The 57,543-nt window shown below is 66.1% G+C and carries 45 protein-coding genes and 2 pseudogenes (1 of these 47 cut by a window edge); 23 read left to right on the plus strand and 24 right to left on the minus strand.

The features are described 5' to 3' along the window. Nucleotides 1-31 precede the first annotated feature (31 nt). A complete protein-coding gene (locus DFLDMN_RS07905) occupies nucleotides 32-1,336 on the plus strand; it encodes a formylglycine-generating enzyme family protein (RefSeq protein ID WP_423197911.1) in 1,305 nt (434 codons plus the stop codon). Nucleotides 1,337-1,386: 50 nt separating this feature from the next. Here DFLDMN_RS07905 and DFLDMN_RS07910 read toward each other — a convergent pair whose 3' ends face one another. Further along, nucleotides 1,387-3,558, minus strand: coding sequence for a protein kinase domain-containing protein (locus DFLDMN_RS07910; protein WP_423197912.1), 2,172 nt, complete (start codon nucleotides 3,556-3,558; stop codon nucleotides 1,387-1,389). 412 nt (nucleotides 3,559-3,970) lie between these two features. Here DFLDMN_RS07910 and DFLDMN_RS07915 point away from each other — a divergent pair, with 412 nt between their 5' ends. The 4 genes from DFLDMN_RS07915 (at nucleotide 3,971) to DFLDMN_RS07930 (ending at nucleotide 7,510) form a co-directional block, all read left to right on the plus strand. Further along, the gene (locus tag DFLDMN_RS07915) at nucleotides 3,971-4,234 is read left to right on the plus strand and encodes a hypothetical protein (protein WP_423197913.1); all 264 of its coding nucleotides are present in this window, start codon (nucleotides 3,971-3,973) and stop codon (nucleotides 4,232-4,234) included. A 25-nt stretch (nucleotides 4,235-4,259) separates the two neighbouring features. Then, nucleotides 4,260-4,529, plus strand: coding sequence for a hypothetical protein (locus DFLDMN_RS07920; RefSeq protein WP_423197914.1), 270 nt, complete (start codon nucleotides 4,260-4,262; stop codon nucleotides 4,527-4,529). Between the two features lie 134 nt (nucleotides 4,530-4,663). Beyond that, on the plus strand, nucleotides 4,664-4,882 hold the full coding sequence (locus DFLDMN_RS07925; RefSeq protein ID WP_423197915.1) for a hypothetical protein: 219 nt from the start codon (nucleotides 4,664-4,666) through the stop codon (nucleotides 4,880-4,882). Nucleotides 4,883-5,674: 792 nt separating this feature from the next. Next, nucleotides 5,675-7,510, plus strand: coding sequence for a DEAD/DEAH box helicase (locus DFLDMN_RS07930; RefSeq protein ID WP_423197916.1), 1,836 nt, complete (start codon nucleotides 5,675-5,677; stop codon nucleotides 7,508-7,510). Nucleotides 7,511-7,683: 173 nt separating this feature from the next. Here DFLDMN_RS07930 and DFLDMN_RS07935 read toward each other — a convergent pair whose 3' ends face one another. Beyond that, a complete protein-coding gene (locus DFLDMN_RS07935; protein WP_423197917.1) occupies nucleotides 7,684-8,940 on the minus strand; it encodes an SUMF1/EgtB/PvdO family nonheme iron enzyme in 1,257 nt (418 codons plus the stop codon). 103 nt (nucleotides 8,941-9,043) lie between these two features. Further along, the gene (egtD, locus tag DFLDMN_RS07940; RefSeq protein WP_423197918.1) at nucleotides 9,044-10,153 is read right to left on the minus strand and encodes an L-histidine N(alpha)-methyltransferase; all 1,110 of its coding nucleotides are present in this window, start codon (nucleotides 10,151-10,153) and stop codon (nucleotides 9,044-9,046) included. A gap of 560 nt (nucleotides 10,154-10,713) precedes the next feature. Between egtD and DFLDMN_RS07945 the strand changes: the two genes are divergently transcribed. The 6 genes from DFLDMN_RS07945 (at nucleotide 10,714) to DFLDMN_RS07970 (ending at nucleotide 15,326) form a co-directional block, all read left to right on the plus strand. Then, nucleotides 10,714-11,421 (plus strand): TerC family protein, encoded by a 708-nt coding sequence (locus DFLDMN_RS07945; protein ID WP_423197919.1) that lies wholly within the window; start codon nucleotides 10,714-10,716, stop codon nucleotides 11,419-11,421. 176 nt (nucleotides 11,422-11,597) lie between these two features. Then, nucleotides 11,598-12,392 (plus strand): thymidylate synthase, encoded by a 795-nt coding sequence (locus tag DFLDMN_RS07950; protein WP_423197920.1) that lies wholly within the window; start codon nucleotides 11,598-11,600, stop codon nucleotides 12,390-12,392. A 53-nt stretch (nucleotides 12,393-12,445) separates the two neighbouring features. Further along, the gene (locus DFLDMN_RS07955) at nucleotides 12,446-13,159 is read left to right on the plus strand and encodes a GntR family transcriptional regulator (RefSeq protein ID WP_423197921.1); all 714 of its coding nucleotides are present in this window, start codon (nucleotides 12,446-12,448) and stop codon (nucleotides 13,157-13,159) included. Between the two features lie 14 nt (nucleotides 13,160-13,173). Continuing rightward, complete coding sequence (locus DFLDMN_RS07960) at nucleotides 13,174-13,902, plus strand: haloacid dehalogenase type II (protein ID WP_423197922.1); 729 nt, start codon at nucleotides 13,174-13,176, stop codon at nucleotides 13,900-13,902. Between the two features lie 53 nt (nucleotides 13,903-13,955). After that, nucleotides 13,956-14,774, plus strand: a complete 819-nt coding sequence (locus tag DFLDMN_RS07965) for a 2-keto-4-pentenoate hydratase (protein WP_423197923.1) — start codon at nucleotides 13,956-13,958, stop codon at nucleotides 14,772-14,774. 51 nt (nucleotides 14,775-14,825) lie between these two features. Continuing rightward, nucleotides 14,826-15,326, plus strand: coding sequence for a dihydrofolate reductase (locus DFLDMN_RS07970; RefSeq protein WP_423197924.1), 501 nt, complete (start codon nucleotides 14,826-14,828; stop codon nucleotides 15,324-15,326). Nucleotides 15,327-15,336: 10 nt separating this feature from the next. Here the strand turns inward: DFLDMN_RS07970 and pmbA are convergent, their stop codons facing one another. Beyond that, a complete protein-coding gene (pmbA, locus tag DFLDMN_RS07975; RefSeq protein ID WP_423197925.1) occupies nucleotides 15,337-16,725 on the minus strand; it encodes a metalloprotease PmbA in 1,389 nt (462 codons plus the stop codon). 66 nt (nucleotides 16,726-16,791) lie between these two features. Between pmbA and yjgA the strand changes: the two genes are divergently transcribed. Next, a complete protein-coding gene (yjgA, locus tag DFLDMN_RS07980) occupies nucleotides 16,792-17,400 on the plus strand; it encodes a ribosome biogenesis factor YjgA (RefSeq protein ID WP_423197926.1) in 609 nt (202 codons plus the stop codon). After that, a complete protein-coding gene (gene mog, locus DFLDMN_RS07985) occupies nucleotides 17,397-18,083 on the plus strand; it encodes a molybdopterin adenylyltransferase (RefSeq protein WP_423197927.1) in 687 nt (228 codons plus the stop codon). Before yjgA ends, mog begins: the two co-directional genes overlap by 4 nt. 24 nt (nucleotides 18,084-18,107) lie before the next feature. Here mog and DFLDMN_RS07990 read toward each other — a convergent pair whose 3' ends face one another. After that, on the minus strand, nucleotides 18,108-18,989 hold the full coding sequence (locus DFLDMN_RS07990) for an AEC family transporter (protein WP_423197928.1): 882 nt from the start codon (nucleotides 18,987-18,989) through the stop codon (nucleotides 18,108-18,110). 109 nt (nucleotides 18,990-19,098) lie between these two features. Then, nucleotides 19,099-19,731, minus strand: coding sequence for an oligoribonuclease (orn, locus tag DFLDMN_RS07995; RefSeq protein ID WP_423197929.1), 633 nt, complete (start codon nucleotides 19,729-19,731; stop codon nucleotides 19,099-19,101). 112 nt (nucleotides 19,732-19,843) lie between these two features. On the opposite strand from orn, the gene DFLDMN_RS08000 reads away from it, so the two are divergent. From DFLDMN_RS08000 to DFLDMN_RS08010, 3 genes are read left to right on the plus strand one after another with little or no spacing between them, the layout of a single operon-like run. After that, nucleotides 19,844-21,091 carry a M48 family metallopeptidase gene (locus DFLDMN_RS08000; RefSeq protein WP_423198356.1) on the plus strand — a complete coding sequence of 416 codons (1,248 nt, stop codon included), beginning with the start codon at nucleotides 19,844-19,846 and terminating at the stop codon, nucleotides 21,089-21,091. Continuing rightward, nucleotides 21,088-22,065, plus strand: a complete 978-nt coding sequence (gene rsgA, locus DFLDMN_RS08005; protein WP_423197930.1) for a ribosome small subunit-dependent GTPase A — start codon at nucleotides 21,088-21,090, stop codon at nucleotides 22,063-22,065. Before DFLDMN_RS08000 ends, rsgA begins: the two co-directional genes overlap by 4 nt. A 5-nt stretch (nucleotides 22,066-22,070) precedes the next feature. Further along, nucleotides 22,071-22,382, plus strand: coding sequence for a putative signal transducing protein (locus DFLDMN_RS08010; protein WP_423197931.1), 312 nt, complete (start codon nucleotides 22,071-22,073; stop codon nucleotides 22,380-22,382). 166 nt (nucleotides 22,383-22,548) lie between these two features. Here DFLDMN_RS08010 and DFLDMN_RS08015 read toward each other — a convergent pair whose 3' ends face one another. Both DFLDMN_RS08015 and DFLDMN_RS08020 read right to left on the minus strand, forming a co-directional pair. Continuing rightward, nucleotides 22,549-23,532, minus strand: coding sequence for a CobD/CbiB family protein (locus DFLDMN_RS08015; RefSeq protein ID WP_423197932.1), 984 nt, complete (start codon nucleotides 23,530-23,532; stop codon nucleotides 22,549-22,551). A gap of 166 nt (nucleotides 23,533-23,698) precedes the next feature. Further along, nucleotides 23,699-24,397: a pirin family protein gene (locus tag DFLDMN_RS08020; RefSeq protein ID WP_423197933.1), complete on the minus strand. Its 699-nt coding sequence runs from the start codon at nucleotides 24,395-24,397 to the stop codon at nucleotides 23,699-23,701. Nucleotides 24,398-24,549: 152 nt separating this feature from the next. Between DFLDMN_RS08020 and DFLDMN_RS08025 the strand changes: the two genes are divergently transcribed. Together DFLDMN_RS08025 and gluQRS are read left to right on the plus strand one after the other, a co-directional pair. After that, complete coding sequence (locus DFLDMN_RS08025; protein WP_423197934.1) at nucleotides 24,550-25,476, plus strand: LysR family transcriptional regulator; 927 nt, start codon at nucleotides 24,550-24,552, stop codon at nucleotides 25,474-25,476. A 14-nt stretch (nucleotides 25,477-25,490) separates the two neighbouring features. Next, on the plus strand, nucleotides 25,491-26,411 hold the full coding sequence (gluQRS, locus tag DFLDMN_RS08030) for a tRNA glutamyl-Q(34) synthetase GluQRS (RefSeq protein ID WP_423197935.1): 921 nt from the start codon (nucleotides 25,491-25,493) through the stop codon (nucleotides 26,409-26,411). Between the two features lie 30 nt (nucleotides 26,412-26,441). Here the strand turns inward: gluQRS and DFLDMN_RS08035 are convergent, their stop codons facing one another. Genes DFLDMN_RS08035 through DFLDMN_RS08045 form a run of 3 tightly spaced genes read right to left on the minus strand, consistent with a single transcriptional unit; the run spans nucleotide 26,442 to nucleotide 29,866 of the window. Next, on the minus strand, nucleotides 26,442-27,368 hold the full coding sequence (locus tag DFLDMN_RS08035) for an NAD(P)-dependent oxidoreductase (protein ID WP_423197936.1): 927 nt from the start codon (nucleotides 27,366-27,368) through the stop codon (nucleotides 26,442-26,444). Between the two features lie 33 nt (nucleotides 27,369-27,401). After that, nucleotides 27,402-28,493 carry a Bug family tripartite tricarboxylate transporter substrate binding protein gene (locus DFLDMN_RS08040; RefSeq protein ID WP_423197937.1) on the minus strand — a complete coding sequence of 364 codons (1,092 nt, stop codon included), beginning with the start codon at nucleotides 28,491-28,493 and terminating at the stop codon, nucleotides 27,402-27,404. After that, on the minus strand, nucleotides 28,490-29,866 hold the full coding sequence (locus DFLDMN_RS08045) for an MmgE/PrpD family protein (RefSeq protein WP_423197938.1): 1,377 nt from the start codon (nucleotides 29,864-29,866) through the stop codon (nucleotides 28,490-28,492). Before DFLDMN_RS08045 ends, DFLDMN_RS08040 begins: the two co-directional genes overlap by 4 nt. Before the next feature lie 125 nt (nucleotides 29,867-29,991). On the opposite strand from DFLDMN_RS08045, the gene DFLDMN_RS08050 reads away from it, so the two are divergent. After that, nucleotides 29,992-30,846 (plus strand): LysR substrate-binding domain-containing protein, encoded by an 855-nt coding sequence (locus tag DFLDMN_RS08050; protein WP_423197939.1) that lies wholly within the window; start codon nucleotides 29,992-29,994, stop codon nucleotides 30,844-30,846. A gap of 106 nt (nucleotides 30,847-30,952) precedes the next feature. Here the strand turns inward: DFLDMN_RS08050 and DFLDMN_RS08055 are convergent. Together DFLDMN_RS08055 and DFLDMN_RS08060 are read right to left on the minus strand one after the other, a co-directional pair. Next, nucleotides 30,953-32,454, minus strand: a pseudogene (locus tag DFLDMN_RS08055) (DEAD/DEAH box helicase). 533 nt (nucleotides 32,455-32,987) lie between these two features. Further along, a complete protein-coding gene (locus tag DFLDMN_RS08060) occupies nucleotides 32,988-33,596 on the minus strand; it encodes a glutathione S-transferase family protein (protein WP_423197940.1) in 609 nt (202 codons plus the stop codon). A 279-nt stretch (nucleotides 33,597-33,875) separates the two neighbouring features. On the opposite strand from DFLDMN_RS08060, the gene DFLDMN_RS08065 reads away from it, so the two are divergent. The 4 genes from DFLDMN_RS08065 (at nucleotide 33,876) to DFLDMN_RS08080 (ending at nucleotide 38,155) form a co-directional block, all read left to right on the plus strand. After that, entirely contained in the window at nucleotides 33,876-34,859 is a 984-nt protein-coding gene (locus tag DFLDMN_RS08065; RefSeq protein WP_423197942.1) for a 2-keto-3-deoxygluconate permease, read from the plus strand. After that, a complete protein-coding gene (locus DFLDMN_RS08070) occupies nucleotides 34,856-36,262 on the plus strand; it encodes a four-carbon acid sugar kinase family protein (RefSeq protein ID WP_423197943.1) in 1,407 nt (468 codons plus the stop codon). The genes DFLDMN_RS08065 and DFLDMN_RS08070 overlap by 4 nt, the downstream gene beginning before the upstream one ends. 13 nt (nucleotides 36,263-36,275) lie before the next feature. Continuing rightward, on the plus strand, nucleotides 36,276-37,277 hold the full coding sequence (pdxA, locus tag DFLDMN_RS08075; RefSeq protein WP_423197944.1) for a 4-hydroxythreonine-4-phosphate dehydrogenase PdxA: 1,002 nt from the start codon (nucleotides 36,276-36,278) through the stop codon (nucleotides 37,275-37,277). 101 nt (nucleotides 37,278-37,378) lie between these two features. Beyond that, complete coding sequence (locus tag DFLDMN_RS08080) at nucleotides 37,379-38,155, plus strand: DeoR/GlpR family DNA-binding transcription regulator (RefSeq protein WP_423197945.1); 777 nt, start codon at nucleotides 37,379-37,381, stop codon at nucleotides 38,153-38,155. Between the two features lie 38 nt (nucleotides 38,156-38,193). Here DFLDMN_RS08080 and DFLDMN_RS08085 read toward each other — a convergent pair whose 3' ends face one another. The 11 genes and pseudogenes from DFLDMN_RS08085 to DFLDMN_RS08135 all read right to left on the minus strand — a co-directional run. Then, nucleotides 38,194-38,796, minus strand: coding sequence for a cysteine dioxygenase (locus tag DFLDMN_RS08085; protein WP_423197946.1), 603 nt, complete (start codon nucleotides 38,794-38,796; stop codon nucleotides 38,194-38,196). 181 nt (nucleotides 38,797-38,977) lie between these two features. Continuing rightward, nucleotides 38,978-39,718, minus strand: a complete 741-nt coding sequence (locus tag DFLDMN_RS08090) for a GntR family transcriptional regulator (RefSeq protein ID WP_423198357.1) — start codon at nucleotides 39,716-39,718, stop codon at nucleotides 38,978-38,980. Between the two features lie 141 nt (nucleotides 39,719-39,859). After that, nucleotides 39,860-40,861 carry a Bug family tripartite tricarboxylate transporter substrate binding protein gene (locus tag DFLDMN_RS08095; protein ID WP_423197947.1) on the minus strand — a complete coding sequence of 334 codons (1,002 nt, stop codon included), beginning with the start codon at nucleotides 40,859-40,861 and terminating at the stop codon, nucleotides 39,860-39,862. Nucleotides 40,862-40,928: 67 nt separating this feature from the next. Continuing rightward, nucleotides 40,929-41,946 (minus strand): annotated as a pseudogene (locus DFLDMN_RS08100) (Ldh family oxidoreductase). Next, a complete protein-coding gene (locus DFLDMN_RS08105) occupies nucleotides 41,943-42,878 on the minus strand; it encodes a hydroxyacid dehydrogenase (protein WP_423198358.1) in 936 nt (311 codons plus the stop codon). The pseudogene DFLDMN_RS08100 and the gene DFLDMN_RS08105 overlap by 4 nt, the downstream one beginning before the upstream one ends. Beyond that, on the minus strand, nucleotides 42,878-44,053 hold the full coding sequence (locus DFLDMN_RS08110; RefSeq protein ID WP_423197948.1) for a UxaA family hydrolase: 1,176 nt from the start codon (nucleotides 44,051-44,053) through the stop codon (nucleotides 42,878-42,880). Before DFLDMN_RS08110 ends, DFLDMN_RS08105 begins: the two co-directional genes overlap by 1 nt. A gap of 51 nt (nucleotides 44,054-44,104) precedes the next feature. Beyond that, nucleotides 44,105-44,386 (minus strand): UxaA family hydrolase, encoded by a 282-nt coding sequence (locus DFLDMN_RS08115; RefSeq protein WP_423197949.1) that lies wholly within the window; start codon nucleotides 44,384-44,386, stop codon nucleotides 44,105-44,107. Between the two features lie 135 nt (nucleotides 44,387-44,521). Continuing rightward, entirely contained in the window at nucleotides 44,522-45,556 is a 1,035-nt protein-coding gene (locus DFLDMN_RS08120; protein WP_423197950.1) for an OmpA family protein, read from the minus strand. Nucleotides 45,557-45,648: 92 nt separating this feature from the next. Then, complete coding sequence (locus DFLDMN_RS08125) at nucleotides 45,649-51,315, minus strand: YadA-like family protein (protein WP_423197951.1); 5,667 nt, start codon at nucleotides 51,313-51,315, stop codon at nucleotides 45,649-45,651. After that, the gene (locus DFLDMN_RS08130) at nucleotides 51,245-56,938 is read right to left on the minus strand and encodes an ESPR-type extended signal peptide-containing protein (protein WP_423197952.1); all 5,694 of its coding nucleotides are present in this window, start codon (nucleotides 56,936-56,938) and stop codon (nucleotides 51,245-51,247) included. The genes DFLDMN_RS08125 and DFLDMN_RS08130 overlap by 71 nt, the downstream gene beginning before the upstream one ends. Before the next feature lie 220 nt (nucleotides 56,939-57,158). Then, nucleotides 57,159-57,543 carry the final stretch of a hypothetical protein gene (locus tag DFLDMN_RS08135; protein ID WP_423197953.1) on the minus strand. The gene runs 2,030 nt beyond the window's last position, so the window shows 385 of its 2,415 coding nt (coding positions 2,031-2,415); its start codon lies off the right edge, out of view — the gene reads right to left on this strand; its stop codon occupies nucleotides 57,159-57,161.

The following is a 57,543-nucleotide window of genomic DNA, read 5'->3' on the forward strand; positions in this document are numbered from 1 at the left end:
CGCGCAGTGCCGGAACAACGGGACCCTCGATATGTGGCGGAAAACTCTTGTGCTGTTCAGTGTGGGGATCGGCGCGCTGCAGGCGGTGGCGACCGGTGTGGCCAGCGCGGGCGGAGCGGCCGATGCGTTCGGTCTCGTCGATATCTTCATCGCCCGCGCGCATGCCGGCATCCTGCCCAAGGACAGCAACGAGCAATACGAGCTCGCGTTCTGGGAGTCGATCAAGAACAGCAGCTACGCGAGCGACTACGAGGCCTATCTGAAGGCCTATCCGAATGGCCGCTTTGCCGCGTTGGCAAAGGCGCGCATCGAGCGCATCCGCGCCGCGGCACCGGCGCCCTCCTCACCCTCCGCACCGTCCACGCCATCCACCTCGGCGGCAAAGTCCGGCCCGCCCAGGGCCGACAGCCGGTCCGCGCCCGGCACCGGCACCGCACCGGCACCCGCGCCGCCCGCTCCCGCCACGCCACCCACGGCGCGCGCACCGGAGGCGACACCGGCACCGCCCGCGCAGGCCGCCAACACGCCGCGCTCGCGCACAGGCGGCAGCATTTCGTCCGGCGTCATCACCTATCCGAACGAAGGCAAGTCCACGGGCAGCGCCACGGCCGGCGCAACCCGCACCGGCGAGCTGCGCGACTGCCCCGCCTGTCCGATCCTGGTCACGCTGACGCCCGGCGGCTTTACCATGGGCAGCAATACCAGCGACCCTGCGGAGAAGCCGCCGCACCACGTCAGCATCGGCCAGCCCTTCGCCATCGGCAAGTTCGAGGTCACCGTCGAGCAGTGGAACGCGTGCGTCGACGCCAGCGCATGCCCGCGCATCGCCACGGCGGGCACGGCCAGGAACGCGCCCATACGCGACGTCAGCTGGGACGACGCGCAGCAATACGTGGCGTGGCTGTCCAGGACCACCGGCAAGACGTACCGCCTGCCCACCGAGGCCGAATGGGAGTATGCGGCGCGCGGCGGCACCCACAGCGCGTACTGGTGGGGTGACCAGATGAAGAAGGGCAATGCCAACTGCAAGGACTGCGGCGATCCCTGGGCGCAGGACGCGCCGGCCGAGGTCGGCTCGTTCGCGGCCAATCCGTACGGACTGCACGACATGAACGGCAGCGTGTGGGAATGGGTCGGCGACTGCTGGCACAGCTCGTACAAGGGCGCGCCCACCGATGGCCGCGCCTGGGACGAGAACGGCTGTACCGCGCGCGTGATCCGTGGCGGCTCCTGGCGCGAAGGGGCCAACTACATGGTGTCGTCGACGCGCTTCAAGTACAGCACCAGTGTGCGGCAATCGCAGAACGGCTTTCGCGTGGCTCGCGACCTGAAATAACCGTGCCCGTACCGCGGCCGACGCACGCGCCTGGCGTGCGCGCGTCGAGCCTAGCGTGCGCGCGTCGAGATCTGCACGAGATCGGCGCTGATGCGGTCCTTGCCGTACCTGGACGCCATCTGCGCGAGCGGCTTCTCGAGCGCGCGCAGGTACTCCTGGCGGGTCTCGAACTCGGGCCGGCGCGTGTCGAACAGCGGTGCGGGCGTGGTCAGCAGCACCACCATCTCGCTGCCGAAGGGCTTGGAGATGATCCAGTCGCCGCCGTCGCCGATGGTCGCGTGATAGCCCGCCGGAGCCTGGTTGCCCTGCACGCGGCGGCTGGGTACCAGGTGCGCCACCTTGCCGTCCGCGACAAAGTAATCGACATAGACGTACGACTCGTGCGCCGGCGTGGCGATGTCCATCACCAGCGGCATGCCCTCCGTCAGCCGCGTATTGCCGCCGCGCGGCCGCAGTGCGGCCATGCCCTGCCGGTGCGCTGACCAGTAGGGCGCCACCAGCTTGACCACGTCGCACTTGTCCTCGCCGATCGGGGTGAGGTCGAGCTTGACGCCGCCCACGCCGGGCACCGCCGTGAGCTTCTCGCGCAGCGGCTTGACGCCCACGCCGTCCGACACATAGCCGCTTACGTGCACCACCTTGCCATCGATTCGGCCCTGCAGCAGCGAGCACGGTACCGCCGCAAGCAGCGACGCGATGCTTTCCATGGACAGCGGCGCCTCACGCGAGGCATCGGCCTCGGTGGCCGTTGCCGCGCGCTGGCTGGGGGCCTGCGTTGCGGGCGCGGTGGAAGACGGGGTGGAAGACTGGGCGGAGGACGGGCTGACGCCCTGACTGGACGCCTGTGCAGAGGCGGCATCACCCGGGGCCGGCACAGGCGTATGCACCGTGTCCTTCGCCACGCCGCTGCGCCACGCGTAATAGCCGAGGCCGGCCGCGAGCACCGCGCCAATCACGACGCCCACCAGCACCGGGACGCGCGAGGTGCCTTGATGCGGCTCCGCCGCTCCCATGCCTTCCAGGAAGCGCGAGACCGTCGGCGTGCGCGTGGCGCGATCGAGCGACAGCGCCTGCCGCAGCGTCTTCCATTGCGTGCGCGACAGCCCTTTCGGTGCAGGCGGCTTGAGGTTGGCGGCGCGCGCCTGGTTGGCGGACAACCGGTCGTACGGATGTTTGCCCGTCAGCAGCTCATAGCTCACGCAGGCCAGCGCATAGATATCGTCGCGCGGATCGGGCTCGCGATGCTCGAACATCTCAGGGCTCGCATAAGCGGGCGTCATGCCGCCGAGCGAACCGGCGTCGAACACGGTCTGGTCGGCATCGTCGAGCGGCTGGCGAAAGCCACGCGCGATGCCGAAGTCGATCACCTTGACCTCGCCGCGCTCGGTCAGGAACACGTTGGCCGGCTTGAAATCGCAATGCACGAAGCCGCGCTCGTGCGCGTACGCGAGCGCGCGCCCCATGCCGACGATGATCGGCAGCGCCTTGGCAAACGGCAGGCCGGCGAAGTCCGGCGCGCGCAGCACGCGGCTCAGCGGCTTGCCCGACAGGTACTCCATGGTGAGGAAGACCGTGGCGCCATCGCGATCGAAGTCGTACACCGTGACGATATTGCGGTGGGCAAGCTGCTGCGCCTTGCGCGCCTCGCGCTGCAGCGCCATCAGCGATTTCGGATGGCTGCTGAACTGCAGGTTGAGCACCTTGATCGCGATATAGGGCTTGCGATCCGAGGCCTCCAGCTTGCGCAGGTCCAGCGCCTTGTACACGGTGCCCATGCCACCCACGCCGAGGCACTCCTCGAGCACGAAGCGGCCGTTGAGCGTATCGCCCACGCCCTTGACATGCGCACCTGGCGCGCCCGGCTGCATGCCGCCGGTGTTGCCGCGGAAGGTGCCCGCCGAGGGCGAGGACGATGACGAAGGTGACGAGGGTGACGACGGTGACGAGAGCGACGGCGCGCTGCGGTCGGCGGGATCGGCCAGGCGCGTGTCCTCGCCGACCGGATCGAACTGGGTTGCCAGGCGCGCGTCGATGCGTCGCATGACCTCGCCATAGACATTGTGCGGTAGCGGCGTGCGGGTATGTTCCTCGCTGAGCACGCGCGCGAGATGACCTGGCGTGGTGTCATCCTCCTCCAGCACGTTGTCGACGGACGCAAGAAATTCGTCACGCGTCAGCCCACCGCTCCGGAAGTTGCGTATCAGGTCGGCCAGGCTCGGCATCGATGCATTCCCGACGTGTGGTTATCGGCAGGTGCCGCCGTGACATCGATGCGGTCATGGCGCCGCCCACCCTCGATGGATACTAGTGCGCACCCAAGCCATTCGCAAACCCGGGCATTGCGCCGCGCGTTGCTCGCGCCCCAACAGCGCCGCGCAACCTGTTGGGCGGCACCCACCAGTCCGGGACCGATCCGGCACCGCCGACACCTCGCGCATTCGCGTCAGGCGTTCACCGTGCCCGCGCGCCGATTTTTTTCCCTCGTGTTTTCAAGGCATTGCAAGCGGGCGACGGCGGCGCGACGGCGCTGGCCCATGGGCTGGCACGCTTGCTGCGATATCTGGTCCGAGCGCGACACCAACCCGATGCTCACCATCTGAACCAGTAGCACCACATCTCTCAAGGAGAACTGCCATGACCACGCTGACCATCAACGATCTGTCCGTCACCGAAACCCTCGATGCCAAGGGCATGCGCGCCGTACGCGGCGGCTTCGGCTTCGTGCCGTTCACGTCGATCTACAGCCCCGTGAAGCTGTCGTTCGACTCGGTCCGGAAGATCGACCAGTCGAACCAGCAGATGCAGGAAGTGAACAGCATGTTCGCCAACGGCTCGGCCTTCCAGGACCACCTGAAGAACGACGTCTACACCAACCAGAACGCCACCAACCGCGCCTGATGCGGCCGTCACCGAGGAGTTCACCATGTCGACCATCATCGTTCGCGACCTTGCGCTCAGCCAGGACCTCGACCGCAGCTCGCTTGCCACCATCCGCGGCGGCACCTCGTGGCTGGGCCGTGTTGGCAGCGCCGGTCCGCTTGCCAACGTCAACATCAACATCAACCAGAACATTGCACAGCTGCAGGAGATCAATGTCGCCACGCTCAACGGCAGCGTGATCGGCAAGGGCCTCGGCCATGTCAATGTCGACGTCAATCCGTCGCAATGGGGCGGCAACTGGGCGGCGGTCTGACCGGCGTCCGGCGGCGGTCCCGCCTCGCTGGCGACGGGACCGCCCGCCTATACTGAATCGGACCCGCGCCCGCCCCGGCGCCGTCCGTGCGGCCCACCGGCCGCATGGGCACGGTCCGCACGCTGGAGAACGCCATGGCAGTGATCGTCATCAAGGATTTGTCGGAGAGCGTGGACCTCGACCGCGAGGCGATGTCCGCGATCATGGGCGGTGCGCGCGCGGCGGGCACCCACCGCTGGCAGTCTTATCGCCACGCGCATATGACGCGACTCATCCAGTATCCGCAGGGGTTGCCGGGCAAGCCAACGATCGCAGGGCAGGAACGGGTAGCCGGCGCGTTGCCACGCAAGTAGCGACGGCGCGCCGCGCTGGTTGCATCAGAAGAAAAGCCCGCCAAGCAATTGGCGGGCTTTGTGGTTGCGGACGGGCCCGGACCGCCTGGGTCGCGTCGCCGGCCAACTCCGGTCATTTCTGTGCCAGGCAGGCTCTCCTTGGACTCCGCCCATGACGCGGACGGCCATCCGGACCACCCGGACAGTCGGGAGAACCTCGCATTGGCGACAATGGCCGCAGTCCCGGCGCCGAACGGCGAGATCCCCGCCGCAAGCGGTCGGCGGGACGCGTCTGACGTCCGCCCCGGGCGGGCACGATGTGCTCGCGCTTCCCAGTATAGAAAGCGGCCCGCCCCATGCAAGGGCGCCCCGACACATCCCGTTACGTTTCGCACTGCAACATGGTCGTAACTCTTCTGCTATACTCCGCGCCTGTGAGTTTCGCACTGTGAGTTCCGCACCACGCCGAATGCCTGCGCAATATCAGTCCATTCCGGTGTATCCGCAGCCCTCCCAAGCTCTGCCCCCTGCCTCTGTCGCTTGCAGCATGCCAGACAGGCGCCGGCCAGAACGCACCACTCACCGACGTTGCCTCGTCTCCGATCCTGTTGAACAGCCCGTACTCTGGAGCTGTTTGCCTGCCAGGGTTCCGCGGCCGGATGTTCCGCCAGCGCCCCTGCCTGCCGCCGTGTTGTCAGCTGAGTCTGTCGAACGGCCTCACCGATTGGCGCCGAAGCCTTTTTAGACTTTGCATTGCGCCCGCCCCTCGTGGCTGACTGCCCAGGGGTGACATGCATTATTGATAACCACGACATGACCCAGCACGACCTCCGTGCGGAGCAGCCTTTTGCCTCCGCCAACGACAATGCCAACACGCAAAGCCCGCTCGACAAGCTCGACGCGGTGCTCAATGGCACTGTCGATGCAGCACCCGCCGCAGCCGGCGACGCAGCCCCGGCCGCCACCGAGAATGGCTTTGCCGCTCTCGGCCTCGACGCCGCCATCCTGCGCGCGCTCACCGAACTGAACTACAACACGCCCACGCCCGTGCAGGCGCAGGCCATTCCCGCCTTCCTGGCCGGCCGCGACCTGCTGGTCTCGAGCCAGACCGGCTCGGGCAAGACCGCAGCGTTCATGCTGCCCGCGATCCAGCGCATCAGCGAAAAGGCCGCGCCGAACCGCCCGCGCCCGGACGAGCCGGTCAAGCGCATGAAGGGCAAGCGTCCCCGTCCGGCACCGGCACAGCCCTCGCTGCTGGTCCTGACGCCCACGCGCGAACTCGCACTGCAAGTGACCGAGGCTGCCGCCAAGTACGGCCGCAACCTGCGCCGCATCATCTGCGCAAGCATCCTGGGCGGCATGCCCTATCCGAAGCAGCTGGCCATGCTGGCCAAGATGCCTGACATCCTCGTGGCCACGCCGGGCCGTCTGCTCGACCATATCGATGCGGGTCGCATCGACCTGTCGGCGCTCGACATGCTCGTGTTCGACGAAGCCGACCGCATGCTCGACATGGGCTTTGCCGACGACATCGACGCCATCGTCGCGGCCACGCCGGCCACGCGCCAGACGCTGATGTTCTCGGCCACGCTCGATGCCCGCATCGCGCAACTCGCGTCGCGCCAGCTGCGCGACCCGCAACGCATCGAGATCGCCGCGGCCCGCATGGACCAGAGCCATATCGAGCAGCGCCTGCACTATACCGACGACATGTCGCACAAGGAGCGCCTGCTCGACCACCTGCTGCGCGATGCCTCGCTCAAGCAGGCCATCGTCTTCACCGCCACCAAGCGCGATGCCGACTCGCTGGCCGAGCGCCTGTCCGACACCGGCTTTTCTGCCGGCGCGCTGCACGGCGACATGACGCAAGGCGCGCGTAACCGCACGCTGACGGCACTGCGCCGCGGCAACCTGCGCGTGCTGGTGGCCACCGACGTGGCCGCGCGCGGCATCGACGTGCCCGATATCACGCACGTGGTGAACTTCGACCTGCCCAAGCAGGCCGAGGACTATGTGCACCGCATCGGCCGTACCGGCCGTGCCGGCCGTTCGGGTGTGGCGATCAACCTCGTGAACCACGGCGACGTGTTCCAGTGGCGCCGCATCGAGCGCTTTACCAACAACCGCGTGGACGCCTCGGTGATCGAGGGCCTGGAGCCGCGCCGTTCGCCCAAGCCCCGCCAGGGCTTTGGTGGCAAGCCCGGTGGCAACCGCAACGGCGGCGGCTATCGAGGTAACAGCGGCGGCGGTTATCGCGGCAATGGCGAGCGCAGCTTTGGCGACCGCAATTTTGGTGATCGCAACAACGGCGGCGAGCGCAAGTTTGGCGAGCGCACGTTCGGCGGCGAGAACCGTGGCTTTGGCGATCGCGGCGAGAATCGCGGCTTCGGCGACCGTGGTACCGGCGGCGGCTACCGTGGCCAGGGCCAGGGCCAAGGCCAAGGCCAGCAACGCAGCTTTGGCGGTGACCGCGGCGAGCCGCGCACGTTTGGCGAGCGGAATTTCGGCGAACGCAGCTTTGGCGACCGTAGCTACGGCAACCGCGACGGCGGCCGTGGCTTTGGCAACCGCGAAGGTGGCCAGCGCGACGGTAACCGTGGCGGCTTTGGCGGCCAGCAGCGTAACAGCCGCTCGCGCTACGAGCGTTAAGCCTGGGCCTGGGTCGGCGACGCCGACCCGCGACGCCGGCATTGCGACACAGGCATTGCGACACAGGCATTGCGACACAGGGATCGCGACAGAAATGTCGCCCTGGTCCGCAAACGAAAAGAGCACCCGCGAGGTGCTCTTTTCGTATCCGTCCCACCCCGGCTGCAACCGCCCTACAGCGCGCAACTGCGGAAGCCCACGAACGACACATCGTCCTCCGGCAGCAATGCCGTCCGCGCCCGTGTATGCCGCTGGCGCGGCACACTGGCAAACGACACGCCGCGCACGACCTGATGCGTGGCAAAGCGGCTCACCAGTTCGGCGTCGGTAGCACGCGCCTCGAAGCCTGCATACGGCTCATAGGGCGTGGCCGTCCATTCGCGCAACGCTCCCCAATGCAGGCCGCGGTTCTGCGTGGCCGCCAGTTCCCACTCGACTTCCGCCGGCAGGCGACGCCCGGCCCAGACGCACCAGGCTTGCGCCTCGTAAAGCGTGACATGGCGCACGGGCTCGTCCGGATTGAGCGTGCGGAGCGCGCCGAAGCGCGACACCATCCACGCGCGCGACTCGGGGTGACGTGACCAATAGCGGGGCGCCGAACGCTCCTGGGTCATCAGCCACTGCCGGCCCGCCGCGGACCACCACGCCGGATGCTCATAGCCGCGGTCCTCGACGAATTCGAGGAACTGCGCATTGGTGACCAGCGCCGCGTCCATCTCGAAAGCGGGCACATAGGTCTGCTGCGGCGGCAACTCGTCCGGCAGCGCAAAGCCATCGGCCTCGCTCCAGCCCTGCGTGAACCGTCCGCCTGGAAAATGCAGCGTGCCCGCATGGCCGGAAGTCAGCGTCGGTAGCGGCGTAGCGGGACCGGCGGGCGCCATGCCCAGTGCCTGCAGCAGCGCGGCGATGGTCTCGCCCTGCGCATCTTCGTGGAATAGCGCGCGGCGGAACGGATACAGGGTCTCGTCGCCATCGTCAGGCAGCAGCGCGATCCGGCGCAGCAGACCGTCGAGCACGTCGGCCGCGTATTGCTTGACCTGTGCCACGTCGGGCAAGGCGATTTCCCAGCGCTCGTCGGGACCGATGCGCTCGGGATCGAACCATTCGTCGGCGCCATCGAGCCGAGACGGCTCACGCGTCACCGGCAGCCGTATGCCGTCGCGCTCAAGCTCGTGCATGCCGCGCAGGCACCACCATTCCGCGTGCCAGGCGATATGGCCCAGCGTCCATAACGGCGGATCGCAGTCGTACTGGCGGTCGACCTGCCAGCCTCGACGGGTCTGGCCCAGCGCCGCCAGCCATCCCAGCGTGCGGTTGCGCGCCTCGACCAGCGCCTGCGCCAACCCCTCGCGCGGCAGGCGGCGGGCATCGGCCCACGCGGTCTTGCCGCCGGTGAAATGGAGATCGGGAAGCATGGAGAAGCCGCTCATCGAAGCATCCGTGTGAGAAAGGTTGAGGGAGTCCGGCTGCGCGAATTATGACATCGCGCCCCGGCATCCGCTTTTCCACACTGCCGGCGAGCGGCCCGCGGCGTCAGCCGCGTGCGTGGAATACCGCGAACCAGCCGCGCGGATCGGTCCAGTGCACGGGGTCGGTAAAGCCCGCCGACTCGAGCAGCAGCGCAAAGTCATCGGGCCGGTACTTGTACGAGTCCTCGGTGTGAATCCGCTCGCCGGCGGCAAAATCGCGCGCCCCACCGTTCCAGCTCACGCGCACGTCGCGGTTAGCGGCCAGGTGCATCTGCACGCGCGACGCCTGCTGGTCGAAGCTCGCTTCATGGCGCCAGTCCGCGAGCGCGAAATCGCTGCCGACGATGCGGTTGAGATTGCGCAGCACATTGCGGTTGAAGGCGGCGGTCACGCCAAGCGCATCGTCATACGCCGCCACCAGCGTCTCGGCATCCTTGTGCAGGTCCACGCCGATCAGCACGCCGTCGCCCCGCCCGGCCGCGGCACGCAAGCGCTGCAGTAGCGCCAGCGCGTCCATCGGCGCGAAATTGCCGATGCTCGAGCCGGGATAGAAGAACAGCTTGCGCCCGCGCCGCACGCTGGCGGGCAGGTCGAGCGGGCTGCAGAGGTCGGCGCCCAGACCGAGCATGGGGATCTGCGGGTGTTGCTGCTGCAACCGCACCAGCGTGTCGCGCAGGAAGTCCACCGAGATATCGAGCGCCACATATTGCGCGGGCTGCAGGCTGCCAAACAGCCGCGCCGCCTTCTCGCAATTGCCGGCGCCGAGGTCGACCAGCACGCAACCGTTGCCCGCGCGCGCGGCGATGGCAGGGCCGGCGGCGGCGAAAATCGCAGCCTCGGTACGGGTCGGGTAGTACTCGGGCAGGTCGGTGATGGCCTCGAACAGGCGCGAGCCCAGCACGTCGTAGAAGAATTTCGGGCTGATGGCCGCCTGGGGACGGCTCAGGCCGGCGGCAATCTCGGCGCGCAACGCGCCGTTGTCTTCGCGGTACTGCTGCACGAACGCCGGCGCGGTGGCTGCCCTGGCATGGGCATGTCCGTTGCCGAGCGGAACGACGGCCGCGCCTTCGTGATGATCGCCCTGATGGGTCTCGTGGTGGGGAACGTTATTGTGCGAGGGATGGTTTTGCGTGCGGGGGCGGGTCGGGTTCAGCGGTGTCGTAACAGCCGGCATGACGTGTCCTTGTTGTCGATATGGGCACTACGTGAATCCCCTAATCGACCGTGGCGAGCCCAGGCAAGGCGAGGCAGCGCAAGCGCGCCACGGCTGGTACCGGGACAGGCCCCTGTGCGATCCGGGGCATGCCGGCCGGCGCCAATCCCACAAGAATAGGTGCATCTGCGGAGGCGTGCGCCATTGTTTGCATCAGCTTACAAAGGCCGTGAGTGCTTTTTACACAACATCGTGCGAAGGCGACGCAACAAATTTCGTGGCAGTTCGCTTATAATCCGCCCCAGCGCGGTCGCTCTGGCGATCGCGTCCCTTCAAAGGGGAGTAGCTTGGGGGCCCATGCCCTTAGCACAATCGTCATTCCGAGACGCTCGACGAACATCGTGGATCGCCTCCGGTTGTGCTGACACTGCCGCGCATTCCGCGTCAGCTGTTGAGCAAGACCTTTGCAACCCGGTTTCATGGTTTGCAAAGGTGGACTTTCTCCCCCTGCGGTGTTTCCGCGCACTCCATGTTCCCGGGCGACAAACCAAGCGTTATTCGCACCTGAGGAGCGTTCATTCATGGAGTGGTTCACCGATCTGTTCACGATGCAGTTCCTGACGGCACTGCTGTCGATCGTCGTCATCGACCTCGTTCTCGCTGGCGACAATGCCATCGTGATCGCGCTGGCGGCGCGCAATCTTCCCCCGCATCTGCAAAAGAAGGCCATTGTCTGGGGCACCATCGGTGCCGTGGTGGTCCGCTCCGCCATGACCATTGGCGTGGTCTGGCTGCTCAAGATCCCGGGCCTGCTGCTGGTGGGGGGTCTCGCGCTGGTCTGGATTGCCTACAAGCTGCTCGCGGCCGAGGACGATGGCGACGAGCATGGCGCGGGCGCGACCTCGCTGGTCGGTGCCATGAAGACCATCATCATCGCCGACGCGGTGATGGGCGTCGACAACGTACTCGCCGTGGCGGGCGCCGCGCACGGCAGCTTCCTGCTGGTCGTGCTGGGCCTGCTGATCAGCATCCCCATCGTGGTGTGGGGTTCGAGCCTGGTGCTCAAGCTGATGTCGCGCTTCCCGGTCATCATCTATCTCGGCGCTGGCGTGCTGGCCTTCACGGCCGTCAAGATGATCTCGCACGAGCCGCTGGTCAAGACGTTCTTCGAGCAGTGGCCGGTGGTGTACTGGGGCATGTACGTGGTGATCATCGGTGGCGTGCTGGGCGCCGGCTGGCTGACGCAGAAGCGTCGCGGGCAGCGCGAGGAGATGGTGGAAAGCCACTGAAGTGGCGGTCCACTGAAAGCGGTCCACTGCGGGCGGAAGACCACCGGGCGTGGTCTTCCGCCCCCCGCGGCGGTGGTACCGATGGGGCGGCACGATTGCGGCTAAAATAGCCGTTTTCGTGCCGCCCTTTGTTTCTCCCGCGGCGCGTTCACTTTTCTCCCCGCCCCCTCGCGCCGATGAAACAGTATCTCGACTTCATGCGCCATGTGTACGAGCATGGCACCGAAAAGTCCGACCGCACCGGCACCGGTACCCGCTCGGTGTTCGGCTACCAGATGCGCTTCGACCTGCGCGACGGCTTTCCGGTGGTCACCACCAAGAAGCTGCACCTGAAGTCGATCATCCACGAACTGCTGTGGTTTCTGCAGGGCTCGACCAATGTCCGCTACCTGCAGGAAAACGGCGTCACGATCTGGGACGAATGGGCCGACGCCCAGGGCGAACTCGGTCCGATCTACGGCTACCAGTGGCGCAGCTGGCCGGCGCCCAACGGCGAGCATATCGACCAGATTGCCCAGGTGATCGAGCAGATCCGCAACACGCCCGACTCGCGCCGGCTGATCGTGTCCGCATGGAATGTGGGCGAGATTCCGCAGATGAAGCTGCCGCCCTGCCACGCGTTCTTCCAGTTCTACGTGGCCGAGGGCCGGCTCTCGTGCCAGCTCTACCAGCGCAGCGCCGATATCTTCCTGGGCGTGCCGTTCAATATCGCGAGCTACGCGCTGCTGACCCATATGGTTGCGCAGCAGACCGGCCTCGAGGTCGGCGACTTCGTCTGGACCGGGGGCGACTGCCACCTCTACAGCAACCACCTGGAGCAGGTGCGCACGCAACTTTCGCGCGCGCCGATGCCGCTGCCGACGCTCAAGCTCCTGCGCAAGCCGGACAGCATCTTCGAGTACCGCTACGAGGATTTCGAGCTGGTCGGCTACGAATCCCACCCGGCCATCAAGGCGCCTGTCGCGGTCTGACACCGGCCGCGCACCCTGCACGCCTTGCGGCGTGCCGCCTGGAGATTCGTCAATTGGCCGACCCCATCCGCAACGATGCCGGCGCCCCCGCCCGCGAGCCCGGCGAGCCGCTGGCCGAGGTCGCCTATGCGCGCATCAAGCAGGCCATCATCGATGGCACGTTGCGGCCGGGCCTGCTCGGCTCCGAGCAGCAGATCGCGCTCAAGCTGTCGATGAGCCGGACCCCGGTCCACCAGGCCATCGTCAAGCTCAGCCAGGAAGGCTGGGTCGAACTGATTCCCAAGCGCGGCATCCGCATCTCGGCGCTGTCCTCGGCGGAAATGCGCGATGTCTATGAAGCGTTGATGGCGCTCGAGATCGCCGGTATCCGGCGCCTGGCCGAGAGCGACGACCTCACGCGCCAGCGTGCCGTCAACGCGCTCGAACACGTCTGCATGGCCGGCGATGCCGCGCTGCGCGAGGGCGACCTGCTCGCCTGGGCGGTGGCGGACGACGACTTCCATCGCCTGCTGGTCGAGATGTGCGGCAATACCCATCTGTCGCGCCTGGCCAGGAGCATCATGGAGCAGGCGCAGCGCGCGCGCCTGCTGACACTCAAGCTGCGCCCTACCCCGACGGCGTCCAACGACGACCATCACGCCATCGTCCAGGCCATCGCGCATCGCGACGCAGACAGCGCCGCCGGACACCTCAAGCACCACCGCGAACACGGCATGGCCACCCTGCTACCGATCCTCGACGCGATCCAACCCGGCAGGCCCACCTGAGAGAGAGACAGCAGATGAAACCCGCATTGAACGAGGTCAAGGCCATTGTGTTCGACACTTTCGGCACGGTGGTCGACTGGCGCACCAGCATCATCGCCGACCTGTCGGCCTGGGCCGGCCAGCGCGGCCTCCCGGCCGGCACGGTCGACTGGGAAGCGTTCGTGCAAGCCTGGCGCGGCCTGTACGAGCCGCAGAAAGATCGCGTCAAGAACGGTTCGCTGCCGTGGACCCATATCGATGCACTGCATCTCGAAGCGCTCGAATCGATCCTGCCGAAGTTCGGTCTGACGGACCTGTCGCCCGCCGACAAGCTGCATGTCAACCGCGTGTGGCATCGTCTCAATCCGTGGCCCGATGTGCTGGCCGGCCTGCATGCGCTCAAGCCGCGCTATATCCTTGGCCCGCTGTCGAACGGCAGCATCGCGCTGCTGGTCAACATGGCCCGGCATGCATCGCTGCCCTGGGACTGCATCTTCTCGGCCGAACATTTCCGGCACTACAAACCCCATCCGGACACCTACCTCGGCGTTTGCCGGCAGCTGCAGCTGGAGCCGCACGAAGTGATGATGTGCGCGGCCCACAATTACGATCTGCGCGCGGCGCGGGCGCTCGGGCTGCGTACGGGCTTTATCGCCCGCCCCACCGAATACGGGCCGGCGCAGGCCAAGGACATGGCGGCCGAGGACGCCTGGGACGTGATTGCAGACAGCATGACGGCCTTTGCCGCGGCCATGCCCCGGTAAGCGGTGGCAGTGGCAATAGTAGTAGCGCTAGCGACTCAACCCGAAAGGACACCATGCAGCCCGCCGAAATTTCGCGTATTGCCGAAGCTTTCCAGCGCGCGCAAGCCGCACGCAGCCTCATCGATGCCGACACCCATGCCGCGCTGCGCGGCATCGATATCGCCACTGGCTATCGTGCCGGCAACGCGCTGCACGAGCGCCTGGTAGCGCAGGGCTTCCAGCCCAGCGGGCGCAAGATCGGCTGCACCAACCAGCAGACCTGGGCCAAGCTCGGCATCGACGCCCCGATCGTGGCCCCTATCTATGCCCAGACCGTGCAGGACGGTGCGGCCGACGGCAAGGTCATCTCGCGTGCCGCGCTGCAGGCGCCGCGCATCGAACTGGAGCTGGCGTTCCGGCTCAAGGCGACGCCCGACCCGGCAGCTTCGCTCGCAGACCTGATCGACTGCATCGAGTGGATCGCGCCCGCGATCGAGGTGGTCGACTCGCACGTGGACGCGGCGCAAGGCACGCCGGCCACCATCCTGTGCGACTTCGGCGCGCATGCCATGCTGCTGCTCGGCACGCCGGTACCGGTCTCCGCGCTGCCGCCGCTCACGCCCGCCATGTTCGCCGCGATCGACGCGCGCTTTCAATGCGCCGATACCGATCTTGCGGGCGGCTCGGCCCTGGTCATGGGCAGCCCGCTGATATCGCTGCAGGCGGCGCTCCGCATTGCCGCGCATCCGGCGTCCCCGCTCACGCCGATCGGCGCCGGCGAGATCGTCACCACCGGCGCGCTGGCCGGCCCGGTGGCGCTGGCCCCCGGCCAGCGCTGGATGGGCCGCCTGTCGGTCGCCGGCCGCGACGATCTCACCGTCGGGGTTGCCTGACGCGGCGATATCCGCTAAAAGCTGCGCATCCAACCTGCATAAGAGAACGTCATGACGCTGTTGACGCTGATCGTCGCGCGCGCCCGCAACGGCACCATCGGGCGCGACAATACGCTGCCCTGGCGCCTGCCCGAGGACCTTGCCCACTTCAAACGCACCACCATGGGCGCGCCCGTGATCATGGGTCGCAAGACCTGGGATTCGATCGGCCGGCCGCTGCCGGGCCGGCGCAATATCGTGGTCAGCCGTAATCCGGCACTCAAGCTCGAAGGCGCCGAGGTGGCGGGCTCGCTCGAAGAGGCACAGCGGCTGTGCATGGGAGTGGAGCAGGTGTTCCTGATCGGCGGTGCACAACTCTACGAGGAGGCGCTGCCGAGCGCGGACCGGCTGGTGGTGACGGAGATCGACGCCGATGTCGACGGCGACGCATTCTTCCCGCCCATCGACCGCGCGCGGTGGATGGAAACCGCACGCGAGACGCATCATTCGGCGGCGAACGGGTTCGACTATGCGTTCGTGACCTACCAGCGGCCGCCTTCGGGCGAGGAATGACGCGCGGCGATCAGTTACCGGCGATGGTCATCTGCTCGAGCAGGATCGAGCCGGTTTCCTTGGTGCCGCGCACCAGCACGTCGGCGCCTACGGCGACGATCTGCTTGAACATTTCCACCATGTTGCCCGCGATGGTGATCTCTTCCACGGGGTACTGGATCACGCCGTTTTCGACCCAGTAGCCCGAGGCACCGCGCGAATAGTCGCCGGTGACATAGTTCACGCCCTGCCCCATCAGTTCGGTCACCAGCAGGCCGGTCCCCATCTTCGCCAGCATCGCGGCAAAGTCGTCGCCGGGCTGCGTCAGCTTGCTCGACAGCGTCAGGTTGTGCGAGCCACCCGCATTGCCGGTGGTCTGCATGCCGAGCTTGCGCGCCGAATACGTCGAGAGGAAGTAGCCCTCGACCACGCCATCGCGCACCACGTCGCGTTCGTGCGTGCGCACGCCCTCTTCGTCGAACGGCGCGCTGCCCATGGCGCCCGGCACATGGGGCTGCTCATGGATCTGCACGTGCGGGGCAAACACCGCCTTGCCGAGCGTGTCGTACAGGAAAGTCGACTTGCGATAGAGCGCACCGCCCGACACCGCCTGCACAAACGCGCCCAACAGGCCTGCGGCGAGCGGCGCTTCGAACAGCACCGGGCATTTGCGCGTGGATAACTTGCGGGCGTTGAGGCGTGCCAGCGCGCGCTCGGCGGCATAGCGGCCGATGTCCTCGGGCGCGGCCAGCGCGGCCGGCGAGCGCTTGGACGAATACCAGTCGTCGCGCTGCATGCCGTTGCCGGTGCCGGCGATCGGTGCGCACGAAATAAAATGGCGCGAATACGGATAGCCGCCGACAAAGCCACGCGTGGTGGCCAGCACGAACTGCGAATGCTGCGCGGAGAGGCTGGCACCGTCGCTGTTGCGGATCTTGGGCGACACCGCGAACGAGGCCGCTTCCGCGCGCCGCGCGATATCGATGGCGCCCTCGGCGTCGATCGTCCACGGGTGGAACAGGTCCAGGTCGCGCGGCGAATGTTCGAGCAATTCTTCCTCGGCCAGGCCGGCGCAATCGTCCTCGGCGGTGAAACGGGCAATGTTGTAGGCCGCCTCGGCCGTGGCGCGCAGCGCCGCCGGGGAAAAGTCCGAGGTGCTGGCGTTGCCGCGGCGTTTGCCGATCATGACCGTGACACCCACCACCTTGTCACGGTTCTGCTCGATGGTTTCCACCTCGCCCTTGCGCACCGTGACCGACAGGCCGCTGCCTTCGGAGATTTCCGTGGCGGCGTCGGTCGCGCCGAGCTCCCGTGCCACACGCAGCACATCGGCCGCCATCTCCTTCAGTTCGTGCTGGGTATAGGTGAAATGCGCGGTTTGTTGCGAATTGAGGGATGCGGAGGCGGGAGTCGAGGCCATGGGGTCGGTGTCGGCGAGTATCAGCTAAAGTCCAAGCGGCAATCATAGCAAGATAAAATGCGCGGCATGACGCGAAATACCCGTAGCCCATCCCATACCCGTTTCGGGGCGTTCCAGCCCGAACCGGACGACGACTCGCCCAAGAGCAAGTCGCAGAAGAAACGCGACATGACCGCGTTGCAGGACCTTGGCGCCGAACTCGAGGCGCTGCCCAAGGACCGCCTGGCGCGCGTGCCCATGCCCGAAGCGCTGGCCGATGCCATCCGCGAGGCACGCCGCATCAGCAGCCACGAAGGCAAGCGCCGCCAGATGCAGTTTGTCGGCAAGGTCATGCGCGGCCTGGACGACGACGAGGTCGACGCGATCCGCCGTGCGCTCGAAGGATTCAAGGGCACCAGCAAGGCGGAAACCGCGCGCCTGCACCTGATCGAGCGCTGGCGCGAGCTGTTGCTGGCCGACGACGAGGCGCTCACGAAGTTTCTGGGCGAACACCCCGGTGTCGACGTGCAATCGCTGCGCAATATCATCCGCAACGCGCGCAAGGAACAGCAGCAGTCCCGGCCGCCGAAGTACTTCCGCGAGCTGTTCCAGGCCATCAAGGCCGCGCTGGAGGACCAGGACGGCGCCGCCGGCACCGATGGCGAACCCTCTCCCACTCCGGAGCCCCAGGCATGACGCAGGTCAGTTCCTCCCCGCTCGCCCCCACCGCCACGGCCGCTCCCGCCACCCTCACCTCGCCGGTGGCGCGCCGCCACCCGGACGAACTGGTGGTCGGTCTGGTCTCGATTTCCGACCGCGCCTCGGCCGGCACCTACCAGGACGAGGGCATTCCGGCCCTGCGCGACTGGCTCGGCCAGGCCCTGACATCGCCCTGGCAGGCCGTGGAACGGCTGATTCCGGACGAGCAGGCGCTGATTACGCGGACTTTGATCGAACTGGTCGACGTGGCCGGCTGCGACCTCGTGCTGACCACCGGCGGAACCGGCCCGTCGCGCCGCGACGTGACGCCGGAAGCCACCCTGGCAGCCGGCACGCGCGAAATGCCCGGTTTCGGCGAGCAGATGCGGGCGGTCAGCCTGCATTTCGTGCCGACCGCGATTTTGTCGCGCCAGGTGGCCGTGATTCGCGAGACCGCCAGCCGCGCCGCGCTGATCGTCAATCTGCCGGGGCAACCGCGCGCGATCCGCGAGACGCTGGAGGGGCTCAAGGATGCCGACGGCAAGCCCGTGGTGCAGGGTGTGTTTGCCGCGATCCCGTACTGCATCGACCTGATCGGCGGACCGTACATGGAATGCGACGAGAGCGTGGTCAAGGCCTTCCGGCCCAAGAGCGCCATCCGCCAGAAGCCCTCGGCCTGAGGGAATGCGCGCGATGCAGCGCGCTCAGCGCAGGCCCAGATACAGGCCGATCGGCACGAATACCACCGCCGCGATATTGCCGAGCAGCACGATCGATGCCACCTGGTCCGGCTCCTGCCGGAAATGGTCCGCCACCAGGAAGTTCAGCACGGCCGGCGGCAGCGCGGCAAAGACGAACAGCAAGCCGCGCTGCAGATCGGTCAGCGGTACCCATCCCACCAGCAGCAACGCCACCGCGATGCCGGCCAGCGGACACACCGCGGCGCCCCACATGCCCATGCCCCAGTTGCGCAGGTTAACGTCCTTCATGCGCACGCCCAGCGCAAACAGCATCAGCGGCACGGTGGCATCGCCCAGCAGCTTGATCGATTCGTAGATCGGCACCGGCAGCATGAACCACGGCTTGGCCAGGGACAGCGCCACCCCGGCCACCGTGGCGATCACCATCGGATTGCGCACGATCTGCGCCAGCGACGCATGGCGGTTGACGATCTTGAGGCCGATGGTGAAATGCATCAGGTTGGACATCGCGAACAGCGCCACGGCCGGTGCCAGGCCCGCCGGGCCAAAGGCGAATACCGACAGCGGCAAGCCCATGTTGCCGCTGTTGTTGAACATCATCGGCGGCACGAAGGTACGCGGATCCGCGCGCAGCAGCCTGGCCGCCACCAGCGCCAGCAGCCCCGAGCCAAGCACCACTGCCGCCGCGCAGGCGAGCAGCACGAGGTGGTCGGCCAGCACGAACTCCTTGCTGATAAAGGCCGATACCACCAGCAGCGGCGCGATCACGTCGAGCGTGGCGCGATTGATGCCCGTCATGTCCGGATGCGCGCGACGCCCGTAGATCCATCCGACCAGGATGATCAGGATGACCGGGGTAATGATCGAGACGATGCGGGTGAACATGGAACGTGCCGGGGAAGCGACCGGCGCCAGGCCGGTGGAAGGTGCGCGCGTGGCGGCCGGGGCGGGACCGGCGTTACGCCATGCGCGCGGCTTGGGCTCGGAGCGAAAATCAGGCGGCTGGCGTGGCCGGCGCGGGCGGCGCTGCGTCAGCCGTCCCGGTCGCATCCGACTTGCGGATGAAATGCGTGCGGTAGTAGCGCAGCTCTTCCACCGATTCGAGGATGTCGGCCAGCGCGGTATGGAGCTGGCGCTTGACAAAACCCTTGTGGATGGCCGGCTCCCAGCGCTTGCACAGTTCCTTGAGCGTGGACACGTCGAGGTTGCGATAGTGGAAGAACGCCTCCAGCTTGGGCATGTAGCGCGCCATGAAGCGGCGGTCCTGGCAGATCGAGTTGCCGCACATCGGCGACTTGCCGGCCGGCACCCAGCGCTTGAGGAAGGCGAGCAGCTCGGCTTCGGCCTGCGCTTCGGTCAGGGTGGATGCCTTGACCTTGTCGATCAGGCCGGAACGGCCATGCGTGCCCTTGTTCCAGTTGTCCATGGCGTCCAGCACGGCATCTGCCTGGTGGATCACCAGCACCGGGCCCTCGGCCAGGATATTGAGTTCGGAGTCGGTCACGACGACCGCGACCTCGATGATGCGGTCGGTGTCGGGCGAGAGCCCGGTCATCTCCATATCGAGCCAGATCAGGTTGTTTTCACTCTTGACGGACGGGGAAGCTGCGCTGGCGGGATGTGTCATGGGGTCGGGGACGGCCTGGAGGGTACGAACAACTTATAATTCTCGCATATCCGCCCGAATGGCCGCGCGCGCACATGCGCCGTGGCCGGGCACCCCCGCAAAGGCCATGCCGATGTTCACACTGATCTTCCTCGCCGCCCTCGTGATCATGGTGCTTACCAAACTGTGGCTCGCCGCCCGCCAGGTGCGCCATGTGGTGCGCCACCGCGACGCGGTTCCCGCCCGCTTTGCCGACACCATTTCGCTTGCCGCCCACCAGAAGGCCGCGGACTACACCGTGGCGCGCACGCGGTTGTCGATGCTCGAGGTCATGACCGGCGCCGCCGTGCTGATCGGCTTCACCATGCTGGGCGGGCTGCACTGGCTCAACCAGTTCTGGCTCGGCGTATTCGGCCCGGGCTACCTGTATGGGCTGGCCCTGATCGGCAGCGTGGCGCTGATCGGCGGCCTGGTCGACCTGCCGTTCTCGCTCTACGGGCAGTTCGTGGTCGAGCAGCGCTTTGGCTTCAACAAGATGACCGTCGGGCTCTGGCTGGCCGACCTCGCCAAGATGACCGCGGTGGCCTGCGTGCTGGGCGCCCCGCTGCTGCTGGCGGTGCTATGGCTGATGAATCGCGCGGGCGACTACTGGTGGGTCTGGACCTGGCTGCTGTGGATGGCCTTCAGCCTGCTGCTGCAGGTGATCGTCCCCACCTTCATCGCGCCGCTGTTCAACAAGTTCGAGCCGCTTGCCGACGACAGCCTGCGTGCGCGCATCGAGGCGCTGCTGCGCAAGTGCGGCTTTGCCAGCAAGGGCCTGTTCGTGATGGACGGCAGCCGCCGCAGCGCACACGGCAATGCCTACTTCACCGGCTTTGGCGCCACCAAGCGCATCGTCTTTTTCGACACGCTGCTGGCGCGCCTGGACGGCGAGGAAATCGAGGCCGTGCTGGCCCACGAGCTGGGCCACTTCAAGCGCCGCCATGTGGCCAAGATGATCGCGGTGACCTTTGCGCTGTCGCTGGTATTCCTCGCCTTGCTCGGCTGGCTGGCCACGCGCTCGTGGTTCTATACGGGTCTGGGCGTACTGCCCAATTTCGGCAGCGACAACCATGCGCTGGCGCTGGTGCTGTTCTTCCTGACGCTGCCGGTGTTCACCTTCGTGCTGGGGCCACTGGCGAGCCAGTCGTCGCGGCGCCACGAGTTCGAGGCCGACGCGTTTGCCGCCGACCATACCAACGCCGGCCACCTGGTGTCGGCACTGGTCAAGCTCTACAAGGACAATGCCTCGACGCTGACCCCCGACCCGCTCTACAGCGCGTTCTACTATTCCCACCCGCCCGCGGCCCAGCGGATCGACCGGCTGCTGGCGCACGCATGACCCGCAGCGCGCGCCATCACAATGCCGGCAAGGGCGCCGGCGCCGGTACCAGGAACAGCGCGGCAGCCGCCATCGTCATCGCCGCACACGGCCGCCACTATGTGGTGGAGCTGAGTGACGGCGAGCGGTTGCATGCGTTTCCACGCGGCAAGAAAAGCGATTGCGCGGTGGGCGACCACGTGCGCGTGGAACGCGCCGCGGCGGACCAGGGGGTGATTACCGCGGTCGATCCGCGCAAGAACCTGCTGCACCGTTCGGACCAGTTCAAGTCCAAGCTGCTGGCCGCCAATATCGACCAGGTCGTGATCGTGCTCGCCACCGAGCCGAGCTTTTCCGAGGACCTGCTCGGCCGCGCGCTGGTTTCGGCCGAGGCGCTCGAGATCCGGCCGCTGGTCGTCCTCAACAAGACCGACCTGCCCGACCGCCTCGACGATGCGCGGCGCCGGCTCGCGCTCTACCGCGCGCTCGGATACGAAACGCTCGAACTGTCCGTGCATGCCCGCCCGGACGAGGCGCTGGCGCAGCTGCGGCCACGCACGGCCGGTGTCTCCAGCATCCTGATCGGACAGTCGGGCATGGGCAAGTCGTCACTGCTGAACCTGCTGATTCCGGGCGTGGAAGCGCAGACGCGCGAGATTTCCGCCAAGCTCGACTCGGGCAAGCACACCACCACGTTCACGCGGCTGTATCACCTGCCGGAAGCATGGGGCACGGTCGAGGGCCAGGCCGGCTACCTGATCGATTCGCCAGGGTTCCAGGAATTTGGCCTGCACCACCTGAGCGAGGGCATGCTGGAGCGGGCTTTTCCGGAGTTCCGGCCGCGACTGACCGCGTGCCGGTTCTACAATTGCCACCATATCAACGAGCCTGGCTGCGGCATCCTGGCGGCGATCGAGGCCGGCGAGATTTCCGAGCGGCGGCACGACCTGTACAAGCAGCTACTGCACGAATCGCGTCAGCAAAAGCCCTGGTAAGCCGCGTGAAACTGCTGCTGAAGACGTCTTCGCTGGTCCATGCCGCGCACTGCCGCAACGTGCTGCGCGCGGCGGGCTTTCGTGCCGAGCTGCGCAATACGTGGCTGGCCGGCGCGGCCGGCGATATTCCGTTCCAGGAGAGCGCGCCGCAGGTCTGGATCGCGGACGACGCCAATGAAGCCGAGGCATGGGCCGTGCTCAACGCGGCGGCCAATCCGCCGCCCGGCCCGCGCTGGCAATGCTCCCATTGCGACGAATGGCATGAGGCCCAGTTTGCCGCGTGCTGGCGCTGCGGCCGTTTTCAGGAAGCGCTGTAGCGGCCGGCTGGTGGTCCGGCTTGCGGTCCGGCTGGTGATCCGGCTTGTGATCCGGCTGGTGATCCGGCTGGTGATCCGGCTTGTGATCCGGCTTGTGATCCGGCTTGTGATCCGGCTTGCGGTCCAGCTTGCGGCTCAGCCGCTCGCGGCCGGCTTGCGCGCACGCTCAGCCCACCCACAGCGCCAGCGACAGCATCGCCAGCAGCAGCATCCACAGCACCACGGCCCGCCAGACCAGGCCCACCGCCGACTGCAGCGTACGCACCCCGGGTTCGACGCCGAACTCGGGCGGCACCGGCTCGGGACCGCTGTCTTCCATGCCCGGCGCGTAATCCACGCCGGCCAGGCTGGTGCGCAGCACCACGCTCGAATCGTCTTCGGCGAGCGGCGTGCCGAGGCGCACGCCAAGCGCGCCGCCGCCGCTGGCAAGCAGGATGCCGTTGACCGCGTCATTCCACTTGCGCGCATGATTGCGCCACGCATAGACCGCGTCCTCGAAATTGCCGACGATGGCAAACCCGATCGCGGTCAGGCGCGACGGCACCCAGTCCAGCACGTAGAACGCCTGCGCCGCAAAGGTGCCGAGCGCCGGGCTGCGCTCGTTGGACGGCGTATTCCACTGGCGCCCGAGGTATTCGGCCACGCGATAGAGCACCACGCCGCCCGGGCCGATCGGCACCAGGAACCAGAAGAACACCCCGAACACGTGCCGGTGGACGGCCACGATGGCGGCCTCGAGCGTATGCCGCACGATTTCGCTGACCGGCATTTCCACGGTGTCGAGCCCGGTCCATTCGGCCAGCAGCGCACGCGCGGTCAGCACGTCGTCGCGATTGAGCGCCTCATGGATATCGGTGAAATAGTGACTGAACTGGCGGAAGCCGAGCGTGAGGTACAGCAACAGCACGTTCCAGGCGAGCGTCAGCGCCACGCTGATCGAGGCCAGCAGGTAGTGCACGATCACCGCGGCCAGCGTGAGCGGCAGCACCACGGTCAGCCAGGCCAGCGCGGCGTCGCGCCGGCGCCCCGTATCGAACGCATGTTCGGCACGCTCGCCGAGTACACGCACGATGTCGTGGATGGGATTGTTGCGGCCCAGGGCTCGGAACTGCTCGGCGATCAGCGCCAGGAGAATGGAAACAAAGGTCATCTCGGGACTGAGAGCGTCGACGCGGCGGAGTGTCGCGCCGGTCGCATGACTAGATGCCCAAGACGATAGCATAGCGACGGGGCGCGACGGGAGTTCCCGCACTGCGGGAGGCCCGCCGCCCCGTCATTACCCGTGGTCGCCCGGCGTGGCGCCTCGGTGCGGCCGGTCAGGGCAGGTCGAATACCAGCACCTCGGCCTGATCGCCCTGCGCCAGCGTCACGGCGTCCACGCCGTTCAGCTTGGCGGCATCGCCGGCTTCAAGCGACTGACCGTTGACCGTAACGCGGCCACGCGCCACGTGCACATAGGCCCGGCGGCCCGGCGCCACCGCCACCGTCGCCGTCTCGTCGCCGTCGAACAGGCCGGCATACAGCCGCGCGTCCTGATGAACCACCACCGAGCCCTCGGCGCCATCCGGGCTGGCCACCAGGCGCAGGCGGCCACGCTTCTCCGTCGCGTCGAAATGGCGCTCCTCATAGCCGGGTGCAATATTGAGCTGGTTCGGCATGATCCAGATCTGCAGGAAGTGCGTGGTGTCGTTGGCGGCGTGATTGAACTCCGAATGACGCACGCCGGTGCCGGCGCTCATGCGCTGCACGTCGCCGGGACGGATCACGCTGCCGTTGCCCATGCTGTCCTTGTGCGCCAGCTCGCCTTCCAGCACGTAGCTGATGATCTCCATGTCGCGGTGACCGTGCGTACCGAAGCCCATGCCCGGCGCCACGCGGTCCTCGTTGATCACCCGCAGTGGCCCGAACTGCACATGTTTGTCGTCGAAGTAGTCGGCGAAGGAGAAGCTGTGGTACGACTTCAGCCAGCCATGATCAGCATAGCCACGCTCGCTCGACTTGCGGATTTCAATCATTTTGATGGCCCTCCTTGGCCTTTCACGTTTGCCCGGGCTGCCGCACCGGAGCACGGCAGCTGGCGAATTGCGTTGAGATGCTATGCAGTCTAGGGGAGCGGGAGTATATTGGCGGGCACCGCGTTAGTAGCACTCGTTCAGAATTTCTGAATATGCCTCTCTCCCTCGAATCGCTGGAAGTCCTTGACGCTATCGAGCGCAAGGGCAGTTTTGCCGCCGCTGCCCACGAAATGGGCAAGGTGCCCTCGGCCCTGACCTATGTGGTCCGCAAGCTGGAAGAAGATCTCGATGTGCTGCTGTTCGACCGGCGCCGTCACCGGGCCGAGCTCACGCCGGCTGGACGCGCGCTGCTGGACGAGGGTCGCCACCTGCTCCACGCGGCGGACGATCTGGCGCGCCGGGTCAAGCGTCTGGCCACGGGGTGGGAAGCCACGCTCTCGATCGTGCTCGACGACCTCGTCAATTTCCGCGCCCTGTTGCCGGTCATTCACGACTTCTATGCCGAAAACACCGCCACGCGTCTGCGCTTTGGCAAGGAAGTGCTGGGCGGCTCGTGGGATGCGCTGCTTGGCAACCGGGCCGACCTGATCATCGGCGGCGCCTACGACGCGCCGAGCACCCAAGGCCTGCAGATCCGCCCGCTCGGCAACATCCCGTTCGTGTTTGCGGTGGCGGCGCATCATCCGCTTGCCGCGGTGGAAGGCCCGCTGACGACGATGGAGATCGCCAAGCATCGCATCGTCGCGGTGGGCGACACCTCGCGCAACCTGCCTGCCCGCACCCATGGCGTGCTGGCGGGGCAAGACGTGCTCGTGGTGCCGACCATGCGCGACAAGCTGGAGGCGCAGATCCGCGGGCTGGGTTGCGGCTGGCTGCCGGCGCCGATGGCCCAGCCACATATCGAAAGCGGCGTACTACAGGCGCGCGAGACCGTCGAGGTGCGCGCGCCGGGCACCTTCCGCGTGGCCTGGCGCACCAGCACGCGCGGCAAGGCGCTGCAATGGTGGGCAGCCAAGCTCGAAGATCCGCGCCTGGCGCAAGCGCTGTTGCAGCAGCCGGGCATGACGATGCCCGAATGACAGGTGCCGCACCGATGCCTGTCAGCTGCACTCCCGACGGGAATCCCACTGGCGCGCGGCCGTACCGCGGCCGCTTTGCGCCCTCGCCCACCGGGCCGCTCCATATGGGTTCGCTGGTGACCGCGCTGGCCAGCTGGCTCGATGCGCGCGCGCATGGCGGCCAGTGGCTGGTGCGCATCGAGGATATCGATCACCCTCGCTGCGTGCCCGGCGCCGACGCCGACATCCTCCACACGCTCGACGTGCTCGGCCTGCACGCGGACGAGCCGCCGGTCTGGCAGAGCCAGCGCGAAGCGCTGTACACCGACGCGCTGCACCGGCTGGAGGCGGCCGGACAACTCTATCCGTGCGGGTGCTCACGCAAGGAGATTGCCGACTCGCTGACCCACGTGCGCGAGCGGCACCAGACCCTCGGCTATCCGGGCACCTGCCGCAACGGGCTGCATGGCAAGTTGCCGCGCGCGTGGCGCGTGCGCGTGCCCGACGGCGCCGCCGCCACGATCTGCTTCAACGACCGCTGGCAGGGCCGGCAATGCCAGAACCTGGCGACCGAACTCGGGGATTTTGTGCTGCGGCGCGCGGACGGGCTGTGGGCCTATCAGCTCGCCGTGGTGGTGGACGATGCCGCGCAGGGCATCACCCATGTCGTGCGCGGCGCGGACCTGCTCGATTCCACGCCGCGGCAGATCCATCTGCAGCACCTGCTCGGACTCCCGACGCCGGTCTACCTGCATGTGCCGGTGGTGACCAACGCGGTCGGCGAGAAGCTCAGCAAGCAGAGCGGCGCACAGGCGATCGACCTCGCCTATCCGCTCGCCGCGCTGCGCGAGGCCGGCCGGCATCTGGGCCTGGACCACGACGCCACCGACGTGGCGTCGTGGCTGGCCCGCGCCACCGAGGCGTGGGCCCACGCGGCGGCGGCACGCGCAAGCTGAGCGTCTCCACCACGACGAGGCGCGCGGCCGCTACGCCTGCGTCTTGCGAGCCCGCACCTTGACGCCCGCCCAGTCCTCGACCACGCGCGCCACCTCGGAATAATCGGCCTCCTTGCCGAGGATGGCCGTGGTGGCCACCAGCATCTCGCGCACGGCCGAGCCCACCATCATCGGCACGCCGATCGACTCCGCTTCCTGCAGGCATAGCCGCACGTCCTTGTGCGCCAGGCGCGCGGCAAAGCCGATATTGAAGGTCCCCGTCAGCACCGCCTTCGGAAACTTGTCGACCGTGGCCGAGTTGCGGCCCGAGCCGGCGTTGATCACATCGAGCATCACGCTCGGATCGAGTCCGGCCTTGACGCCCAGCGCCATCGCCTCGGAGGTGATGGCCACCGCGGTGGCGGACAGCAGGTTGTTGGCAAGCTTCATGACCTGGGCCTGGCCCGCTTCATTGCCGAGGTAGAAGGTCTTGCCGAAGACCGCGAGCACCTCGCCGAGCGCGTCGAAGCGATCGCGCGGGCACGACACCATGACCGCCAGCGTGCCGTTGGTCGCGCCGGTCGGACCGCCGCTGATGGGTGCGTCGACATAGGCGATATCGCGCCCGGCCAGCGTGGCGGCGGCACGGCGTGCGGCAATCGGGCCGATGGTGGACAGGTCCACCACGCAGCGGGCGCGCCGCGCTTCCACCAGGCCATCGGGTCCGCCCACCACCTGCTCGACCACGCTGCCATCGGGCAGGCTCAGGAACACCACGTCGGCCGCATCGCCCACCGCGCGCGGCGAGTCGTGACGCGTGGCGCCGCGCGCCACCAGCGGCGCGACCGCCGCCGCGTCACGGTCCAGCACGTGCAGCACATGGCCCGCGGCGAGCAGGCGCGACGCCATCGGGCCGCCCATATTGCCGAGGCCGATAAATCCGTAGACTGTCTTTTCCATCTTGTCCGTCTTGTCCATCTGGTTGCGATCCGTATCTGAAAAGCGCGAGCATCAGCGCGGCTGCAGGCCGATCTGCTGCGCCATCTCGGCCAGGCGTTTCTGGTCGCGCACCAGCAGCTGCCGGAAGCTCTCCGGCCCGCGCTCGGCCTGAGGTGGCAATTGCGCGGCCAGTTGCTGCAGGCGCTCCTTGTACTCGGGCGACTCGATGGCCTGGTTGAGCGCCGCCGCCAGCGTGTCGATCACCGGCCTGGGCGTACCCTTGGGCGCCACCAGCCCGTTCCAGATCTGCAGGTCGAACTGCGGCAGGCCAGCCTCCGAGAAAGTCGGCACATCGGGCATCTGTGCAATGCGAGCCGGGGAGGAAATCGCGATGGCCTTCACGCGCTTGTCGTGATGCAGGTTCATCAGCGTCACGGTCTGGTCGATCACCCCGTCGATGGTACCCGCCATCAGGTCGGTCAAGGCCGGACCGGTGCCGCGATACTGCACAAGCTCGCCGTGCGTCCGGGTCATCTGCAGGAACATCGCCTCGGCCAGATGGGCCGAGGTGCCGGGTCCGCCCGAGCCGAGGTTCGGCTTGAACTCGCCGGCCCGCATGCGCTTCATCATCACCGGCAGATCCGGGATCGCGCTCTTGTTGCTGACCGCCAGCACCATCGGCACATTGGCCACGGTGCCGATGGCGCTGGTATCGGTGACCACATTGAGATTGGCCTTGGGATAGAGCAGCGGAATCAGCACCATCGAGTTATTGCTGAACATCAGCGTATAGCCGTTGGGGTCCGACTTGGCCAGGCGCTGGAAGCCTACCAGGCCGCCGGCCCCGGGTACATTCTCGACCACGACCGATTGCTTGAGTTCGGTCGACATCGATGCCGCCAGCATGCGCGCGAGCGTATCGAGGCTGCCGCCCGGAGAGACGCTGACGATGATCGTGATGGGTTTGGTCGGAAAGGCGTCGGCGGCGTGCACAGGTGCGCTCAACGCAAGACCGAGGCCCAGCGCTGCCGACAGCTTGGCAAAAAAGCGATTCATATCGAAGGTCTCCTTCATGGTTATGGTCCGCACGCTCATGGCGGCGTGCTGGCTTGCAAAGCTGCGGGTGGCGCCGCTCAGCGCCTGCGCGTCGTCGGTTCGTGTCACCCCGGCCGGCCCAGCAGGGCCACCAGGCGCGCCACCGCATCGGCGCCATCGAAGGTGCGGAGGCACGCGAAACTCTCGGTCACGGCGGCGTCCGACATGCCGCCGAGCGGCGCCAGCTGGCGATACTTGTCGCGGATATCGAGCCATTCCACGCCGCGCGGCCCGGAGCCGCGCGGCGCCCGGCAGGTGCTCGAGAACACGCGGCCGTCCTTCATATGGATCGTCACGGTGCCGCCGTGACGATGCGGAAAGCGGTCCGGCAACGGCGGCGGCGCGGGATCGAACGTGACCTTGTCCTGCAGCGCGGCGATAACGGGGTCCGCCATCACGGCCTCGTCCATATGGCGCCAGCCAAAGCCGCCGTCGACGATGGCCGCGGCGACGAAATAGACCAGGCTGTGCGCCGCGTCGACCAGGTTGCGCGGATGCGGATCGCCCTTGAAATTGGTCCACTGCACCGCGGCCGAGATCACCACCCGCTCGATATCGGCGGGTTGCAGATGGCCATGGCCCTGTCGTGCTTTCTCCGCGGCGTCGGCCGCGGCTTCGGCGGTGGCATGGAACGGATGCGCGCCGGGCATCAGCTTGATGGCCATATCGGTGACGATGTCCCACGATTCGCCAAGCCCGTGCGTGATGTCCTCGATGGCTTGCCCGCCGAGCGCGCTCAGAAACCCGCGCGGCAACTCCAGCACGCCGAGCTCGCCCTCGAACCCGCGCCCCGCCGCCGTGGCGGCCTGCACGCCCGTCATCACCGAGCTGCCCGCGTGATACTCGCGCGCGCAACTGGTATCGGCCGAGATCGCCATGCCGCCGATCGACGTGGCGGCCAGCGACAGCGCGTGGGCCATCTGCGGCACGCTCAGCCCGAGCAGGCGGCCGGCCGCGACGGCGGCGCCGAACACGGTGGACACCGAACCATGGAAACCGCGCTGCATGCGGCCCGGCGTCAGCGACTCGTCGATGCGCCCGGCAATCTCGTAGCCCATCACCATGGCGGCCAGCACCTCGCGGCCGCTCGCGCCGGTCTGTTCGGCCACGGCCAGCGCGGCGGTGGAAACGATGGTGCCGATATGGGCGATGCTGCGCATGTCGCTGTCGTCGGACGCGGCGGCGTCGCTGGCCACCGCGTTCACGCGCACGGCGCGCGTCAGCGGCAGCTTGCAGTCGGCAAACCATACCGTCGCCACGGGTGCGCCGCCCTCTTCCAGCTCCAACGCACGCACGATGCGCGCCGACGCGATGCCGTATCCCATGGCGGCGCTCGCCACCGTGCTGGCCAGGCACATCCGGGCCCGCTCCAGCGCGAGCGGGTCGATTTCCTCGACGGTGGTTTCCACGGCAAAACGAGCGAGCGACAGGGCGAGCGTCATCGGTGCATACTTGATTCGATCTCAACGTGGAATCGACTTTATTCCCATTGACATGCGCCGTCTGTCGAATAGATTTTTGAAATATTGACTTTAATTCAACGATTGCGATGCACAGGCTGAGGAACATGCTGGGCCCGCTGCGCGTGCTCGACGCGGTCTACCGCTGCGGCGGCGTGGGGCGGGCGGCCGAGCGGCTGCATATCACGGCGGGGGCCGTCAGCCACCAGATCCGCAAGCTGGAGACCGAACTGGGCACCGCGCTGGTGTTCAAGGATGGCCGCGAGATCGGCTTTACCGAGGCCGGGCGCACGCTCGCGCTACAGGTGGCCGACCTGTTCGACCGGCTGGAGACGGTGGTGGACAAGGTGGCCAATGCCGGGGGCGAGCGGCCCATCCGCGTCAAGGTGATTCCGAGCTTTGCGATCCAGTGGCTGATGCCGCGGCTGGCCAACTTCTATGCGCGGCACCAGGACATCGACGTGGAAATCGCCACGGTCTCGCGCGCCGACGACACCGACCTCAACAATGCGGATTTCGTGGTACGACGCGGGCGCGGCGACTGGCCCGACCTGCGTGCCGACCTGCTGTTCCGCGATGCCCTGGTGCTGGCGTGCGCGCCGGAAGTCGCGGCACGCCTGCATCGGCCGGAAGATGTGCTTGGGGAAAAGCTGCTGCGCTCGATCATCGCGCCGGACAGCTGGGATATGTGGCTGCGCGCGGTCGGGCTGGAAGCCGATGGCAACGTGCGTTTTATCCCGCTGGCCAATGCCGCGCTATGCCTGCAGGCCGCGGCGCAGAGCCTCGGCGTGGCGGTCACGCAGCGCGCGTACCTGACGCAGGAATTTGCGTCGGGCACGCTTGTGCAACCGTTGCCGCAGGTGGCATCGAGCGAGGATGGGTACTACCTGGTGTGGGATCCGGCCAAGTCACGGCAGGCGCCGTACCGGAAATTCGCGGAGTGGATGCTGGGGGCGTTGTAGACGGGGCCGCGTGCATCGCGTCATCGCCCCGGTCTGGCCCCTGCCCTGACTGCCGTACTGCCTTGCCGACGTAAGGCCCCGAGGCCCCCAGACGCCCGGCCTTCCGTCAGGACTTGCGCGGCACGCCGCCCAGCAGGGCCGCGACGGGGCGCTTGGGCGCCTGGCGGCTACGCGTGAGCGCGGCAGCCAGTTCGTCGGACGGCGACGGCGTGGCGCCGTTGTTGTGGCCGGCGGGCTCATAGGGCCGCGAGAAAAACGGATCGTCCGACGGCCGGAAAGCCGTTCGTCCACCGTGCTCGCCACGGCGGCGGCGGCCTTCGCCCTCGCCTTCACTGTTGTCGCGCGCGCGCCGCACATCGGCGCGCTGGCGGCGGCGGTCGCTTTCCTCGCTACGCGCGCGTTCACCGGTCGGATCGAAGCCTTCGAGCGTGCCGCGCGGAATGCTGCGCTTGATCAGCTTCTCGATATCGGCCAGCAGGCGATCGTCGCCGCCAGGCGTATAGATCGACAGCGCGTCACCGCTGGCACCGGCACGGCCCGTGCGGCCGATACGGTGCACATAGTCTTCCGCGCTGAACGGCAGGTCGAAGTTGATCACGCACGGCATGGCCGGAATATCGAGCCCGCGCGCCGCCACGTCGGTGGCGACGAGTGCGTCGATGGTGCCGCTCTTGAAACCGTCCAGCGTTTGCATGCGCTCGGACTGCGTCTTGTCGCCATGGATCGCGGCGGCATTGATGCCTTCGCGCTCCAGATGGCGCGCCAGGCGCGAGCAGCCGATCTTGCTGTTGACGAACACGATGCACTGTCGCGATTGCGATTCGCCGCTGCTTGCCGCGCGCTGCTTGAGCAGATCACGGCGGCCTGCTTGTGGCCGTCTTCCACCTGGTAGACCATCTGGCGCACGTTCTCGTTGGTCGAGTTGCTGCGCGCCACTTCGATCGTCACCGGCTGCTTCAGGTAGCTGGCGGCAAGCCGCTTGATCTCCGGCGAGAACGTCGCCGAGAACAGCAGCGTCTGGCGCTGGGCCGGCAGCAGGTTGATGATGCGTTGCAAGTCCGGCAGGAAGCCCATGTCGAGCATGCGGTCGGCCTCGTCGAGCACGAGCATCTGCACCTGCGACAGGTTCACGGACTTCTGCTGTACGTGGTCGAGCAGGCGGCCTGGCGTGGCCACAAGAATCTCCACGCCACGGCGCAGCGCGTCGGTCTGCGGGTTCATGTCGACGCCGCCGAACACGACCGTGCTGCGCAGATCCGTGTGCCTGGCATAGCGCGCCACGTTGTCATAGACCTGGTCCGCGAGTTCACGCGTGGGCGTGAGCATCAGGGCGCGCACCGGATGGCGTGCCGGCGAGGCGCTCGCGTTGGAGAGCGGCAGCAGGCGCTGGATGATCGGCAGGGCAAACCCGGCGGTCTTGCCGGTGCCGGTCTGCGCGGCCCCCATGACGTCCTTGCCCAGCAGCACGATGGGAATGGCCTGCGCCTGGATCGGCGTGGGCCGCGAGTAGCCTTGTTCGGTGAGGGCACGCAGGATACGCGCGTCGAGGCCGAAGCTGTCGAAGGTCTGCTCTGCCTGGGGCTGGTCTGGGAGGGTCGTAGTGGTCATGGTTTCGGTGTCTTTGCGGGCGTCGGGCCCGGCGCAATTCGGACACGCGTCTGGTACAGGGGGCAACGTGGCGGCAAGCCTGCGGCCACGCGCCGCAACTGGCTCGGCGGCTGGGTGGCGACCGAGTTTGCGACCGGCTCGGGGGCCGGGTTTGCGACCGAGTCGGCGGCTGGTGCGCGGCGCTTTGGCCGTTGCAGGCAATTGCCTAGAAAATCAAAGACTTGGATTCTACCACCATGACCGCCTCATGGTGCCGTACGTCACAGCGTAGGCGCACCCGGTGTCAACGGCGTGTCACAGCGGCGGCCACCGTGCGGCCAGAGACCGCAAACCCCATGAAAAAGCCCCGCTGGCCGGGGAGGTCGCGGGGCTGAAGTGGTAGCGGGGCAAGGGATCCTGGTTGCCCCGCGGCGTATCTTGCGATATCCGGCTGCACCGGACATCACCCGAACGCGGGGAATTTGGTGGGGTATCCCACACCCGTCCCACACCCGTCCCACGCCCGCACCTCACGCTCCGCACCTCACGCCGGACTACTCCAGCGGGGTCTCGCGAAAGACCGGAAACCGTTCAATGGCGGCGGCAAAGGCGGCCAGGGCCGGATGCGCATCGGCGGCTACCTTGCCCGGCAGCATGTGCTGGGTAAACGCCCACACCACCGCCGTGGTGAGATCCGCCTGGGTCAGCGCCTGCTGGTCGGCCGGCACCGGCGTACGCGCGATTTCGGCCTCGAGCAGGCCATAGGCGCTGAACAGCTGCCCGTCGACGCGCTCGAGCCAGGGCTGGTGGTATTTCTCGGCGGGGCGCAGGTTGTGCTCGTAGACGTTCTGCATGGTCTTCTCGCTGGCGGCCAGCGCCAGTCCAAGCACGTACAGGGCCTGGCGACGCGGTGCCAGGTCCCGCGGCATCAGGCTGCGCCCCGCCAGCGTCTCGGCGTAATCGATGATCAGCGTCGAATCCATCAGCGGCACACCGTCGTCGCAGACCAGCGTGGGGGCTTTCACCACCGGATTGATCGCACGGAACTGCTCGAAGGTACGAAACACCGAGACCGGCTCGTGCGTAAAGGGAATATCGAGCAGCTTCAGCGAAATCGCCGCGCGCCTGACGTAGGGGGAGTCCAGCATGCCGATCAGTCTCATCGTGGGGTCTCAGTGCGTATCGGAAAATCACAATGCTAATCGCATCGCCGGTGTCCTGCGCGCCACCGGCAAACCGGTCAGTTCCGGGTCGTATTTTTGATCGTATCAATCACAATATTGATTGGACTAGTCAATTTTTAGCGTTTGACCTAAACTTCGGCCTGCAAATGATCGATTCACGTATATCGATTGATCGATTCGGTCACGCATCGTCATCAGCCGTTGCTGACGAGACTCACAACCAGACAGGCGCCGCACCCCACGCGGCAGGAGACGAAGATGCAGATTTCCATCAAACGCGCCATCGAGCGCGTCCCCGGCGGCATGATGATCGTGCCGCTCTTGCTCGGCTCGCTCGTGGCGACTTTTGCGCCGGATGCCCCCAAGTTTTTCGGTTCGTTCACCGGCGCCCTGTTCACCGGCGCGTTGCCGATCCTTGCGGTGTTCTATGTGTGCATGGGTGCGAGCATCAACGTCAAGGCCACGCCCTACATCCTCAAGAAGGGCGGCGTGCTGTTTGGCACCAAGATCGGTACCGCCATCGTGCTCGGCGTGGTCATGGGCCACTTCCTTGGCGAGGCACCGATCTCGTCCGGCATGTTTGCCGGCCTCTCCACGCTGGCCGTGGTGGCCGCGATGAACGATACCAATGGTGGCCTCTACATGGCGCTGATGGGCCAGTACGGCAAACCCGAGGACGTCGGCGCGTACACCATCATGTCGCTCGAGTCCGGTCCGTTTCTGACCATGGTCACGCTGGGCGTGGCCGGTCTGTCGGCGTTTCCGTGGCCGACGCTGGTCGGCAGCATCCTGCCGCTGATGCTGGGCATGATCCTGGGCAACCTCGACCGCGAAATGCGCGACTTCCTCGGCAAGGCCGTACCCGTGATGATTCCGTTCTTCGCGCTCGCGCTCGGCGCCGGGCTCGACCTGCACAAGGTGTGGCAGGCCGGCATGCTGGGTCTGGGCCTGGGTGTGGCGGTGGTCGTGATCACCGGCATCACGCTGTACTTTGCCGATCGCCTGACCGGCGGCACCGGCGTCGCCGGCGTGGCGGCAGCCAGCACGGCCGGTAACGCGGCCGCGGTGCCGACGCTGATTGCCGCGGCCAATCCTGTCTACACGGAAGCCGCCAAGAGCGCGACCATCCTCGTGGCCGCCTGCGTGGTGGTCACCGCGGTGCTCACGCCGCTCGCCACCGCCTGGGTGGCGCGCCGCGTGGCCAGCCGCACCGATGCCGCGGTCGCAAGGACGGCCGCATGACGTGGCTGGTCATTGCCGACGACCTGTCGGGTGCCGCTGACTGCGCCATTGGCTTTGCCGCCGCGGGCGCGCGCACGGTGGTCACGCTGGATGCCAATGCGGGGCGCGATCCTGGCCGCGATCCTGGCCGCGATCAGGGCGGCCATACGTGCGCCAATACGGGCGGCGAGAGGGACGGCAATACGGGCGGCAATGAGGACAGCGACAAGGGCAGCCATACGGGCCGGGATAGCGACCGGGATAGCGACCGGGATATCGGCCAGGCGCAGGTGATTGCCGCCGACGTCGACAGCCGCCGCCTGGCGCCCGCGGCTGCCGCCGCGCGCAACCTCGATGCGTGGCGCCGGCTCGACGGCGCGCAGCGCCGGCTGTACAAGAAGATCGATTCCACGTTGCGCGGCAACTGGGCCGAGGAAACGGCCGCATTGCTGCCACACGCAGGTCTGGCCATCGTCGCTCCGGCCTTTCCGGCCACCGGGCGCACCACGCGCGATGGCTGCATGTTCATCAACGGCGAGCCACTTGGCGACTCCGATATCTGGCGCCTGGAAGGACTGCGCGGTCGCGCCGACATGGTCGCGTTGCTGGCCGCGCGCCAGGTGCGCGCGGTGGCGGTCTCGCTCGCCACGGTACGCGCGGGCGCGGACACCTTGCGCCACGCGATCGAAGCGCTGGCGCAGGACGGCACGCAAGCCGTGGTGTGCGACGCCGAGACCGAAGCCGATATCGCCACGCTGGCACAAGCCACCTCGTCGCTGTCGACGCGCGCGTTCTGGGTCGGCTCGGGCGGGCTCGCGCGCGTACTCGCCGCGGTAGCGCCCGGCACCGGCCCTGGCGCCACTGGTGCCGCAACCGGCCCCGCCACCAGCACGACCGGCGCGGGCGCCGTCCCGCCGCGCCGGCCCGGCCCCGTGCTTGCCCTCGTGGGCAGCCTGTCGGGCGTCTCGGGCCGCCAGGCGGCGCTGCTGCGTCAGGAAACCGGCATCGACGCCATCGAGATCGCGCCGCAAACGCTCCGCGACGGCGGCGGCCATGCCGCATGGAATGCGGCCCAGCAGGACATTGCGCGCCGCCTCGACCATGACTGCGACCTGCTGCTCACCATCGGCCGCGACGATGCGTTCGACCCCGCCGAAGGTCCGCTGCTCAGTACCGCACTGGCCGCGCTCGTGCTGCCGTGGTTCCACCGCGTGGGCGGGCTGATCGCGACCGGCGGCGAAACCGCACGCGCGATGCTGGCGGCCGCCGATATCGCGACGCTCGTGCTGCAGCACGAGGTGGAGGCCGGCGTGCCGCTGTCGCACACCCTAGAGATACCGCCGCGACGCGTTGCCACCAAGGCAGGCGCGTTCGGCAGCGACGCCGCCCTGTGGCGTGCGTGGCAGGCCATGAAGGCCCCATGATTCAAGGACAAATATGAGCGACTACCTCCCAGTCATCGGCATCACCATGGGTGATGCGACCGGCGTCGGACCCGAAGTGATCGTCAAGAGCCTGGCGCACGACACGGTCTACGCCCAGTGCCGCCCGCTCGTGATCGGCGACGCCGGCCGCCTGCGCCAGGCCGCCGCGCTGGTAAAGAGCCCGCTGCAGGTGCGCGCGATCCAGTCGCCCGAGGAAGCCCGCTTCGAAGCCGGGACCATCGACTGCATCGACCTTGGCCTGATTCCCGCGGACCTGCCGTTCGGCCAGCTGTCGGCCCTCGCGGGCGACGCCGCCTTCCGCTATATCGAACGCGCGGTAGCCCTGACCCAGGCCGAGCAGCTCGATGCCATCTGCACGGCCCCGCTCAACAAGGAAGCGCTGCACGCCGGCGGCCACAAGTTTCCGGGCCACACCGAGATGCTCGCGCACCTGACCGGCACGCCTGAAGTGTCGATGATGCTGGTGGCGCCCAAGCTGCGCGTGATCCACGTCACCACGCACATCGGCCTGCTCGACGCCATCCGCAAGATCGAACCCGGCCTCGTGCAACGGACCATCGAGCGCGGCCACGTCACGCTGCAGCGCGCCGGCATCGCGGCGCCGCGCATCGGCGTGTGCGGCATCAATCCGCATGCGGGCGAGAATGGCCTGTTCGGCCATGGCGAGGAAGAAGAGAAGATCATCCCCGCCGTCAATGCGCTGCGCGAACGCGGCTGGGACGTCGAGGGCCCGTTGCCGGCCGACACGCTGTTCTACCGCGCCGGCCGCGGCGATTTCGATCTCGTGGTGGCGATGTATCACGACCAGGGCCACGGTCCGGTCAAGGTGCTCGGTCTCGAGGCCGGCGTGAACATCACCGTGGGCCTGCCGGTGATCCGCACGTCCGTCGATCATGGCACCGCCTTCGATATCGCCGGCAAGGGCATCGCCGATGAAGGCAGCCTGCTGGAAGCCTTGCGGCAAGGCGCCGAGCTGGCCACGCGCCGGCAATGACCCCGTGGCCAGTCCGGCACCGCGCGGCAGGTCAGCGCGCCGTGCCGGCTGGCCCGTGCGGTAAGATCGTGGCTCCTTCACGCCACTGAACGCCAAACCCAATGAAAGCCGCCGACCGTCGACGCGCCATTCTCGAACGTGTGCTCTCCGGCGAGGAAGCCAATGTCGAGCGGCTGGTAGCGGCACTCGGCGTGTCCGAGGCCACCGTGCGGCGCGACCTCACCGCGCTCGCGCGCGAAGGCCGCATCGTACGCACTTATGGCGGCGCTGCCGCGCTGATGCAGGTAGGTTCACACGAACCGGAAGCCTCGCTCGAAGAACGCAAGGCCCTGCAGCGCGAGCAGAAGGAAGCGATTGCACGTACCGCGGCAAGTTTCGTGCAGGACGGTGACGCCGTACTGCTCGACAGCGGCACCACCGCCGCCGCGCTGGCACGCCTGCTGGCCGCGCGCGAAGACCTGCACGTCTACACCACCAACCTGATGGCCGTGAATGCGCTGGCGGGCCTGCCCAGGATGCGCGTGACGCTGATCGGCGGCGACGTGCGCCCGTCGAGCATGGGCACGTTCGGCCCGCTCGCGCAGCTCGCGCTGTCGCGCATCAGCGTCGACAAGGCATTTCTTGGCGCCGATGGCGTGGTAGCGGGCGTGGGACTCTGCGAAGCCAGCGCCGAGCAGGCGTACCTCAAGGAATGCATCATCCGCCAGGCCGCCGATATCTTCGTGCTGGTGGACGCCACCAAGCTCGGCCGCGCACGCCAGCAACACTGGACGCCGCTGGAGCGCGCATGGACGCTGGTCACCGATGGCGGCGCCACCACGGCCCAGCTGGAACCGTTCCGCGCGCTCAAGCAGGTGCGCGTCGAGGTCGCGGCCTGAGCCACATCAACGGCGGCGGCACCATTCCCGACCGCCCCTTACCCCTTCGACCGATCCCACGGATTGGGCAGGAAGGCGTTTGAATATCCCGAGATAAACGACTTGCTCTCGCCGGACTCGGTATAGACATGGCGCCGCACGCCGCCGATATTGGCGCCGTACACATGAATGCTGATCGAGACGCGGTCATCGTAGGCGTTGTGCACGCGATGGATATCGCCAACGGTAGGCGATACCGCCTCCACGTGCCCGGGCTCGAGCCGACGCGGCTTGCCATGGGGGAGCGGCCGCCCTTCCGCATCGCGCACATACGGCTGTGAGTATTCGGCACCGCGCAGCATGCCGATCAGGCCCCATACCGTGTGGTCGTGGATCGGCGTGCGCTGGCCCGGCCCCCACACAAAGCTGACCACCGAGAAGCGCTCGGCCGAGTCGCAATGCAGCAGCATCTGTTGATAGTGATCGGGATGTGGCTGCGCAAACGCTTCCGGCAGCCAGTCGTCGCGTGCCACCAGCGTGGCGAGCATCTGACCGCCCTGGTCGAGGATGCGTGGCTCGGTGGGATGTTCGTCCAGCAGTTGCGTCAGGTCGGTGATGAACGCGCGCAGCGGCGCGAGCGACCGGATGGCGGGGTCAGTCATACCGTGTCTCCTGCCCGTGATGAGTATGTTCTGGAAGATAGCGGAAATCGGCGTGGATGCCATGGCGCCATGCGCGCCGGTCACGGCCCGACCCCGGCATAGCGACGACTATGGCACAGGCGTGCGGGACGGGCATTGCATAAGCACACGCAATTTGCGCCGATCCATTGCCCGCGCGACGCTAGGGCTGCGACAGCGAGAACTCGTGGTGACTGGTATTGACCCGCGACACGCGGTATTCGATGCGCTCGTCATGGTACGACGAGGCCACGCGCAGGACCATCAGCAAGGGGCTTCCCACCTCGACGCCAAGCAAGGCATGCTCGTCCTCGCCCGCCGCCGTCGCCCGCAGCCGTTCCTCGGTGCGGATGATGTTGATGCCGAACACATCCTGGTAGAAGTTGTAGAGCGTGTTGGGACGCTCACGCAACTGCTTCTCGGTCAGGTCGCGAAAGCGTGCCTCCGGTACCGTGATCGCATCGATCATCACCGGCTGCCCTTCCAGCGACAGCACATTGGTAAAGCGGAACACGGACGCGCCCACCGCCAGTCCCAGCGCGGCAGCCTCGTCCTTGTCGGCCCTGGCTTTGCGAAAGCGCGCCAGCCTGACGGTCGGATAGGCGCGGTGACCGTCCTGCCGCACGATGCGGAAAAAACGGAAGAAATGATCCTCGAGCCGATGGGTGGCGACAAAGGTGCCGCGACCCTGGTGGCGGATCATGATGCTCTCCGCCACCAGTTCGTCGATCGCCTTGCGCAGGGTTCCGATCGAGACGCCGAAGCGCTCGATCAGCTTGCGCTCGGACGGGATGACCTCGCCCGGCTTCCATTCGCCTTCGGCCAGCGCGGCCAGCAGCGCCCGCTTGACGTCCTTGTAGAGCACGCCGCCAATGGCCGTACCCGCATCGAATGCCGCACCCACGTTCCAGTTCCTCGAAGGAATGCCGGGCACGATGCCCGCATCACTCATGTAGATAAGTTACATCATACCGGACGCTCCCGGCATCCCTTCCGTACCGGCCGGGGGCTGACTCACTACGCCTTCGCCCCAGGCCCTGCGGCCTTACTCCGCACGGATCTTCTTCTCCTCGATGATGCGCGCCCAGCGCGTGACCTCACCGTTGAAGTAGTCGGTGAACTGGCCATTGCCCTGCGGCGCCGGCGTAAAGCCCGCGGCGACGATGCGCTCGCGCACGGCCTCCGACTGCAGCATCTTGCCTACCGCGGCGCCCACCTTCTCCACCACCGCCGGCGGGGTGCCGGCCGGCATCATCACGCCGGTCCAGTTCTCGACGATCAGGTCCGGATAGCCGGCCTCGGCCACGGTCGGCACATCGGGCAACAGCGGGTGACGCGTGCGCGTGGTGACGGCCAGCGCGCGCAGCTTGCCGCCCTTCACGTATGCGAGCGATTCCGGGAAATTGGAGAACACCACGTCGATCTGGCCGCCGATCAGATCCGTCATCGATGGCGCGCCCCCCTTGTAGGGCACATGCGTCAGGTCGGTGCCGGTCTGGCTCTCGAACAGCGCCATGGTCAGATGCGGCGGCGTGCCGTTGCCACTCGAGCCGACGTTGAGCTTGCGCGTCCTGGCGGCGGCCTCCAGGTCTTTCATCGACTTGATCGGCGAGTTGACCGGCACCACCACCATCATCGGCGACGAGGCGATGCGCGCCACCGGGATGAGGTCCTTCTGCATGCTGAACGGCAGCTTGGGAAACAGCGTGACATTGGACGCGTGCGTCAGCGTCACGGCCAGCCAGGTATAGCCGTCGGCAGGCGACTTGGCGACCTGGTCGGCGCCGATATTGGCATTGCCGCCGGGCTTGTTGTCCACGACGATGGGTTTCTTCCACTCCTCGGACAAGCCGTGGCCGACCATGCGCGCCATGATGTCGGTGAGACCTCCGGCGGCGAACGGTACGACGTAGCGAATGGGCTTGGCAGGGAATTCGGCGTCGGGCCCTTGCGCGGCGGCCACGCCGGAGAGGGCACAGCAGACGGATATTGCGACAGATGCGCGGGCAAATGCGCCCAACGCGGCACCAATCAGACCTCGTTGCATGTTGTGTCTCCTAGGGGTGAGTCGCGGGGCCGTACTTTGCGGCCCCGCTGACAAGAAGCGAACCGGCTTATCTGGCGCGACCCTCCTCCGCGAGCGTGCGCAGCTCGCCCAGCAGGGCATCGGGGATATCCACGCCGCTGGCCGCGGCCTCGGCGAGCGCGGCTTCACGCCGCGCACCGGGCAGCCGCGTGCCGTGATCGGCCAGCAGCGCGTGCAGCAGCGCTTCCACGCGCGCGTGATAGGTGGCCTCGCCGGCGAACGCGCGCGGATCGAGCACCAGGAAGAGCTGGCCGATACGTGGGCGATTGCCGGCGTCCTGGAAGAACGAGTCGGCCTCGGCACCGAACTGCGCGCCGCCGAGCGAGATCACGAGCAGTTCCACCATCAGCGCCAGCATCGCGCCCCTTGACGCCGCCGGCCGGCAGCATCGAGCCACGCAGCGCCGCCTGGGCATCGGTGGTCGGATTGCCGTCGGCATCGAGCGCCCAGCCGGTTGGAATCGGCTTGCCCTGCTTGGCCGCCACCATGATCTTGCCGCGCGCCACCTCCGACAGCGACAGGTCGATCACGAGCGGCGCATGGCCCTGGCGCGGAAAAGCGGCGGCAATCGGATTGGTGCCGAATAGCGGCGTGCGGCCGCCCCAGCCCGGCATCGCCGCCGGCGAGTTGCCCATGGCAATACCGATCATGCCGGCACGCGCCACCGTATCGAGCGGAATCGCGGCCGCGCCGAAGTGATGGCTGTTGGTAACCGCAGCCACGCCTACGCCGGTGTCCCGCGCGCGTTGCATCGCCTCGGCCACCGCCAGCTCGCAGGCGGGAAAGGCAAAGCCGCTATGCGCGTCCACCAGGGCGGCACCCGGCCTCGCAGCGTGCACGGTCGGCGTTGCCTGTCCGTCGACGCGATCGTGATGCAGATGGCCGACATACATCGGCACGCGCGAAACCCCATGCGACGGCAGGCCCGAGGCATCGGCGCGCACCAGCGCGCGTGCGGTGCATTCGGCCTGCAACGCATTGGCGCCGGCGCGCCGCAAGCCTGCCACCGCCAACTGTTCCAGCTGATCAAGCGAGACCCGCGTCATGACAGTGCCTCCAGGGCTTGCCGCACATGCTCGGCGATATACATCGACACGCGCGTATTGGCCTCGCGGGTCACGCCGCCGATATGAGGCGTCAGCACGAGGTTCGGCACACCGGCCAGGACGCTGCCCGCGGGCAACGGCTCACGCTCGAATACATCGAGCGCCGCGCCGGCCAGATGGCCCTCGCGCAGCGCCTGCGCAAGCGCGGCTTCGTCGACCACGCCGCCGCGCGCCGAATTGATCAGCACCGCGCCGGGCCGCATCGCGGCGAGCCGGCGCGCATCGATCAAATGCCGCGTGGCCGGCACCAGCGGCACGTGCAGGCTTACCGCATCGGACTCGGCCAGCAGCACGTCGAGCGACAACGGCGTGACGCCGGTGCGCGCCCACACCGCGTCGTCGGCGGCGAGCATCGGATCGTGCGCCACGACGCGCATGCCGAAGGCCTGCGCGAGCGTGGCCGTGAGCCGGCCGATATCGCCAAAGCCAATCAGCCCGAGCGTCTTGCCGGCCGCCTCGCGCCCTTCCGACAGGCGCGGGCGCGGCCACTCGCCCTGAGCAACCGCGGCGCTGGAAAGATAGGCGCCGCGCCACAACATGGCCGCGGTGGTCACCACATACTCGGCAACCGAACGCGCATTGGCGCCCGCCGCGGGAATCACGCGGATACCGCGCGCGCGGCAGGCCTCGACGTCGATATTGTCGAGGCCGACGCCAAGGCGTCCGACTACGCGCAGCGCCGGTGCGCGCGCCAGCAGCGCGGCGTCCACCTGCGTGCGGTTACGCACGACCAGCGCGTGCGCCTCGCCCACCGCGTCGAGCAGCGCCTCGCGGCGATCGACCCAGCCCGGCTCGTAACGCAGATCGAAGCCGGGCTTGAGCGCCTGCACCGCGTCCGCATCCATGAACTCGCTGATGCAGATGCACTTCATCATGCGGACTCGTGGATGCGCGTCAGCACAAACTCGCGGTGGCCGAGCGCCTCGGCCGCGGTAAAGCGACCGTTGATGGTGGCCATCATGCATTCGAGCAGCTTGTCACCGGTCTGGTCGAGCGTCAGTTCGCGCTGCAACAGGCCCGAGCAGTCGACGTCCATATGCTCGCTCATCAGACGTACCGTGCGCGGGTTGGCGCACAGCTTGATCACCGGCAGGATCGGGTTGCCGATCACGTTGCCCTGGCCGGTCGGGAAGAAGTGCACGACATAGCCGGACGCTGCGCACAACGTGACCATCTCGGCCGCGGCCGACGACGAGTCCATGAACCACAGACCCGGATGGGTCGGCATCTCGGCCTTGTCGATCACGCCATCCACGGTGCATTTCTTGCCAATCTTCTGGATATTGCCGAGCGCCTTCTCCTCGATGGTGGTCAGGCCACCGGCAATATTGCCCTTGGTCGGCTGCGACTCCGACAGGTCCGAGGTCTTCCAGCGGTCGATCATCGACTGATAACGCTCGAACATCGCCATGAACTTGTGGCGTACGTCGTCGTTGGCGCAACGCGCGGCCACGATATGTTCGCCGCCGGTCAGTTCCGACGTTTCGCCAAATACGAGCGTGGTGCCAAGCGGATGCAGCTTGTCGAACGCGTTACCGACGGTCGGGTTGGCGCCGCAACCCGAGGTGGTATCCGATTCGCCGCACTTGGTCGACACCCACAGCTCGTTGATCGGGCATTCGACGCGATGCAGCGAGGTGGCGTACTGCACGAATTCCTTGGCGGCCTTGGAAGCGCGCATGATGGTCTCGTGGTCGCCATGGCCCTCGATGCCAAAGCCGACCACGGGCTTGCCGGTCTGCGCGATACCGTCGACCACCTTCTTGGTCCAGCCGTCCTCGATGCCGATCACGACGACCGCCGCGACGTTAGGGTTGCTGCCCGCGCCGATCAGCGTGCGGAAGTGCAGGTCGAGGTCAGGCCCGAACTGCAGGCGCCCGTAGGGGTGCGGAATCGCCATAGTGCCCTTGATGGCGGCCGCCACGGCCTCGGCGGCGGCATTCGACAGATCGTCCAGCGGCAGGATGATGACGTGGTTGCGCACGCCGACGCGGCCGTTGTCACGGCGATAGCCCCAGAAGGTGGTGTTTTGATCGATCACGGACATGGTGTGTGGGTCTCGGTATGTGGTCAAAAGATGGGCGGGCGCGGACCGCGCTTACCAGCGCTTGGTCTTGATGTTGTGCACATGGGCGTGCTCGCCCGCCTTGATCGGTGCCACTACCTTGCCGATGTCGATGCCGTACTTGAGCACCGTGCTGCCGGCGGGCATGTCGCACAACGCCACCTTGTGGCCGATCGGAATCGCCTGCAGCGCGGTGACGGTCACCACCTTGTCCTCGTCCATGATCCAGGCATTGAGCTTGGTGCCGGCTTCGATCCCTTCCACCACGGCCACCGCGACGGTGTCCTTGGCATCGTGCAGAACCACGTGAATCATCGTTGTCTCCTCGTTGTGGGTGGATGCATCTTAGGAAGCAAATTGCGCCATGTCAACTAACTCATATATATGAGTTGAATGGGTGATGAAAAAGGCTCCCGAAGGAGCCTTGTCCGGTGACTGAGGTGGTCCGGATTACGGTCGAACCGTAATCTCCACCCGCCGGTTGGGTGCCAGGCACGCGATCAATGCCGCCCGATCACCGCTGTCGCATGCCACCACTGGCCTGGTGGGACCGGCACCACGCGCGCTCAGCTGCACCGTCACGCCCTTACGTGCAAGGTAGGCGCGTACGGTTTCGGCGCGTTGCCGCGACAGACGCAGGTTGTAGCCTTCCGACCCCAGCCGGTCCGTGTACCCGACGATCTCTATCGAGCGCGCGATGCCGGGTCGCCTGATCTCCGCAATGAGCGCATCCAGTGCGTCGCGGCCCTCTGGCAGAAGACCCGCCTCCTCGCCCTCCGCAAAGCGGAACAGTGCATCGGTATCGAGCGAGATGTTTGCCGCCGCGGTCTCCGTCACCTGCGGCGCGACGGTGGGCGTACACGCCTCCAGGCTCGCGGTGATGTCGGCCAGCGCGTCAGCCACTCTGCCGGCCCGCAGGCTGGCACTATCGAAATCGCGCGTCCATGCGTCGTGACCGGCGTGGGCCAGTGCAACCTCCGCGCAAGCGATTTGCGACTGCGCCGCGGGGCACCTGCCGGCCCGCGGATCGGCCTGGGCCTGGGTCAGGCTTTGCCACAGGTCGGGCCGCAAAACCGGGGCCGTGCGCAGGGGCAGATTCCGCGCCGACGACGAAGCGCCTCGCTCGGCCATGCCGGCCAGACGTCCGGCCTCTCCCATCGCCTCCTCGACAAAACCCCATTGGTTGCGCGCGGCTTGCTCTTCACGCGCGGCGGTGGTCCAGCAACGCGCCTTGGCGGCGAGGTACACGCTGCCCTCGTCCGTCGGCAGCTTGCCGACGCGCTGCGCCAACGCATCGAGCGCCCGGCCACGATCATCAGCGCCAGAGTATGTGGCTATCCACTCCGCGGTGACGGCACCGGCCGCGACACTCTGTTCGATCTCCAGGCCATCCTGCAATACGGTGGGATCCTGTATGTCGAGCGCATCTCTCGTGCCCGTATTGGCACAACCCGCCAGCAGGCATGCGCCGAGTGTCAGCGCCATGACTGGTCTTTTCATGAATGAAACCTTGCTGTCAATGGAACTCCGGGAAGGCTCGCGCCCTCCCGGTTACTACAAGAACGATCGGCGCGCGATCAGAACACGAAGCCCGCACCCACGCGAACGATGGTGCTGTTGCCACCCGCGGAAGAAACACCACCATTCAGGTTGATGTTGCCCTTCTGATTCCAGCGGGACACCGTCACACCGATGGCGGGTGCGCCCCGGTAGACCGCAATGCCGGCATTCATCGACGTACGGCCCGGCAGATAAGGCGTAACGTTGTTGAGCGCGGATGCGGCCGCGATACCACGGACGGCACTGCGATCCACATCGTTGACGCGGTCCGCCATCTGGCTGATGGCACGATCCGTGTACTGGTTCGCCGATTGCAGCGTCTGCGCCGCACTTTGCGTGATGGCGCTGTTCATCGTGGCCGCGTTGATGGCGCTCGTGGCATTGGCGGCATCGGTGGGATCGACGCTGGCCACATTGGTCAGCATGCGTTCCTGGCCGACGCTACCGAACGACACCGCATTGGCGCGATCCGCCACGGCGCCTGCACCGATAGCCACGGCATTGTCGGCCGTGGCCGAGGCGCCCGCCCCGATGGCCGTCGCACCGTTAGCGCTTGCCACCGCACCGGCGCCTGTCGCTGTCGCCTTGGTACCGGTCGCAGACGCCCCCGCACCCGCAGCCGTGGAGCGCTCGCCCGAAGCCACTGCCTTGTCCGCGGCCGCGTCACCGGCAGCGGCGAAGAACGGGGACCCGCCCCCGCTCCCGCCTCCACTGATGTACCTGGCAATCTCCTTGTCGATACCGTCGACGCGTTGCGTCAGCGAGAACAGCTGTCCACCGTTGACCGCCTGTCTGCTGCCCGCAGCCACCTGGCCATCTGCCACGTTGTTGAGCGCGACGCTCGTCGTGCCGCCGAAGTTGACGGCCGTCCTGGACGCGTCCTCGTACGTCACGGCAAGTGTCTCGCCGGCCGCGGTGATGAGACCGACATCCTTCAACTGCTTCACGTTGACGGCATCGGAATCATTCACACCGGCCGCAACGTTGGAGATGCGGGTCCCGCCCTGACCGCTCAGCGTGAGCGTGGACTTGTCCGCGCTATCGTAGGTCACGCCGAGCGGATTACCGGCTCCGGAGGCCGCTGCCTTGATGGCATCGTTCATCTGCTTGACGTTGACGGCATCCCGGTCGCTGACGCCCGCGGCAACGTTGGACAGCAGTGTTCCATCGCCACCCTTGTTGAAGGTGACGGCCCCCTTGGCGCTGCCGTCATACGACACGTAACCTTCGTTATTCGCGTTAAGGGCCGCCACGGCATTGCCCACATCGCTGTAGGTGTTGGCGCCGACCGTGTACTTCGGCGCTGCAATCGAACCATCGGCATTGACCTTGGCACCTCCGCCCAGAGCATTGGCCACACCGGCAAGCTGGCTGACATTGACCGCATCGGTATTGCCCTGGCCCGCCGCGACGTTGACGATGCGACGTTCCTGTCCGGTTGCGCCGATCGACAGAACGTTGTCCTGTGATCCATCGCTTCCGGCGCCCAGCACGATGTTGTTCCTGCCTGTGGCCGATGTGATGTCGTTGCCGATCGCGACGGAATCGATGGCGTCCCGCCGCACCTTTGACCGGTTCCCGATCAGGATCGCTCCATCGGCGTCTGCCACGGCTTGCACACCGATCGCGACAGCGCTGTCTGCGCCGGTCGACACGTTGCTGCCGATGGCGACCGAGTTCACGCCATTGATCATGACGTTAGAGCCGACGCCCACGGCGTTATCTGCCGCATTCATCACGCTAGAGCCAATCGCCACCGACCCGAGTCCGTCCGCGTGGTTGTTCAGGCCGACGGCGATGGCGTCGACACCGATCGCCTCGAGCTGCCCTCCCTTGTTGGTCGGACCCGACGCGATCAGTTCATCGGGCGGCAAGCTCGATTTGGTGGCAGCGTACACGCTGGAGCGCAACAGGCGCGGCTCTGACGAGACACGGCTCTTGGCCAGAAGCTGGTTGACCTGTGCCAGGTTGACGGCGTCCGTACCCTCGGTTGCCTCCGCCACATTGACGACACGCCGCAGGTTTGCCGCACTGCCAACGGAGAACGTGTTGGCCTGGTTCGCCACCGAATTGAGGCCGATTGCCACCGAGTCCCGGCTCGTCACCGTGGCGTTCGCGCCGATTGCCACGGTATTGATCTGCGACGCGGATGAGTCCACGCCCAACGCCAGCGTATCGGCGCCTGAAGCACGCGCATTCCTGCCCATCGCGAGTGCCCGCTCGCCGGTGGCAAATGCATTGCCACCGATCGCCAGCGAGTCAGTACCCGCAGCCTGCGCCTGGGCTGCGTTGGAAACACCGAACTTGATGTACTTCAGGTGAGGCGCGATTGCCTGCATGCTGGTCGTCAATGCACTCAGCGCGGACCCTACCGTGTGATATTCGTGCGGCTTCCCTGCGGCATCATTGATCGTGTAGCTCGGGAGCGTCATCCCCCCCTTGCCATCGGTTCCGGCTCCGCCGCCCAGCGCTACCGCGACGGTTTCGACGCTTTGGTTCAGTTGCTTGACGTTGACCGCATCCGTCTCCGCCATGCCCATGGACACATTGCTCAGCGTTGTCGCCATGCCGCCCTTGTTGAGGGTCACCCTGGCCTTGGTGCTATCGTCATAGGCCACAAAGCTGTTGGTAGCGATGCCCGTGGCTGGGTCAACGGTCAAACCGGCGTCCTTGAGCTGCTTGAGGTTCACAGCCTGATCGTCCGCCTTGGCCGATGCCACATTGGCGAGCACGGTTGCACTGCCGCCCCGGTTGAACGTGACTTTTTCCTTGGTGCTATCGTCGTACGCCACAAAGCCGTGAGTCACGTCGCCAGTGGTCGGATCGATGATCAGACCTGCCTCCTGGAGCTGCTTGACGTTCACCGCTTCATCGCTGGCCTTGCCGGCGGCCACATTCGACAGCGTCGTGGCGTTGCCACCCTTGTTCAGCGTGACCTTGCCCTTGGTGCCGTCGTCGTAGGCCACGAAGCTGTTTGTCGCCGCGCCAGTGGTCGGATCCACGTTCAGTCCGGCATCCTTCAGCTGCTTCAGGTTGACCGCCTGATCATCGGCCTTCGCCGAAGCGACATTCGCCAGGGTCGTGGCGCTGCCTCCCTTATTGAGGGTGACCTTGCCCTTGGTGCTGTCGTCATAGGCGACGAAGCTGTTCGTCGCCGCGCCGGTCGTCGAATCGATGACCAGGCCCGCATCCGTCAGTTGCTTGACGTTCACCGCTTCGTCGCTTGCCTTGCCGGCCGCCACGTTCGCCAGAGTCGTGGCTTTGCCATCCTTATTCAGCGTGACCTTACCCTTGGTGCTGTCGTCGTAGGCAACGAAGCTATTGGTCGCCGCGCCGGTCGTAGAATCGATGACCAAGCCCGCATCCGTCAGTTGCTTGACGTTCACTGCTTCGTCGCTTGCCTTACCAGCCGCTACGTTCGACAGGGTTGTGGCATTGCCACCCTTGTTCAGCGTGACCTTGCCCTTGGTGCTGTCGTCGTAGGCGACGAAGCTGTTGGTTGCGGCGCCGGTCGTCGAGTCGATGACCAGGCCTGCGTCCGTCAGTTGCTTGACGTTCACCGCTTCATCGCTGGCCTTGCCGGCAGCAACGTTCGCAAGGGTCGTGGCTTTGCCGCCCTTATTCAGCGTGACCTTGCCCTTGGTGCTGTCGTCGTAGGCGACAAAACTGTTCGTCGCCGCGCCGGTGGTCGAATCAATGACCAGACCTGCATCCGTCAGTTGCTTGACGTTCACCGCTTCGTCGCTTGCCTTGCCGGCCGCCAGGTTTGACAGGGTTGTGGCATTGCCACCCTTATTCAGCGTGACCTTGCCCTTGGTGCTGTCGTCGTAGGCCACGAAGCTGTTCGTCGCCCCGCCCGTGGTCGGATCGATGTTCAGCCCGGCATCCTTCAGTTGCTTCAGGTTGACCGCTTGATCATCCGCCTTCGCCGACGCGACATTCGCCAGCGTCGTGGCGCTACCGCCCTTGTTGAGGGTGACCTTGCCCTTCGTGCTGTCGTCATAGGCCACGAAGCTATTCGTTACGTCACCCGTGGTCGGATCAACGTCCAGCCCAGCGTCCTTCAGCTGTTTCAGGTTCACCGCCTGATCATCGGCCTTGGCAGCGGCAACGTTGGCCAGCGTAACCGGCTTGTCGGCGCCCTTGTTGAAGGTAACCTTGTCCTTCTTGGCGTCGTCATACGTCACCACGCTGGTCGTCACCGTGCCCGTGGTCGGGTCAACGTTCAGGCCTGCGTCCTTGAACTGCTTCAGGTTGACTGCCTGATCGTCCGCCTTCGCAGCCGCCACGTTCGCCAGAGTCGTGGCCTTGCCGCCCTTGTTCAGCGTGACCTTGCCCTTGGTGCTGTCGTCGTAGGCGACGAAGCTGTTGGTTGCGGCGCCGGTCGTCGAGTCGATGACCAGGCCTGCGTCCGTCAGCTGCTTGACGTTCACCGCTTCATCGCTGGCCTTGCCGGCAGCAACGTTCGCAAGGGTCGTGGCTTTGCCGCCCTTATTCAGCGTGACCTTGCCCTTGGTGCTGTCGTCGTAGGCAACGAAGCTGTTGGTTGCGGCGCCAGTCGTCGAGTCGATGACCAGGCCTGCGTCCGTCAGCTGCTTGACGTTCACTGCTTCGTCGCTTGCCTTGCCTGCGGCAACGTTCGACAGGGTTGTGGCATTGCCACCCTTGTTCAGCGTGACCTTGCCCTTGGTGCTGTCGTCGTAGGCGACAAAACTGTTCATCGCCGCGCCGGTGGTCGAATCAATGACCAGACCTGCATCCGTGAGCTGCTTGACGTTCACTGCTTCGTCGCTTGCCTTGCCTGCGGCAACGTTCGACAGGGTTGTGGCATTGCCACCCTTGTTCAGCGTGACCTTGCCCTTGGTGCTGTCGTCATACGCAACGAAGCTGTTCGTCGCTGCGCCGGTCGTCGAGTCGATGACCAGGCCTGCGTCCGTCAGCTGCTTGACGTTCACTGCTTCGTCGCTTGCCTTGCCGGCAGCAACGTTCGCAAGGGTCGTGGCTTTGCCATCCTTATTCAGCGTGACCTTACCCTTGGTGCTGTCGTCGTAGGCGACGAAGCTATTGGTCGCCGCGCCGGTCGTCGAGTCGATGACTAGGCCCGCATCCGTCAGTTGCTTGACGTTCACCGCTTCGTCGCTTGCCTTGCCGGCCGCCAGGTTTGACAGGGTTGTGGCATTGCCACCCTTATTCAGCGTGACCTTGCCCTTGGTGCTGTCGTCGTAGGCAACGAAGCTGTTCGTCGCCCCGCCCGTGGTCGGATCGATGTTCAGCCCGGCATCCTTCAGTTGCTTCAGGTTGACTGCCTGATCATCCGCCTTCGCCGACGCGACATTCGCCAAGGTCGTGGCGCTGCCGCCCTTGTTGAGGGTGACCTTGCTCTTCGTGCTGTCGTCATAGGCCACGAAGCTATTCGTTACGCCACCCGTGGTCGGATCAACGTCCAGCCCAGCGTCCTTCAGCTGTTTCAGGTTCACCGCCTGATCATCGGCCTTGGCAGCGGCAACGTTGGCCAGCGTAACCGACTTGTCGGCGCCCTTGTTGAAGGTAACCTTGTCCTTCTTGGCGTCGTCATACGTCACCACGCTGGTCGTCACCGTGCCCGTGGTCGGGTCAACGTTCAGGCCTGCGTCCTTGAACTGCTTCAGGTTGACTGCCTGATCGTCCGCCTTCGCAGCCGCCACGTTCGCCAGAGTCGTGGCATTTCCACCCCTTGTTCAGCGTGACCTTGCCCTTGGTGCTGTCGTCGTAGGCGACGAAGCTATTGGTCGCCGCGCCGGTTGTTGAGTCGATGACCAGGCCTGCATCCGTCAGTTGCTTGACGTTCACTGCTTCGTCGCTTGCCTTGCCTGCGGCAACGTTCGACAGGGTTGTGGCATTGCCGCCCTTGTTGAGGGTGACCTTGCCCTTGGTGCTGTCGTCGTAGGCGACAAAGCTGTTCGTCGCCGCGCCGGTCGTAGAGTCGATGACCAGGCCCGCATCCGTCAGTTGCTTGACGTTCACTGCTTCGTCGCTTGCCTTGCCTGCGGCAACGTTCGACAGGGTTGTGGCATTGCCACCCTTGTTCAGCGTGACCTTGCCCTTGGTGCTGTCGTCGTAGGCAACGAAGCTGTTCGTCGCCGCGCCGGTGGTCGAATCAATGACCAGACCTGCATCCGTGAGCTGCTTGACGTTCACTGCTTCGTCGCTTGCCTTACCAGCCGCCACGTTCGACAGGGTTGTGGCATTGCCACCCTTGTTCAGCGTGACCTTGCCCTTGGTGCTGTCGTCGTAGGCCACGAAGCTGTTCGTCGCCCCGCCCGTGGTCGGATCGATGTTCAGCCCGGCATCCTTCAGTTGCTTCAGGTTGACCGCTTGATCATCCGCCTTCGCCGACGCGACATTCGCCAGTGTCGTGGCGCTACCGCCCTTGTTCAGCGTGACCTTGCCCTTGGTGCTGTCGTCATACGCAACGAAGCTGTTCGTCGCTGCGCCGGTCGTCGAGTCGATGACCAGGCCCGCGTCCGTCAGTTGCTTGACGTTCACCGCTTCGTCGCTTGCCTTGCCTGCGGCAACGTTCGACAGGGTTGTGGCATTGCCACCCTTGTTCAGCGTGACCTTGCCCTTGGTGCTGTCGTCGTAGGCAACAAAGCTATTGGTCGCCGCGCCGGTCGTCGAGTCGATGACCAGACCCGCGTCCGTCAATTGCTTGACGTTCACCGCTTCGTCGCTTGCCTTGCCTGCGGCAATGTTCGACAGGGTTGTGGCATTGCCACCCTTGTTCAGCGTGACCTTGCCCTTGGTGCTGTCGTCGTAGGCAACGAAGCTGTTCGTCGCCCCGCCCGTGGTCGGATCGATGTTCAGCCCGGCATCCTTCAGTTGCTTCAGGTTGACTGCCTGATCATCCGCCTTCGCCGACGCGACATTCGCCAAGGTCGTGGCGCTGCCGCCCTTGTTGAGGGTGACCTTGCTCTTCGTGCTGTCGTCATAGGCCACGAAGCTATTCGTTACGCCACCCGTGGTCGGATCAACGTCCAGCCCAGCGTCCTTCAGCTGTTTCAGGTTCACCGCCTGATCATCGGCCTTGGCAGCGGCAACGTTGGCCAGCGTAACCGACTTGTCGGCGCCCTTGTTGAAGGTAACCTTGTCCTTCTTGGCGTCGTCATACGTCACCACGCTGGTCGTCACCGTGCCCGTGGTCGGGTCAACGTTCAGGCCTGCGTCCTTGAACTGCTTCAGGTTGACTGCCTGATCGTCCGCCTTCGCAGCCGCCACGTTCGCCAGAGTCGTGGCATTTCCACCCTTGTTCAGCGTGACCTTGCCCTTGGTGCTGTCGTCGTAGGCGACGAAGCTATTGGTCGCCGCGCCGGTTGTTGAGTCGATGACCAGGCCTGCATCCGTCAGTTGCTTGACGTTCACTGCTTCGTCGCTTGCCTTGCCTGCGGCAACGTTCGACAGGGTTGTGGCATTGCCGCCCTTGTTGAGGGTGACCTTGCCCTTGGTGCTGTCGTCATACGCAACGAAGCTGTTCGTCGCTGCGCCAGTGGTCGAATCAATGACCAGGCCTGCGTCCGTCAGCTGCTTGACGTTCACTGCTTCGTCGCTTGCCTTACCAGCCGCCACGTTCGACACCGTCGTGGCCCTACCACCCTTGTTCAGGCTGACCTTACCCTTGGTGCTGTCGTCGTAAGCCACGAAGCTGTTGGTTGCGGCGCCGGTGCTTGGATCAATGTTCAGCCCGGCGTCCTTCAGTTGCTTCAGGTTGACCGCCTGATCATCCGCCTTCGCTGAAGCGACATTCGCCAGAGTCGTGGCATTGCCACCTCTGTTCAGCGTGACCTTGCCCTTGGTGCTGTCGTCGTAGGCCACGAAGCTATTGGTCGCCGCGCCGGTCGTCGAATCGATGACCAGACCTGCATCCGTCAGTTGCTTGACGTTCACTGCTTCGTCGCTTGCCTTGCCCGCAGCAACGTTCGACAGGGTCGTGGCATTGCCACCCTTGTTCAGGGTCACCTTGCCCTTGGTGCCGTCGTCGTAGGCGACGAAGCTGTTAGTCGCCCCACCCGTGGTCGGATCGATGTTCAGCCCGGCATCCTTCAGTTGCTTCAGGTTGACCGCGTGATCATCGGCCTTCGCCGAAGCGACATTCGCCAGGGTCGTGGCGCTGCCTCCCTTGTTGAGGGTGACCTTGCCCTTCGTGCTGTCGTCATAGGCAACGAAGCTATTCGTTGCCGCACCGCTCGCCGGGTCGATGTTGAGGCCCGCATCCGTCAGTTGCTTGACGTTCACCGCTTCGTCGCTTGCCTTGCCGGCCGCCACGTTTGACAGGGTCGTGGCATTGCCGCCCTTGTTCAGCGTGACTTTGCCTTTGGTGCTGTCATCGTAAGCCACGAAGCTATTCGTTGCCGCGCCAGTGGTCGAGTCAATGACCAACCCTGCATCTGTCAGCTGCTTGACGTTGACCGCTTCGTCGCTGGCCTTGCCGGCCGCCAAGTTCGCCACGGTAGTGGCATTGCCACCCTTGTTCAGGGTGACTTTGCTCTTGGAACTGTCGTCATAGGCGACGAAGCTGTTCGTCACGCCGCCTGTCGTCGGGTCGATGTTCAGACCCGCATCCTTCAGTTGCTTGACGTTCACCGCTTCGTCATTGGTTCTGCCGGACGCGACATTTGCCAGAGTGGTCGGCTTGCTTCCCCCCTTGTTAAGCGTGACCCGTCCCTTCGTCGGGTCGTCATATGCCACAACGCGGTTCGTCACATCTCCCGTGGTCGGATCGATATTCAAGCCCGCATCCGTCAATTGCTTGACATTGACTGCTTCGTCTCCGGCCTTCCCAGATGCAACATTGGCAATCGTCGTGGACCGGCTTCCCCCCTTGTTCAGAGTGACGCGGGACTTGGTACTGTCGTCATAAGCCACGAAGCTGTTTGTCACGCCACCGGTTGTCGGGTCGATATTCAGACCCGCCTCCTTCAACTGCTTGACGTTCACTGCTTCGTCGCTCGCCCTGCCGGACGCGACATTTGCTAGCGTGGTCGGCTTGTTGCCACCTTTGTTAAGCGTCACACGGGATTTCGTGCTGTCGTCATAAGCAACGAAGCTGTTGGTTGCCGCGCCAGTGGTCGGATCCACGTTCAGGCCGGCGTCCTTCAGCTGCTTCAGGTTGACCGCGTGGTCATCCGCCTTCGCGGTGGCAACGTTGGCGAGCGTGGTCGGCTTATTCCCTCCCCTGTTGAACGTGACCTTGTCTTTGTTGGCATCGTCATACGCCACCACGCTCGTCGTCACCGTGCCGGTGGTGGGGTCTACGTTCAGACCAGCGTCCTTGAACTGCTTCAGATTGACGGCCTGGTCATCCGCCTTCGCGGCCGCAACATTTGCCAACGTAACGGGCTTATTTCCGCCCTTGTTCAGGGTGACTTGGCCCTTGGTGCTGTCGTCGTAAGCGACGAAGCTGTTCGTGACGCCACCAGTGGTCGGATCGATGTTCAGACCCGCATCTTTCAACTGCTTGACATTCACGGCCTCGTCGTTGGCCTTGCCCGAGGCGACGTTCGCCACGGTCGTGGCCTTTCCGCCCTTGTTGAGCGTGACCTTGCCCTTGGTGCTGTCGTCGTAAGCGACGAAGCTGTTCGTGACACCGCCCGTCGTCGGGTCGATGTTCAGCCCAGCGTCCTTCAACTGCTTGACGTTCACGGCCTCGTCATTGGCCTTGCCCGAGGCGACGTTCGCAACGGTCGTGGCTTTCCCGCCCTTGTTGAGCGTGACCTTGCCCTTGGTGTTGTCGTCGTAAGCGACGAAGCTGTTCGTCACACCGCCGGTGGTCGGGTCGATGTTCAGGCCGGCGTCCTTCAACTGCTTGACGTTCACGGCCTCGTCGTTCGCCTTGCCCGAGGCGACGTTCGCCACGGTCGTGGCCTTTCCGCCCTTGTTCAAGGTGACCTTGCCCTTGGTGCTGTCGTCGTAGGCGACGAAGCTGTTCGTGACACCGCCCGTTGTCGGGTCGATGTTCAGGCCGGCGTCCTTCAACTGCTTGACGTTCACGGCCTCGTCGTTGGCCTTGCCCGAGGCGACGTTCGCCACGGTCGTGGCCTTTCCGCCCTTGTTGAGCGTGACCTTGCCCTTGGTGCTGTCGTCGTAGGCGACAAAGCTATTCGTGACACCGCCGGTGGTCGGGTCGATGTTCAGCCCAGCATCTTTCAACTGCTTGACGTTCACGGCCTCGTCATTGGCCTTGCCCGAGGCGACGTTCGCAACGGTCGTGGCTTTTCCGCCCTTGTTCAAGGTGACCTTGCCCTTGGTGCTGTCGTCGTAGGCGACGAAGCTGTTCGTGACACCGCCCGTTGTCGGGTCGATGTTCAGGCCGGCGTCCTTCAACTGCTTGACGTTCACGGCCTCGTCGTTGGCCTTGCCCGAGGCGACGTTCGCCACGGTCGTGGCTTTTCCGCCCTTGTTCAAGGTGACCTTGCCCTTGGTGCTGTCGTCGTAAGCGACGAAGCTGTTCGTCACACCGCCCGTTGTCGGGTCGATGTTCAGCCCAGCGTCCTTCAACTGCTTGACGTTCACGGCCTCGTCATTGGCCTTGCCCGAGGCGACGTTCGCAACGGTCGTGGCTTTTCCGCCCTTGTTGAGCGTGACCTTGCCCTTGGTGTTGTCGTCGTAGGCGACAAAGCTGTTCGTCACACCACCCGTGGTCGGGTCGATGTTCAGGCCGGCGTCCTTCAACTGCTTGACGTTCACGGCCTCGTCGTTGGCCTTGCCCGAGGCGACGTTCGCCACGGTCGTGGCTTTCCCGCCCTTGTTGAGTGTGACCTTGCCCTTGCTATTGTCGTCGTATGTCACAACGCTGTTCGTGACCGCGCCGGTAGACGCATTGACAGTCAGGCCCGCGTCCTTTAACTGCTTCAAGTTGACCGCATCGTTATCGGTCTTGGCAGGCGCCACATTGTGCAGCCCCACCGTGCCGCCGCCCTTGCGTTGCAGTGTCACATCGGCGTGCGTCGCCGCATTGTCGTACATCACCGCATCGCCACTGCCTGGCGTCGGCTTGGATCCGCCGGAACAGCCGGAACTACAATCCATCGGCCACCACTTGTCCAGCGCACCGAACACGTTGGTGTTGAAGCCGATATCAGCGGCATGTGCCACATTGACGCCCAACGTAACGGTGGTCGCAACAATGGCCAGCGCCGCACGACCAGCCGTGACCAGGCCGCTGCGCCTGTCGCTCTTTCCCCTCGATCGCTTGCCGCGGCTTTCACTGATTTCGGACACAGCCACCCACGTTCCGCTGCGCTCGTTCCAAACCACCTTATAGACGTGATTCATGAATTCTTCTTCCTGAGGATTTAGGCATAACGACTGCGGATGCACCGGGCGCTGACTGCATCAAAGCAGCTTGGCTCACGGCGCGATGCATCCACATTTCCGGCGAGGAGTTTCTCTTTGGGGCAAGCGAAAGAACATCAGGCGAACCTGATTTGCCGACTACCCTGTTTCTTTGGCCAGTGGCCGCAAGGCAGCAGCATCTTCGTGACGCGGCAAGGATCTAGAAATGCTTCAATCGATCCAGATGCACGAGTTCGCTGTTGATCCCGTCGCCGAGCGATACGACGAAGTCGGTGGCGCGATCATCGACGCGCTCCGATACGGCTCCGCCCGAGCGAGCCAGGACAAGCGGCAACAGACGACCATCGACGCGCTGCCATACGTGGATCCATGGCCAGCGCAGCGTGTCCCAGTTGATAGTCAGCACACCGCCGCCGAGTCGATAGCTTCCCCATTGCGGCTTCACGACTTCCTGCTGTACCCCTGCGGCACGCAGCGGCGGTCTGCCGCGAGGTTCGGCGGCGCGCGTGAGCAACGGCACGCCAGCTCGCATAACGCGAATGGAGCGGATATTGCTGAGGGCGGGGATCGTGAGGTTGAACGCG

Origin of the sequence: Cupriavidus sp. H19C3, assembly GCF_049393815.1 — a bacterium.
Taxonomy (GTDB): Bacteria; Pseudomonadota; Gammaproteobacteria; order Burkholderiales; family Burkholderiaceae; genus Cupriavidus.

What these genes read in the sequence shown, in the direction of transcription:
- rsgA (WP_423197930.1), top strand. Translation starts at nt 21,088, where the DNA reads ATGACCCGCAGCGCGCGCCATCACAATGCCGGCAAGGGCGCCGGCGCC.
- DFLDMN_RS07970 (WP_423197924.1), top strand. Translation starts at nt 14,826, where the DNA reads ATGACGCTGTTGACGCTGATCGTCGCGCGCGCCCGCAACGGCACCATC.
- DFLDMN_RS07905 (WP_423197911.1), top strand. Translation starts at nt 32, where the DNA reads ATGTGGCGGAAAACTCTTGTGCTGTTCAGTGTGGGGATCGGCGCGCTG.
- DFLDMN_RS07965 (WP_423197923.1), top strand. Translation starts at nt 13,956, where the DNA reads ATGCAGCCCGCCGAAATTTCGCGTATTGCCGAAGCTTTCCAGCGCGCG.
- DFLDMN_RS07950 (WP_423197920.1), top strand. Translation starts at nt 11,598, where the DNA reads ATGAAACAGTATCTCGACTTCATGCGCCATGTGTACGAGCATGGCACC.
- DFLDMN_RS08035 (WP_423197936.1), bottom strand. Translation starts at nt 27,368, where the DNA reads ATGGACAAGACGGACAAGATGGAAAAGACAGTCTACGGATTTATCGGC.
- orn (WP_423197929.1), bottom strand. Translation starts at nt 19,731, where the DNA reads ATGACACATCCCGCCAGCGCAGCTTCCCCGTCCGTCAAGAGTGAAAAC.
- DFLDMN_RS08065 (WP_423197942.1), top strand. Translation starts at nt 33,876, where the DNA reads ATGCAGATTTCCATCAAACGCGCCATCGAGCGCGTCCCCGGCGGCATG.
- DFLDMN_RS08020 (WP_423197933.1), bottom strand. Translation starts at nt 24,397, where the DNA reads ATGATTGAAATCCGCAAGTCGAGCGAGCGTGGCTATGCTGATCATGGC.
- DFLDMN_RS08130 (WP_423197952.1), bottom strand. Translation starts at nt 56,938, where the DNA reads ATGAATCACGTCTATAAGGTGGTTTGGAACGAGCGCAGCGGAACGTGG.
- pdxA (WP_423197944.1), top strand. Translation starts at nt 36,276, where the DNA reads ATGAGCGACTACCTCCCAGTCATCGGCATCACCATGGGTGATGCGACC.
- mog (WP_423197927.1), top strand. Translation starts at nt 17,397, where the DNA reads ATGACGCAGGTCAGTTCCTCCCCGCTCGCCCCCACCGCCACGGCCGCT.
- DFLDMN_RS08080 (WP_423197945.1), top strand. Translation starts at nt 37,379, where the DNA reads ATGAAAGCCGCCGACCGTCGACGCGCCATTCTCGAACGTGTGCTCTCC.
- DFLDMN_RS08050 (WP_423197939.1), top strand. Translation starts at nt 29,992, where the DNA reads ATGCTGGGCCCGCTGCGCGTGCTCGACGCGGTCTACCGCTGCGGCGGC.
- DFLDMN_RS08085 (WP_423197946.1), bottom strand. Translation starts at nt 38,796, where the DNA reads ATGACTGACCCCGCCATCCGGTCGCTCGCGCCGCTGCGCGCGTTCATC.
- DFLDMN_RS07990 (WP_423197928.1), bottom strand. Translation starts at nt 18,989, where the DNA reads ATGTTCACCCGCATCGTCTCGATCATTACCCCGGTCATCCTGATCATC.
- DFLDMN_RS07910 (WP_423197912.1), bottom strand. Translation starts at nt 3,558, where the DNA reads ATGCCGAGCCTGGCCGACCTGATACGCAACTTCCGGAGCGGTGGGCTG.
- DFLDMN_RS08120 (WP_423197950.1), bottom strand. Translation starts at nt 45,556, where the DNA reads ATGGCGCTGACACTCGGCGCATGCCTGCTGGCGGGTTGTGCCAATACG.
- DFLDMN_RS08025 (WP_423197934.1), top strand. Translation starts at nt 24,550, where the DNA reads ATGCCTCTCTCCCTCGAATCGCTGGAAGTCCTTGACGCTATCGAGCGC.
- DFLDMN_RS07915 (WP_423197913.1), top strand. Translation starts at nt 3,971, where the DNA reads ATGACCACGCTGACCATCAACGATCTGTCCGTCACCGAAACCCTCGAT.
- DFLDMN_RS08015 (WP_423197932.1), bottom strand. Translation starts at nt 23,532, where the DNA reads ATGACCTTTGTTTCCATTCTCCTGGCGCTGATCGCCGAGCAGTTCCGA.
- DFLDMN_RS07920 (WP_423197914.1), top strand. Translation starts at nt 4,260, where the DNA reads ATGTCGACCATCATCGTTCGCGACCTTGCGCTCAGCCAGGACCTCGAC.
- DFLDMN_RS08045 (WP_423197938.1), bottom strand. Translation starts at nt 29,866, where the DNA reads ATGACGCTCGCCCTGTCGCTCGCTCGTTTTGCCGTGGAAACCACCGTC.
- DFLDMN_RS08105 (WP_423198358.1), bottom strand. Translation starts at nt 42,878, where the DNA reads ATGAAGTGCATCTGCATCAGCGAGTTCATGGATGCGGACGCGGTGCAG.
- gluQRS (WP_423197935.1), top strand. Translation starts at nt 25,491, where the DNA reads ATGCCTGTCAGCTGCACTCCCGACGGGAATCCCACTGGCGCGCGGCCG.
- DFLDMN_RS08070 (WP_423197943.1), top strand. Translation starts at nt 34,856, where the DNA reads ATGACGTGGCTGGTCATTGCCGACGACCTGTCGGGTGCCGCTGACTGC.
- yjgA (WP_423197926.1), top strand. Translation starts at nt 16,792, where the DNA reads ATGACGCGAAATACCCGTAGCCCATCCCATACCCGTTTCGGGGCGTTC.
- DFLDMN_RS08000 (WP_423198356.1), top strand. Translation starts at nt 19,844, where the DNA reads ATGTTCACACTGATCTTCCTCGCCGCCCTCGTGATCATGGTGCTTACC.
- DFLDMN_RS07945 (WP_423197919.1), top strand. Translation starts at nt 10,714, where the DNA reads ATGGAGTGGTTCACCGATCTGTTCACGATGCAGTTCCTGACGGCACTG.
- DFLDMN_RS08095 (WP_423197947.1), bottom strand. Translation starts at nt 40,861, where the DNA reads ATGCAACGAGGTCTGATTGGTGCCGCGTTGGGCGCATTTGCCCGCGCA.
- DFLDMN_RS08110 (WP_423197948.1), bottom strand. Translation starts at nt 44,053, where the DNA reads ATGTCCGTGATCGATCAAAACACCACCTTCTGGGGCTATCGCCGTGAC.
- pmbA (WP_423197925.1), bottom strand. Translation starts at nt 16,725, where the DNA reads ATGGCCTCGACTCCCGCCTCCGCATCCCTCAATTCGCAACAAACCGCG.
- DFLDMN_RS07925 (WP_423197915.1), top strand. Translation starts at nt 4,664, where the DNA reads ATGGCAGTGATCGTCATCAAGGATTTGTCGGAGAGCGTGGACCTCGAC.
- DFLDMN_RS07960 (WP_423197922.1), top strand. Translation starts at nt 13,174, where the DNA reads ATGAAACCCGCATTGAACGAGGTCAAGGCCATTGTGTTCGACACTTTC.
- DFLDMN_RS07935 (WP_423197917.1), bottom strand. Translation starts at nt 8,940, where the DNA reads ATGAGCGGCTTCTCCATGCTTCCCGATCTCCATTTCACCGGCGGCAAG.
- DFLDMN_RS08060 (WP_423197940.1), bottom strand. Translation starts at nt 33,596, where the DNA reads ATGAGACTGATCGGCATGCTGGACTCCCCCTACGTCAGGCGCGCGGCG.
- egtD (WP_423197918.1), bottom strand. Translation starts at nt 10,153, where the DNA reads ATGCCGGCTGTTACGACACCGCTGAACCCGACCCGCCCCCGCACGCAA.
- DFLDMN_RS08115 (WP_423197949.1), bottom strand. Translation starts at nt 44,386, where the DNA reads ATGATTCACGTGGTTCTGCACGATGCCAAGGACACCGTCGCGGTGGCC.
- DFLDMN_RS07930 (WP_423197916.1), top strand. Translation starts at nt 5,675, where the DNA reads ATGACCCAGCACGACCTCCGTGCGGAGCAGCCTTTTGCCTCCGCCAAC.